52 protein-coding genes (2 of these 52 running past the window's edge) are annotated in these 56,979 nt (G+C 67.6%); 39 read left to right on the top strand and 13 right to left on the bottom strand.

The genetic code is table 11. The features are described 5' to 3' along the window. Positions 1-2,142 carry the 3' portion of a DNA helicase II gene (gene uvrD / locus AC5P8C_RS05245; RefSeq protein ID WP_495218406.1) on the top strand. It extends 51 nt beyond the left edge of the window, so the window shows 2,142 of its 2,193 coding nt (coding positions 52-2,193); the start codon falls outside the window, past its left edge; its stop codon occupies positions 2,140-2,142. Positions 2,143-2,248: 106 nt separating this feature from the next. On the opposite strand, the gene AC5P8C_RS05250 is transcribed toward uvrD, so the two are convergent. Continuing rightward, positions 2,249-2,959, bottom strand: a complete 711-nt coding sequence (locus AC5P8C_RS05250) for a hypothetical protein (protein WP_026347225.1) — start codon at positions 2,957-2,959, stop codon at positions 2,249-2,251. A 138-nt stretch (positions 2,960-3,097) separates the two neighbouring features. Here AC5P8C_RS05250 and AC5P8C_RS05255 point away from each other — a divergent pair, with 138 nt between their 5' ends. The 3 genes from AC5P8C_RS05255 (at position 3,098) to AC5P8C_RS05265 (ending at position 4,815) form a co-directional block, all read left to right on the top strand. Then, entirely contained in the window at positions 3,098-3,424 is a 327-nt protein-coding gene (locus AC5P8C_RS05255; RefSeq protein WP_019661736.1) for a low molecular weight protein tyrosine phosphatase family protein, read from the top strand. A 106-nt stretch (positions 3,425-3,530) separates the two neighbouring features. Next, on the top strand, positions 3,531-4,085 hold the full coding sequence (locus AC5P8C_RS05260; RefSeq protein ID WP_019661735.1) for a hypothetical protein: 555 nt from the start codon (positions 3,531-3,533) through the stop codon (positions 4,083-4,085). Positions 4,086-4,368: 283 nt separating this feature from the next. Continuing rightward, a complete protein-coding gene (locus tag AC5P8C_RS05265; RefSeq protein WP_005420335.1) occupies positions 4,369-4,815 on the top strand; it encodes a universal stress protein in 447 nt (148 codons plus the stop codon). Positions 4,816-4,962: 147 nt separating this feature from the next. On the opposite strand, the gene AC5P8C_RS05270 is transcribed toward AC5P8C_RS05265, so the two are convergent. Further along, positions 4,963-5,247 (bottom strand): DUF2782 domain-containing protein, encoded by a 285-nt coding sequence (locus AC5P8C_RS05270; RefSeq protein WP_005411628.1) that lies wholly within the window; start codon positions 5,245-5,247, stop codon positions 4,963-4,965. Between the two features lie 98 nt (positions 5,248-5,345). Between AC5P8C_RS05270 and polA the strand changes: the two genes are divergently transcribed. Next, positions 5,346-8,120: a DNA polymerase I gene (polA, locus tag AC5P8C_RS05275; RefSeq protein WP_495218407.1), complete on the top strand. Its 2,775-nt coding sequence runs from the start codon at positions 5,346-5,348 to the stop codon at positions 8,118-8,120. Between the two features lie 328 nt (positions 8,121-8,448). Next, on the top strand, positions 8,449-8,928 hold the full coding sequence (locus AC5P8C_RS05280) for a DUF421 domain-containing protein (RefSeq protein ID WP_049480325.1): 480 nt from the start codon (positions 8,449-8,451) through the stop codon (positions 8,926-8,928). A 43-nt stretch (positions 8,929-8,971) separates the two neighbouring features. Here AC5P8C_RS05280 and AC5P8C_RS05285 read toward each other — a convergent pair whose 3' ends face one another. The 7 genes from AC5P8C_RS05285 to AC5P8C_RS05315 all read right to left on the bottom strand — a co-directional run bounded on the left by AC5P8C_RS05285 (position 8,972) and on the right by AC5P8C_RS05315 (position 17,723). Then, positions 8,972-10,492, bottom strand: coding sequence for a hypothetical protein (locus tag AC5P8C_RS05285; RefSeq protein ID WP_495218408.1), 1,521 nt, complete (start codon positions 10,490-10,492; stop codon positions 8,972-8,974). Positions 10,493-10,587: 95 nt separating this feature from the next. Then, positions 10,588-11,484: an oxygen-dependent coproporphyrinogen oxidase gene (hemF, locus tag AC5P8C_RS05290; RefSeq protein ID WP_010482345.1), complete on the bottom strand. Its 897-nt coding sequence runs from the start codon at positions 11,482-11,484 to the stop codon at positions 10,588-10,590. Between the two features lie 54 nt (positions 11,485-11,538). Continuing rightward, complete coding sequence (locus AC5P8C_RS05295; protein WP_495218409.1) at positions 11,539-13,155, bottom strand: hypothetical protein; 1,617 nt, start codon at positions 13,153-13,155, stop codon at positions 11,539-11,541. A 37-nt stretch (positions 13,156-13,192) separates the two neighbouring features. After that, positions 13,193-14,311, bottom strand: coding sequence for a hypothetical protein (locus tag AC5P8C_RS05300; RefSeq protein WP_233653546.1), 1,119 nt, complete (start codon positions 14,309-14,311; stop codon positions 13,193-13,195). 32 nt (positions 14,312-14,343) lie between these two features. Next, a complete protein-coding gene (locus AC5P8C_RS05305) occupies positions 14,344-14,904 on the bottom strand; it encodes a hypothetical protein (RefSeq protein WP_019661728.1) in 561 nt (186 codons plus the stop codon). Between the two features lie 30 nt (positions 14,905-14,934). Beyond that, positions 14,935-15,354 carry an NUDIX hydrolase gene (locus AC5P8C_RS05310; RefSeq protein WP_019337913.1) on the bottom strand — a complete coding sequence of 140 codons (420 nt, stop codon included), beginning with the start codon at positions 15,352-15,354 and terminating at the stop codon, positions 14,935-14,937. Further along, the gene (locus AC5P8C_RS05315) at positions 15,351-17,723 is read right to left on the bottom strand and encodes a S9 family peptidase (protein WP_026347224.1); all 2,373 of its coding nucleotides are present in this window, start codon (positions 17,721-17,723) and stop codon (positions 15,351-15,353) included. The genes AC5P8C_RS05310 and AC5P8C_RS05315 overlap by 4 nt, the downstream gene beginning before the upstream one ends. A gap of 167 nt (positions 17,724-17,890) precedes the next feature. On the opposite strand from AC5P8C_RS05315, the gene AC5P8C_RS05320 reads away from it, so the two are divergent. From AC5P8C_RS05320 to AC5P8C_RS05455, 28 genes are all read left to right on the top strand, one after another. Further along, positions 17,891-18,220, top strand: a complete 330-nt coding sequence (locus tag AC5P8C_RS05320; RefSeq protein WP_010482336.1) for a hypothetical protein — start codon at positions 17,891-17,893, stop codon at positions 18,218-18,220. A gap of 37 nt (positions 18,221-18,257) precedes the next feature. After that, a complete protein-coding gene (locus AC5P8C_RS05325; protein ID WP_019661726.1) occupies positions 18,258-18,902 on the top strand; it encodes an RNA polymerase sigma factor in 645 nt (214 codons plus the stop codon). After that, complete coding sequence (locus tag AC5P8C_RS05330; RefSeq protein ID WP_495218410.1) at positions 18,899-19,114, top strand: hypothetical protein; 216 nt, start codon at positions 18,899-18,901, stop codon at positions 19,112-19,114. Before AC5P8C_RS05325 ends, AC5P8C_RS05330 begins: the two co-directional genes overlap by 4 nt. Positions 19,115-19,435: 321 nt before the next feature. Beyond that, complete coding sequence (locus AC5P8C_RS05335) at positions 19,436-20,731, top strand: ABC transporter permease (RefSeq protein WP_227852343.1); 1,296 nt, start codon at positions 19,436-19,438, stop codon at positions 20,729-20,731. A gap of 1 nt (position 20,732) precedes the next feature. Continuing rightward, positions 20,733-21,932, top strand: coding sequence for an ABC transporter permease (locus AC5P8C_RS05340; protein WP_495218411.1), 1,200 nt, complete (start codon positions 20,733-20,735; stop codon positions 21,930-21,932). Positions 21,933-22,061: 129 nt separating this feature from the next. Further along, complete coding sequence (locus tag AC5P8C_RS05345) at positions 22,062-23,459, top strand: cytochrome ubiquinol oxidase subunit I (protein WP_021203503.1); 1,398 nt, start codon at positions 22,062-22,064, stop codon at positions 23,457-23,459. 1 nt (position 23,460) lies between these two features. Then, complete coding sequence (cydB, locus tag AC5P8C_RS05350) at positions 23,461-24,474, top strand: cytochrome d ubiquinol oxidase subunit II (RefSeq protein WP_495218412.1); 1,014 nt, start codon at positions 23,461-23,463, stop codon at positions 24,472-24,474. 217 nt (positions 24,475-24,691) lie between these two features. Continuing rightward, positions 24,692-25,435 (top strand): beta-ketoacyl synthase chain length factor, encoded by a 744-nt coding sequence (locus AC5P8C_RS05355; protein ID WP_019661717.1) that lies wholly within the window; start codon positions 24,692-24,694, stop codon positions 25,433-25,435. Continuing rightward, on the top strand, positions 25,428-26,225 hold the full coding sequence (locus AC5P8C_RS05360) for a lysophospholipid acyltransferase family protein (RefSeq protein WP_021203501.1): 798 nt from the start codon (positions 25,428-25,430) through the stop codon (positions 26,223-26,225). The genes AC5P8C_RS05355 and AC5P8C_RS05360 overlap by 8 nt, the downstream gene beginning before the upstream one ends. Beyond that, on the top strand, positions 26,212-26,469 hold the full coding sequence (locus AC5P8C_RS05365) for a phosphopantetheine-binding protein (protein ID WP_005411610.1): 258 nt from the start codon (positions 26,212-26,214) through the stop codon (positions 26,467-26,469). Before AC5P8C_RS05360 ends, AC5P8C_RS05365 begins: the two co-directional genes overlap by 14 nt. A gap of 17 nt (positions 26,470-26,486) precedes the next feature. Beyond that, positions 26,487-26,744 (top strand): acyl carrier protein, encoded by a 258-nt coding sequence (locus AC5P8C_RS05370; protein ID WP_006402206.1) that lies wholly within the window; start codon positions 26,487-26,489, stop codon positions 26,742-26,744. A 22-nt stretch (positions 26,745-26,766) separates the two neighbouring features. Next, complete coding sequence (locus AC5P8C_RS05375) at positions 26,767-27,318, top strand: COG4648 family protein (RefSeq protein WP_026347223.1); 552 nt, start codon at positions 26,767-26,769, stop codon at positions 27,316-27,318. After that, entirely contained in the window at positions 27,311-28,996 is a 1,686-nt protein-coding gene (locus tag AC5P8C_RS05380; RefSeq protein ID WP_495218413.1) for an ApeI family dehydratase, read from the top strand. Before AC5P8C_RS05375 ends, AC5P8C_RS05380 begins: the two co-directional genes overlap by 8 nt. Beyond that, entirely contained in the window at positions 28,986-29,756 is a 771-nt protein-coding gene (locus AC5P8C_RS05385; protein WP_495218414.1) for a glycosyltransferase family 2 protein, read from the top strand. The genes AC5P8C_RS05380 and AC5P8C_RS05385 overlap by 11 nt, the downstream gene beginning before the upstream one ends. Before the next feature lies 1 nt (position 29,757). Further along, complete coding sequence (locus tag AC5P8C_RS05390; RefSeq protein ID WP_019661712.1) at positions 29,758-30,699, top strand: lysophospholipid acyltransferase family protein; 942 nt, start codon at positions 29,758-29,760, stop codon at positions 30,697-30,699. Beyond that, on the top strand, positions 30,689-32,239 hold the full coding sequence (locus AC5P8C_RS05395; RefSeq protein WP_233653557.1) for an HAL/PAL/TAL family ammonia-lyase: 1,551 nt from the start codon (positions 30,689-30,691) through the stop codon (positions 32,237-32,239). The genes AC5P8C_RS05390 and AC5P8C_RS05395 overlap by 11 nt, the downstream gene beginning before the upstream one ends. Next, the gene (locus AC5P8C_RS05400; protein WP_043034444.1) at positions 32,226-32,657 is read left to right on the top strand and encodes an acyl-CoA thioesterase; all 432 of its coding nucleotides are present in this window, start codon (positions 32,226-32,228) and stop codon (positions 32,655-32,657) included. The genes AC5P8C_RS05395 and AC5P8C_RS05400 overlap by 14 nt, the downstream gene beginning before the upstream one ends. After that, complete coding sequence (locus tag AC5P8C_RS05405) at positions 32,654-33,283, top strand: LolA family protein (RefSeq protein WP_111098818.1); 630 nt, start codon at positions 32,654-32,656, stop codon at positions 33,281-33,283. Before AC5P8C_RS05400 ends, AC5P8C_RS05405 begins: the two co-directional genes overlap by 4 nt. Continuing rightward, entirely contained in the window at positions 33,276-35,630 is a 2,355-nt protein-coding gene (locus AC5P8C_RS05410) for an MMPL family transporter (protein ID WP_495218415.1), read from the top strand. Before AC5P8C_RS05405 ends, AC5P8C_RS05410 begins: the two co-directional genes overlap by 8 nt. A 53-nt stretch (positions 35,631-35,683) precedes the next feature. Then, complete coding sequence (locus AC5P8C_RS05415; RefSeq protein WP_019661707.1) at positions 35,684-36,934, top strand: NAD(P)/FAD-dependent oxidoreductase; 1,251 nt, start codon at positions 35,684-35,686, stop codon at positions 36,932-36,934. Further along, complete coding sequence (locus AC5P8C_RS05420; protein ID WP_019661706.1) at positions 36,922-37,479, top strand: DUF3261 domain-containing protein; 558 nt, start codon at positions 36,922-36,924, stop codon at positions 37,477-37,479. Before AC5P8C_RS05415 ends, AC5P8C_RS05420 begins: the two co-directional genes overlap by 13 nt. Then, a complete protein-coding gene (locus AC5P8C_RS05425) occupies positions 37,476-38,660 on the top strand; it encodes a beta-ketoacyl-[acyl-carrier-protein] synthase family protein (RefSeq protein WP_019661705.1) in 1,185 nt (394 codons plus the stop codon). The genes AC5P8C_RS05420 and AC5P8C_RS05425 overlap by 4 nt, the downstream gene beginning before the upstream one ends. Next, the gene (locus AC5P8C_RS05430) at positions 38,657-39,112 is read left to right on the top strand and encodes a hotdog family protein (RefSeq protein WP_019661704.1); all 456 of its coding nucleotides are present in this window, start codon (positions 38,657-38,659) and stop codon (positions 39,110-39,112) included. Before AC5P8C_RS05425 ends, AC5P8C_RS05430 begins: the two co-directional genes overlap by 4 nt. Then, on the top strand, positions 39,109-39,840 hold the full coding sequence (locus AC5P8C_RS05435) for a 3-ketoacyl-ACP reductase FabG2 (RefSeq protein ID WP_049454155.1): 732 nt from the start codon (positions 39,109-39,111) through the stop codon (positions 39,838-39,840). The genes AC5P8C_RS05430 and AC5P8C_RS05435 overlap by 4 nt, the downstream gene beginning before the upstream one ends. Next, positions 39,840-41,078: a beta-ketoacyl-ACP synthase gene (locus AC5P8C_RS05440; protein ID WP_019661702.1), complete on the top strand. Its 1,239-nt coding sequence runs from the start codon at positions 39,840-39,842 to the stop codon at positions 41,076-41,078. The genes AC5P8C_RS05435 and AC5P8C_RS05440 overlap by 1 nt, the downstream gene beginning before the upstream one ends. Positions 41,079-41,139: 61 nt before the next feature. Beyond that, positions 41,140-41,580 (top strand): hypothetical protein, encoded by a 441-nt coding sequence (locus AC5P8C_RS05445; protein WP_005420284.1) that lies wholly within the window; start codon positions 41,140-41,142, stop codon positions 41,578-41,580. 160 nt (positions 41,581-41,740) lie between these two features. Then, positions 41,741-42,001 carry a YcgL domain-containing protein gene (locus AC5P8C_RS05450; RefSeq protein WP_014648833.1) on the top strand — a complete coding sequence of 87 codons (261 nt, stop codon included), beginning with the start codon at positions 41,741-41,743 and terminating at the stop codon, positions 41,999-42,001. Then, the gene (locus AC5P8C_RS05455) at positions 41,994-45,332 is read left to right on the top strand and encodes an ankyrin repeat domain-containing protein (protein WP_019661701.1); all 3,339 of its coding nucleotides are present in this window, start codon (positions 41,994-41,996) and stop codon (positions 45,330-45,332) included. Before AC5P8C_RS05450 ends, AC5P8C_RS05455 begins: the two co-directional genes overlap by 8 nt. Positions 45,333-45,466: 134 nt before the next feature. Here the strand turns inward: AC5P8C_RS05455 and AC5P8C_RS05460 are convergent, their stop codons facing one another. Next, positions 45,467-47,245, bottom strand: coding sequence for a monovalent cation:proton antiporter-2 (CPA2) family protein (locus AC5P8C_RS05460; RefSeq protein ID WP_180876357.1), 1,779 nt, complete (start codon positions 47,243-47,245; stop codon positions 45,467-45,469). Between the two features lie 344 nt (positions 47,246-47,589). Here AC5P8C_RS05460 and mgtE point away from each other — a divergent pair, with 344 nt between their 5' ends. Then, entirely contained in the window at positions 47,590-48,960 is a 1,371-nt protein-coding gene (mgtE, locus tag AC5P8C_RS05465; protein ID WP_019661699.1) for a magnesium transporter, read from the top strand. 129 nt (positions 48,961-49,089) lie between these two features. Then, on the top strand, positions 49,090-51,816 hold the full coding sequence (locus tag AC5P8C_RS05470; protein WP_019661697.1) for a bifunctional acetate--CoA ligase family protein/GNAT family N-acetyltransferase: 2,727 nt from the start codon (positions 49,090-49,092) through the stop codon (positions 51,814-51,816). Between the two features lie 42 nt (positions 51,817-51,858). Here the strand turns inward: AC5P8C_RS05470 and AC5P8C_RS05475 are convergent, their stop codons facing one another. Further along, positions 51,859-51,945: a hypothetical protein gene (locus tag AC5P8C_RS05475; RefSeq protein ID WP_260832893.1), complete on the bottom strand. Its 87-nt coding sequence runs from the start codon at positions 51,943-51,945 to the stop codon at positions 51,859-51,861. A 246-nt stretch (positions 51,946-52,191) separates the two neighbouring features. Here AC5P8C_RS05475 and AC5P8C_RS05480 point away from each other — a divergent pair, with 246 nt between their 5' ends. Then, entirely contained in the window at positions 52,192-52,893 is a 702-nt protein-coding gene (locus AC5P8C_RS05480; RefSeq protein ID WP_019661696.1) for an alpha/beta fold hydrolase, read from the top strand. Positions 52,894-52,966: 73 nt separating this feature from the next. Here AC5P8C_RS05480 and dkgB read toward each other — a convergent pair whose 3' ends face one another. Beyond that, complete coding sequence (gene dkgB / locus AC5P8C_RS05485; protein ID WP_019661695.1) at positions 52,967-53,776, bottom strand: 2,5-didehydrogluconate reductase DkgB; 810 nt, start codon at positions 53,774-53,776, stop codon at positions 52,967-52,969. Between the two features lie 245 nt (positions 53,777-54,021). Further along, a complete protein-coding gene (locus tag AC5P8C_RS05490; RefSeq protein ID WP_495218416.1) occupies positions 54,022-56,142 on the bottom strand; it encodes a methyl-accepting chemotaxis protein in 2,121 nt (706 codons plus the stop codon). A 182-nt stretch (positions 56,143-56,324) separates the two neighbouring features. On the opposite strand from AC5P8C_RS05490, the gene AC5P8C_RS05495 reads away from it, so the two are divergent. Both AC5P8C_RS05495 and AC5P8C_RS05500 read left to right on the top strand, forming a co-directional pair. Continuing rightward, on the top strand, positions 56,325-56,780 hold the full coding sequence (locus AC5P8C_RS05495; RefSeq protein WP_019661693.1) for an Rrf2 family transcriptional regulator: 456 nt from the start codon (positions 56,325-56,327) through the stop codon (positions 56,778-56,780). After that, positions 56,770-56,979, top strand: partial view of an NAD(P)/FAD-dependent oxidoreductase gene (locus AC5P8C_RS05500; protein WP_019661692.1) — the beginning only. The gene runs 696 nt beyond the window's last position; 210 of the gene's 906 nt are visible here — the first part of the coding sequence; its start codon is at positions 56,770-56,772; the stop codon falls past the right edge of the window. The genes AC5P8C_RS05495 and AC5P8C_RS05500 overlap by 11 nt, the downstream gene beginning before the upstream one ends.

Genomic DNA, 56,979 nt, shown 5'->3' on the forward strand with positions numbered 1-56,979 from the left:
GTCTCCGCTCCCCCCGGCCACCACCTGGTGCTGGCCGGTGCCGGTTCCGGCAAGACCCGCGTACTCACCCACCGCATCGCCTGGCTGCATGAAGTCGACGGCGTGCCGACCCACGGCATTTTCGCGGTGACCTTCACCAACAAGGCGGCCGGCGAAATGCGCCACCGCATCGACGCCCAGCTGCCCCATGGCAGCCGTGGCATGTGGATCGGTACCTTCCACGGCCTGGCCAACCGTCTGCTGCGCCTGCACTGGCAGGACGCCAAGCTGCCCGAAGGCTTCCAGGTGATGGACTCGGACGACCAGCTGCGGCTGGTCAAGCGCGTGGTGCAGGCGCTGGAACTGGACGACGGCAAGTACCCGGCCAAGCAGATCGCGTGGTGGATCAACGCGCAGAAGGATGAGGGCCGCCGCCCGCAGCACATCCAGCCCGAGCCGCACGACGCGTGGCTGGAAACCATGCGCCAGGCCTACATCGAGTACCAGGCGCGCTGCGACCGCGCCGGCCTGGTCGACTTCGCCGAGCTGCTGCTGCGCGCGCATGAACTGCTGCGCGACAACCCGGCGCTGCTGTCGCATTACCGCGCCCGTTTCCGCGAGATCCTGGTGGACGAGTTCCAGGACACCAACGCCATCCAGTACGCCTTCGTGCGCGTGCTGGCCGGCGATTCCGGCCATGTGTTCGTGGTTGGCGACGATGACCAGGCCATCTACGGCTGGCGCGGTGCCAAGGTCGAGAACGTGCAGGGCTTCCTGCGCGACTTCCCGGGTGCGCAGACCATCCGCCTGGAGCAGAACTACCGCTCCACCGCCAACATCCTCGGTGCCGCCAACGCGGTGATCGCGCACAACCCGGATCGCATCGGCAAGCAGCTGTGGACCGACAGCGGTGACGGCGAGCCGATCGATCTGTACGCGGCGTACAACGAGATGGACGAGGCGCGCTACATCGTTGAGCGTGCCCGCCAATGGGTGCGCGACGGTGGCAGTTACACCGAAGTGGCCGTGCTCTACCGCAGCAACGCGCAGTCGCGCGCGCTGGAAGAAGCGCTGCTGAGCGAACAGGTGCCGTACCGGGTGTATGGCGGCATGCGCTTCTTCGAGCGTGCCGAAATCAAGGATGCGCTGGCTTACCTGCGCCTGCTGTCCAACCGCAACGATGACGCCGCCTTCGAGCGCGCGGTCAACACGCCCACCCGGGGCATCGGCGACCGCACGCTCGACGAAGTGCGCCGCGAGGCGCGCTCACAGGGCATCTCGCTGTGGGAAGCGACCATGCTGGTCACCCAGGGCAACGCGCTGGCCGCACGCGCGCGCAATGCGCTGGCCGGCTTCCTGGGGCTGGTCAACGAGCTGCAGGCGCAGACCGTGCACATGACCCTGGCCGAGCGCGTGGACCACGTGCTGGCCCGCTCGCAGCTGCGCGAGCACTGGAGCAAGGAAAGCCGCAATTCGCTGGATTCGGAATCGCGTACCGACAACCTCGACGAACTGGTCTCGGTGGCCTCGCGCTTCGTGCGCCGCGCCGACGACGTCGAGGAAGTGGGCGAGGACATGGACGAGCTGGTCGCGTTCCTGGCCTATGCCGCGCTGGAGGCCGGTGAAGGCCAGGCGCAGGCCGGCGAGGACGGTGTGCAGTTGATGACCCTGCATTCGGCCAAGGGCCTGGAATTCCCGCTGGTGTTCCTGGCGGGCATGGAAGACGGCCTGTTCCCCAGCGCACGTTCGCTGGAAGAAAGCGGGCGGCTGGAGGAAGAGCGCCGCCTGGCCTACGTCGGCATCACCCGCGCGCGCCAGAAGCTGGTGCTGAGCTATGCCGAATCGCGTCGCATCCACGGCCAGGACAACTACAGCCTGCCCTCGCGCTTCCTGCGCGAGATTCCGCGCGAGCTGCTGCACGAGGTGCGCCCGAAGGTGCAGGTCTCGCGGCCGGCCTCGATGGGCGCCAGCCGGGTGATGGGCCATGCCTCGATCGAGGCACCGCCGGTCAAGCTCGGCGCGCTGGTCACCCATCCCAAGTTCGGCGAAGGCATGGTGACCGACTACGAAGGCAGCGGCGCCCACGCCCGCGTGCAGGTCGAGTTCGCCGACGCCGGCAGCAAGTGGCTGGTGATGGCCTACGCCAACCTGACGGTGATCTGATCACCGTCGGGAGGCGGGATACCTGTAGAGCCGAGCCTATGCTCGGCTGCTTGTACCGGGAAAACCCAGCCGAGCATGGGCTCGGCTCTACAAATGCGGTCGGTCGTCAGCCGGTGGTGAACGTCTCTACGGCTGCCACCAACCGCGCTCGGTCCATCGCTTCTTCGTCCTGACGGTTGCGGATCAATACGTAGTGGCCATCCTCCGGTGACAACACCTCGATCACCTCATCGCGATAGTTGGTGATCTCGATGAAGCCGCTGTTCACTCCGTTGAGGTTGTCGATCTCGGCCATTAACGTCTCCAGGCTCACGATGGCGCCGTCCTTGTCCGTTCCGCCGCCAGTGCGGGGATTGTCGAAGTACACGCTTATCTTCGGCTGCTTGGTCCTATGCCAGTTGTTGACGTCAACGATGTGATGTGTGGACCATCTGAAATCCTCTGCTGATTCGTTGCCGTTGAACTCACACCGGAAGATCGGCAGGCATAGGAACAGCCCCGTGCGCTTCTCGATCCGATTCAGAAGCCCGTGATAGGTGCTGGGAACCGCCATCGCATGAGTGAACCCATAGGCGTTGGAAGGAATCTCGAAGATCGTTGGCCCATCATGTGAAAGATGGTGCGGTGCGTTCAGCACGACGCTGGTGGCGAATTCCGGATCATCGACATTCCTGGAAGCGATCGCGAGGTCATGTCCCTTGGCGTTCCTCACGCAGCAATAGAGTACGTACGTCGCGACTACGTACTTGCAGAAGTAGCAGCCGTGGATTTCGGCCACCTCTCCGAACGTCGTTAACAGGTCATCCTTGGTGATCATGGGCATCTGGACGGTGGCAGAAGCACATGGTGGCCCCTTGAACGGTCATCCGACCATGCAACTTGTCTGAAAGCACCCTGTTGGTGTCAGAGCCCTTTTCCGTTGGAAAAGGGATCCGACCCCGATTAGGCTGCCGGCATGACCCGCAACGTGCTCTTCCTCTGCAGTCAGAACCGCCTGCGCAGCCCGACGGCCGAGCAGGTATTCGCCGATTGGCCGGGCATCGAGACTGCCTCGGCCGGGCTGCTGGCCGACGCCGAGGAAGTGCTCAGCCCCGAGCTGCTGCAGTGGGCCGACCTGGTGTTCGTGATGGAGAAGGCCCACCGCAACCGGCTGTCCAGCCGCTACAAGCCGTGGCTGAAGGAGAAGCGCGTGATCTGCCTGGATATCCCGGATGACTACGAGTACATGGACCCGGTGCTGGTGGAGCTGCTCAAGCGCAAGGTGACCCCGTTCCTGCGCTGACGGGCTGTTGTAGAGCCGAGCCCATGCTCGGCTGCTTCTGGCGCGAAAAGCAGCCGAGCATGGGCTCGGCTCTACAATAGGCGGCACTTCTTTCAGGAACGCTCCCATGACCGAACCCGCGCTGCACGTCACCGTGACGTTGAATGCCCGGCTGCAGCCCGAACATCGCCACGAACTGTTCGAGGACCCACTCGATGCGCTGCTGCAGGCGGCCAATGTCGGCGAGATCACCGGCGGCGGCACGGCGATGTCCGACCTGGGTGAGGTCGAATACGGCGATATCGAAGTGGCGCTGGTCGATGCCGATGGCGTGCCCAAGCTGATCGACCTGCTGGAGCAGCTGGGTGCACCGAAGGGCTCGAAGATCCAGGGCGCGGGTGAAGCCGATCGCAGCTTCGGCGTGACCGAGGGCCTGGGCATCTACCTGGATGGCCTGAACCTGCCGGACGAAGTCTACGAACAGTGCGATTCCAACCACGTGTTCGAGCAGCTGTCCGAGCGCATTGATGGCCTTGGCGAGATCTGCAGCTGGTGGCAGGGCCCGACCGAGACCGCGCTGTACATGTACGGCCAATCGTTCGAGGCGATGCGCGATGCAATCGCTGAATTCGTGGGCAGCTACCCGCTGTGCCAGAACGCACGCGTGGTGCAGATCGCCTGAGCGACATTGTTGTAGAGCCGAAGGTAGCGGCAGTAGCCGCTGCCAACGTCGCTTGCGACGGCCCGAAGGGTGCCGGTCAGGACGACCGGCATAGCCAGGCTCGGCTGCTTTTCCCGCCAGAAGCAGCCGAGCATGGGCTTGGCTCTACAGAAGGGGGGGCGGGCAAGCGGGTGGCGCGCACGGGCGCTGCTCTACGCCGGATTGATCCTGCTCAAGGCGCAGCCTGCACATCCGGTGTGTAATGGTGTCGTTCCCATCTGGCAGATCGCCACGGAGCCCTACCATGTACAAGCGCATCCTGATTGCCACTGACGGGTCCGAGCTGGCCGACAAGGGCCTGGCCAAGGGCCTGGAGCTGGCCAAGGACCTCAATGCCGAGGTCGATATCGTCACTGTTTCCGAGCCGTGGGCCGTCGGCATGTATGACGCCATGGGCTGGAGCGTGGGCTACATGAACAGCCCGGAATACAAGGCCGACCGCGAGGAAGGCGCGCAGAAGGTGCTGCAGCCGGCGCTGGCCAAGGCCGCCGAGCAGGGCATCACCGCCAACCCGGTGCACGTGCTGGACCGCTACGCGGCCGACGGCATCATCGAGACGGCGGCCGAGCGCAACAGCGACCTGATCGTGATGACCTCGCATGGCCGCCGGGGCGTGACCCGCGTGCTGCTGGGCAGCCAGACCGCCGAGGTGCTGGCGCGCAGCACGCTGCCGGTGCTGGTCATCCGCTGATTCAAGTGTTCCCGGGGAGGGGACCCGACGCCGGCCGCAGGATGCGCGCCGGCGTTGTTTTTTGTGGGGGCCGGGGTGGATCCACGCATGGCGTGGATCTACTGAGTTGCAGATCTACTGAGTTGCAGGGATCCGACCCCGGTCACATCACCAGCTGTACAGCTTCCAGTACACCGGCGACACGCCATCCTTGTCGTTGTCGAATCGGCCATCGCCGTTCTTGTCGTACATGTAGAACGGGGCGCCGCGCGACGGCGTCACCTTGACCATGCGCAGCTGGCCGGACACACGGTATTCCTCGATGACATCGCCGTTGTCCATAGTGCGCTTGGAGACATCGGCGCCCTTGACGTCCACCGGGGGAGCACCTGCGCCACCCATGCTGGCGCAGCCAGCGAGCAGGAGCAGGGAAGCCAGCATCAGGGTCTTCATCGGCGGGGGCCTTTGCCTGGAGAGAGCCCTGATTATGCCCCATCGCCAAGTGCGTGCCGTGTCGTCGCGGTGCAGGCACGGGCGCGTAGAATCGGCGCATGAGCAGATTAGTCCTGATCGACGGGTCCAGTTACCTGTACCGCGCGTTCCACGCGCTGCCGCCCCTGTCCAATGCACAGGGTGAGCCCACCGGCGCGCTGTTCGGCGTGGTCAACATGCTGCGTTCGACGCTGAAGGAGCGCCCGGCCTACGTCGCGTTCGTGGTCGATGCGCCCGGCAAGACCTTCCGTGATGACCTGTACGACCAGTACAAGGCCAACCGCCCGCCGATGCCCGATGAGCTGCGCAGCCAGGTCGAGCCGATGTGCCGCATCGTCGAAGCGCTGGGCATCAGCATCCTGCGCATCCCCGGCGTGGAAGCCGACGATGTGATCGGCACGCTGGCGCTGCAGGGCCTGGCGCAGGACCTGAAGGTGACCATCTCCACCGGCGACAAGGACTTCGCCCAGCTGGTGCGCCCGGGCATCGAGCTGGTCAACACCATGACCGGCAGCCGCATGGATTCGGACGCGGCGGTGATGGACAAGTTCGGCGTGCGCGCCGATCAGATCGTCGACCTGCTGGCGCTGATGGGCGACGCGGTCGACAACGTGCCGGGCGTGGAGAAGTGCGGGCCGAAGACCGCTGCCAAGTGGCTGGCCGAGTACCAGCACCTGGACGGGGTGATGGCGGCCGCGCCGACCATGAAGGGCAAGATCGGCGAGAACCTGCGCGCCGCGCTGGAGCGCCTGCCGCTGAACCGCGAGCTGGTGACCATCCGCACCGACCTGGCGCTCGAGGCCAGCCCGACCAGCCTGGCGCTGCGCGAGCAGGACGTGCCGGAGCTGACCGAACTGTATACGCGCTACGGCTTCACCCAGGCCCTGAAGGAACTGGGTGCGCCTGTGCCGGCGCCGGCAGCGGCCAGCGAGGCCACCCCGAGCCTGCGCGGTACCGCGGCCGGCTTCGCACGTGGCAGCGTCGAGGCGCCCGCCGCCGGCACGCTGGATCCGGCACTGTCCGCGCCGGGTGAATACGAGACCGTTCTGACCGCCGAGCAGCTGCAGGCCTGGGTCGAGCGCCTGCAGCAGGCCGACCTGATCAGCTTCGACACCGAAACCGATGCGCTGGACGCGATGCGCGCGCGCCTGGTCGGCATCAGCCTGGCGGTCGAGCCGGGCAGGGCGGCCTACATTCCGGTGGGCCATGATTACCCGGGGGCTCCGGTCCAGCTGCCAGCGCAGCAGGTGCTGGACGCACTGCGCCCGGCGCTGCAGGACCCGGCGAAGAAGAAGCTGGGCCAGCATGGCAAGTACGACCTGCATGTGCTGCGCCGCCACGGCGTGGACGTGCAGGGCTACCACGACGACACCATGCTCGAGAGCTTCGTGCTCAACTCCACCGCCACCCGTCACGACATGGATTCGCTGGCCCTGCGTTACCTGGGCTACAGCACCATCAAGTTCGAGGACGTGGCCGGCAAGGGCGCCAAGCAGATTCCGTTCTCGCAGGTGGGCATCGACGAAGCCAGCCGCTATGCGGCCGAGGACGCCGACATCACCCTGCGCCTGCACCGCGCGCTGCAGCCGCAGCTGCTGGCCGAACCGGCACTGGACAGCGTGTACCGCGACATCGAGATGCCGCTGGTGCCGGTGCTGGCCAGCATCGAAGCCAACGGCGTGCGGGTCGACACCGACGAACTGCGCCGGCAGAGCCAGGACCTGTCCTCGCGCATGCTGGCGGCGCAGCAGAAGGCCACCGAACTGGCTGGGCGCAGCTTCAACCTGGATTCGCCCAAGCAGCTGCAGGCGGTGCTGTTCGACGAGCTGAAGCTGCCGGCGGTGGTGAAGACCCCGAAGGGCCAGCCCAGCACCAATGAAGAGGCACTGGAGGCGATTGCCGACCAGCACGAGCTGCCGCGCGTGATCCTGGAGTACCGCGGGCTGGCCAAGCTGCGCAGCACCTACACCGACAAGCTGCCGGAGATGGTCAACCCGGACACCGGCCGCGTGCATACCAGCTACCACCAGTCCGGCGCCGCCACCGGCCGCCTGTCCTCGTCGGACCCCAATCTGCAGAACATCCCGATCCGCACCGAAGATGGCCGCCGCATCCGCCGCGCGTTCATCGCCCCGGAGGGCTTCCAGCTGCTGGCCGCCGACTACTCGCAGATCGAGCTGCGGATCATGGCCCACCTGTCCGAGGACCCGGGTCTGGTGCGTGCCTTCGAGCAGGGCGCCGACGTGCACCGTGCCACCGCCGCCGAGGTGTTCGGGCGTACGCTGGAAGAGGTGACCCCGAACGAGCGCCGTGCCGCCAAGGCGATCAACTTCGGCCTGATGTACGGCATGAGCGCCTTCGGCCTGGCCCGCAACCTGGGCATCGACCGCGGGCAGGCGCAGGACTACGTGGCGCTGTACTTCAGCCGCTACCCGGGCGTGCGTGACTTCATGGAGCGGATGCGCCAGCAGGCCCGCGACCAGGGCTATGTGGAGACCCTGTTCGGTCGCCGCCTGTACCTGAACGACATCCACGCCCGCAACCAGGGCCTGCGTGCCGGTGCCGAGCGCGCGGCGATCAATGCGCCGATGCAGGGCACCGCCGCCGACATCATCAAGCGCGCGATGGTGGACGTGGACCAATGGCTGCGCGACAGCGGGGCACCGGCACGGATGATCCTGCAGGTGCACGATGAACTGGTCTTCGAAACCGAAAGTAGTTTCGTTGAAGACTTGCGTTTGCAGGTGGTGGAGCGCATGTCGCAAGCGGCCAAACTGCGGGTGCCGCTGGTGGTCGATACCGGCATCGGCAACAACTGGGACGAAGCACACTGAGGGTGTTTCAGGCCGAAAACGACGTGAATTCGTTCATTCGTCAGAGGTTTCTGACTCGATCATGAATGTTGCCCTGATCGAGGTTCATTAAATTGGGCCCCTTCACGAACCGTTAGTGTTCGGAGTGCTTCTATAACTCTCGACAGGCGCAACGCCTGTTGTGGATCTCTCCCATCCCCTGGAGCAGATCTCGGAACGGGGACTCCTCCCCAAGTGCCCGTTCCCCGGCCCCGTTGACCTCCCCCTGGTCAGCGGGGCTTTTTATTTGCGCCGTTGCCAGACGCCATGGCCTGCGCCACGCTGGGCCACCGCTCCGCAGGGGAAGACCATGCCCGACCTGTTCGCACTGGCAATGCCGTGGTGGGAGTTCATCCTGCGTGCGGTGGTGGTCTACGTCGTGGTGCTGGGCATGGTGCGGCTCAGTGGCAAGCGCCCGCTGGGGCAGATCACCCCGTTCGACGTGCTGCTGGTGGTGCTGCTGGGCAATGCGGTGCAGAACGCGCTGCTGGGCACCGATACCTCGCTGGGCGGTGGCCTGCTGCTGGCGGCAACCCTGATCCTGCTCAACTATGGGGTAGGCTGGGTGAGTACCCGCAGCCGACGGATCGAGCGCCTGGTTGAAGGAGAACCCGTGGTGATCGCGCGTGATGGGCGCCTGTTCGACGCCGTTCTGCGTCGCGAGCAGGTCACGTGTGCCGATTTCGAGGCCGCCATGCGCCAGCAGGGCTGCCTGGGCGTGGAGGATGTGGAGCTGGCCCTGCTGGAGATCAACGGGCACATCACCATCATTCCGAGGAAGAGCACCTGACCTTGTAGAGCCGGCCCATGCCCGGCTCCACTGGTGTCGGGCATCAGGGCGCAGCTTCGGCCTTCAGTGCCGGCCAGTTGCGGGTGGCGTCCACATCACAGGCCACGTGCGTGCCTTTGCCATCCTTCGCGCAGATCGCAGCCATGGCTTGCGGGATCTTCGGGTCTGCGGTGTGCGAATACACCGCTGCCAATGCCAGGCACCCTTCGCGCACACCCGCGCCGCACAGCGTCTCGAAGTAGGGCAGCGACGCGGCCCATTTTTCGGACTCGAACAGCGCTTCGCCGGCCACCTTGCAGCCGAGCAGCTTGCCATCGGTGCAGCAGGCCTTTGCGCCGTCCTTGCGGGCCAGGGTCGGGCAATCCAGCGGCAGCGGGATCTCCACGAAGGCCACCGGCGGCGTGCAGGTGGCATTGCCTGTGGCGGGCTTGCGCTCGTAATAGGCGAAGCGGTTGCCGCCGTCGACGCTGGCCAGGTTTCCGTTCTTCAGCGGCTGCAGTACGAAGTCGCTGCCGACATCGCGACGGATGAAGATACGGCCGTCCTGCAGGCGCGCGCGCATGCGCTGGTCGCGACCCTCGGCCTCAACCAGGCCGCCATCAAGGAAGCGCAGCTGCGAGAGCACGCCGTATTCGGCTTCAAAGCTGCCACAGGGCAGTGCGGTGGCCGGCACCGGGGCCAGTGCAGCGGCCGGTGCGGTGGCCAGGCTGGCAAGTGCCTTGGCGCGGCCGCAGGCCACGCCGTCCGCGCGCTGCGCGCACGACAGCTGCAGTGCTTCGTGGGCCTGTGAAAGGCGTCCACCACTCCACAGCACCTCGGCAACGTCGACGCAGAAGGTCTCGCCGTGCTGCTGCCGGCACAATGCGGCCAGCTCATCGAGCTGCGCCGACGGCAACGCAGGGTCGACCGCATGCTGCAGCCCGAGCAGGGACTTGCCGATCATCTCCAGCCCGATCACCTCGGCGATCGCCCGGCAGCCCTCGGCGTTGAAGGATGCGGAATCCTCCTTGCAGATCTCCGGTTTCGGCGGCTCGGCTCGTGCAGGCGCGGGGACTGCGTCCTTGGCCCGCTGCTGGTAGGTCTCCAGCAACCGCATGCAGGCTGCGCCCACGCCCTCGGCACACCAGGCGTGCAGTTTCACGGGTGCGGCCTCCGGCAGCGCCTCCAGGCACTCGGAGGTGTTCATCACGCAACCGTCTTCGATGGGCTCCGGCATCGTCTTGCAGGCGGCGGCGTGCTCACGGGTGAACTCGCGATAGGGCGTGCTGATCGTGCGGTCGTTGTCCGAGAAGTACCAATTTTCCAGCTGGCCCGTGGACAGGTTGCCGGTACCCAGCACGTCCTCCTGGCGGGCGATGCGCAGCTCCTCTGTCGCCTGGTAGGGGCCGGACAGGAAGCCGTGGCCTTCGCTCTCGAGGGTCAGCGTGGTGTTGCCGCTGCTGTCCTTGTAGGTGCCGCAGGCCATCGACTGCGCAGCGGCCGGCAGGCTGGCCGAGGCCAATGCAAGCAACAGCAGGGAGCGCCAGCCCGCAGCGCGGGGGCGAAGGGAAACAGCAGCAGGCATGGGGTCATCCTTGAAAGAAGTGGGGCAGGGCCTGTCCGGTGCGGGGCGCACCGCAGGCGGGGAAGGCACCACGCGTCAGGCGTGGCGCCGGAAGATCAGAGCCAGTCGCGCGGCACCAGGTAGTCGGCCAGGCGCGCCTCGGCGCTGCCGGCCTCCGGGCTGAAGCCGTATTCCCAGCGCACCCGCGGCGGCAGGCTCATCAGGATGCTCTCGCTGCGGCCACCGCTCTGCAGACCGAACAGCGTGCCGCGGTCATAGACCAGGTTGAATTCCACATAGCGGCCGCGACGGTACAGCTGGAACTCGCGCTCGCGTTCGCCATGCGCGGTGTCCTTGCGCTGCTGCACGATCGGCAGGTAGGCCTGAAGGAAGCCATCGCCGACCGCACGCAGGTAATCGAAATCGCGCTCGAAGTCGCCGTGCAGGTCGTCGAAGAACAGGCCGCCAACGCCACGCGTTTCATTGCGGTGGCGCAGGAAGAAATACTCGTCGCACCAGCGCTTGTGCGCGGCATAGCGTTCCTCGCCGAACGGCGCACACAAGTCGCGTGCGACCCGGTGCCAGTGCTGCACGTCTTCGTCGAACGGATAGAACGGCGTCAGGTCGAAGCCGCCGCCGAACCAGCTGGCCACCACTTCACCGTCGCGCTGCGCCTGGAAGAAGCGCACATTCGCGTGGGTGGTCGGCACGTAGGGGTTGAGCGGGTGGAATACTAGCGACACGCCGGTGGCGCGCCAGGAGGCGCCGGCCAGTTCCGGGCGGTTGGCCGAGGCCGACGGCGGCAGGCGGCTGCCGGCCACGTCGGAGAAGCCGATGCCGGCCTGCTCGAACACCGCACCGTCACGCAGCACGCGGGTGCGCCCGCCACCGCCCTCGGCCCGCTGCCACAGGTCTTCCTGGAAGCGGGCCTGGCCATCGACGGCCTCGATCGCCGCACAGATGCGGTCCTGCAGGTCGGTGAGGTAGGCGCGCACGCGCTCGAATTCGTTCATGGCGCGTACTTTACCGCAGGGCCCGCCCGAAGCTGCGGACAGGCCCTGACCGGCTCAGCGCTTGCGGTTGGGGTTGCGCGGTACCGGAGTGTCGTCCACCGCCGCCTCGTCAACCGCCTTCTGCAGGGCACCGCCCAGCGTGATCAGCTCCCAGTTCTGCGTTTCGAGGACGTCGCAGGCCACATGCAGGCCGCTGCGGTCGGCCTTGCACAGCTGTTCCAGGATTCGACGCGCGTCCACCTCCGCACCGTTGCCTTGTGCGGTGACCAGATTCTCGCAACCCTCGCGGACACCGGCACGGCAGACCGTGGTGTAGTGCTCGACGGCCTGCAGCCAGTGCCCGGACAGCGCAAGACGGTTGCCGAGAATGTTGCAGCCCTGCAGCTTGCCCTGCGCACAGCAGGCGTCGGCACCGTCCTCGTTGGCCAGCGCCAGCGGGCAATCCTGTGGCAGTGGCAGCACCCTGAACTGCTTCGGCGCACTGCACCGGGTCGGGCCCTCCCCGGTGGGGACGAACACCTGGAAGCGGGTCCAGTTATCCAGGCCCAGCAGCTGCCCGCCGGGCAGCGGGCGCAGCACGAAGTCGCCGTCCCGGTCGTGGTGGATGCGGATGTCGCCCGCTTCGACGCGCGCGCGAAGATGGCTGCTCCAGCCGACACCGACCAGGCCGGCATCGCCGAAATCCAGCGTGTCCATCAGGCCGCCGTCGGACCGGTAACTGCCGCAGGGCAGGACCGTTGCCGGCTGCGGTTGCAACGACGCACCCACCGCCTGCAACGCAGGCAGGCGCTCGCAGGTGGCGGTATCGTTGCCGGGTGTGCAGGCCGCAGCCAGGGCCTGCACCGCCTGCAAGTGGTCTCCTGCCTCCCAGGAAAGTTCAGCCACGCGGGTGCAGAAGCCGCCATGGGATACCTCGCGGCACAGCCGCAACAACTGTTGCCGCCGCTCGGCCGGAATGATCACCGGCACGGTCGGCGCCGTCATCGTCACCATGGCTTCGGTCATGGCTGCCGTCATCGCCGCCTTGACCAGCTGCTCCTGCACTGCGGGGTCGGCCTCGAGTGCGGCGGCACACGCCGCGGTTCCCTGTTCGAAGCCACCGTCGTCACAGGCGGCGGGGAGCTTGATGCCGGACAGGGCGGCGTCGAGCGCTGCCTTTGCCAGGGCAGGATCGGCCGCGACCGTGGGTTTGGCCTCCTCGTGCCAACGATCAGCCAGTTGCAGGCACATGCCGGGCACGCCTTCCCGGCACCCTGATTCCAGCGCGGTCGGGGTGGCTTCGCGACGGTTGTCCAGGCACGCCGCCGCATCGGCCAGGCAGCTGCCTTCAGCTGGCGCGGCGGCTGCGGCGCACTGTGCAGGGGCCTGCAGGATGTAGACCGTGCCATCCACCTCGACCGTCCGGCCACGATCGCGCACCTGCAGCGCGCTGGGCAGGCCGTACTCCAGGTTCACCAGTTGCAGCTTTCCGTCGATCTGCTGGAACGCGACCGGAGAGGGCGCACTGCCGAAGTGTTTCTGCTCGCCGCGGTTTGGCGAGCTGATGCGCAGCGTACCGCTGCCTTCGTCGGCTTTGAACATGCCGCATTGCGGTGACTGTGCGGCGGCCATCGGCGCGGCCAGCAGCAGCGCCCAGGCCAGCCAGCGGCGGCGCGGTGCGGGTGAATGCATGTCGTCTCCTTGACGATCGAACGGAAAACTCCAGGCGCTACGGCGAACCACGGCCCTCGCGCGGGGGCGTGCATTGTGCCGTGCCGGGCACCGGCTGGTAACGCTGATATCCCGTCTGCGCATCCATACCAAGCAGGTCGCCATTGCCGAGCTGACGCAGCACAAGGGTTTCGCCGTTCTGCTGCAGGTGGATCGCGCCGTCATGCAGACGGCCACGCGCGCCATCGCCGAAGTCGAGCCTGTCGATCACGCCACTGTCGGCCTGATAGCGGCCGCACGGCACCTGCTGGGCCGGGACGAGGCGCAGGTCCGCGCCGAGATCGCGCAGCGGTGCGATGCGTTCGCAGGCACTGATGCGGCCTGCATCGCAGACCACCTGCAGGGCCTGCACCGCCCACGCGGGTTCCAGCGCGATCAACTGCTGTTCGGCCACTTCGACGCAGAAGCGACCACTGCGGTGCTGCAGACACAGCTGCTGCAGACGATCGCGTGCAGCGGCCGGAAGCGGTGAATCCAGTGCGTCTTCGTCTTCCTGTTGCAGGCGTTCACCCACCCGCTGCATCGCGGTGGCCAGCGCATCACCGGTCAGCGCCTCGCAGGCCTGCGGGTCATGCTCGGGCGTGTGTTCGCGGCAGGCGGACGGGCGCTCGAAGAGGGCGGCGCCGGTGTCACCAGCGGCTGCGGCGTTGCCATCGCGCAGTTGTCGCAACAGCGCCGAGCAGCCCGCGCCAACGCCTTCGCCGCACGCGCGCTGGGCCTGGCCGGGAGAGGCCGTGGGCAGCTGCGCAATGCAGTGGCTGCCGGCGGCGCGACAGCTGCCGTCCATCGTGCTGGGCTCGACGGTGCAGGCACGGGACTGGCGCAGCGTGTAGGTCACCACCCCGTCGTCCTCGATGCGCTGGCCATCGGCACTGATCCGGATCGGCTCCGCCACGCCATCGTCGAGCATGACCAGGCGCGTCTGCGCCGCACTGCGATCAACCCACAGCGGCTGCGGCTCGCTGCCGTCAGCGTGGTGGTAGCCGCTGCTGGGGGTGGTGAACACCAGCGCCATGCCGCCATCGGCGCTGCGGTATTCGCCACACTGCAACGCGTCGGCGCCGGCTGGCAGCGCGGCGAACAGCAGCAGTGCGGGGAGAAGAGCCTGCAAGCGCATGCGACGGTCCTTGTCGTGCGGAAAAGGGGGGCTCAGTGGAAACGTGAGCGGATGTCCGGCCGCAGCAGGCGCCAGGCCAGCCAGCCCTGCAGGCCGAGGAACACAAATGACATGGCCACCACGGTCAGCGTGATCAACCAGCGTTTCAGATGGAGTTCCTGCTGCAGGAGGGCGTCGTCGGAGAGAAACGGGATGACGTCACGCATGAACACATCCAACCAGCCGGCGATCGCAAAGTTGGTCACTGCGCTCAGCAGCAGGATCACCACAAAGCTCCACAGGCCCCAGCTGCGCTCGCGCAGCAGGCCCCAGCTGGCCAGGGTCGAGGCCAGGCACAGCAGCGCGACGATCAACGACGCGGCCACCGGATGCGCCAAAAGCCAGATCAGGCTGTGCAGGTGCTGGTCTTGCACTTCCCTCTCAACCAGATGCCAGATCGGAAGGTTGTGCAGCGGCCACAGCAGTAGTCCCTGCATCACGAAGTAGACCGTGAGCAGCAGTGACAGCCAGAACGAGGCCTGTGCGATCGGGCGCACCCAGGCGTGATAGGCCGGCTGGACCAGCGAAGGAATCGGCGGGATCGACATTGACATCCGGTGTCCTTGCAATCGGTGCCCGCGCGGTCAGCGGGCCGTCACCCGGGTGGCGACCGCCGGCAGGATATGGTGTTCGCTCAAGGGTGCCAAGGGCAGGCCATGCGGCGGTTGCAGCGGGACCCAGGCCAGTTCGGCGATCTCGGCGCGCGCCTGCGGCGTGCCGTGCACCTGCACCCACCAGGCCTGTGCCTGTACGCGCTGGCCAGGCTCATTCACCGCCCAGTCCTCGAACGTGCCCAGCGCAGCCGCTGAAGCCGTACGCAACTGCACGCCCAGCTCCTCGTCCAGCTCGCGGGCCAGCGCCTGCAGAGGCGCCTCGCCGGGTTCGGGCTTGCCGCCCGGCTGGATGAAGCGGCTGGCGCCCTGCTTGCGCACCACCAGCGCCTGGCCGCGGTCATCCAGGATGACCGCGGCCACGATGTGGATCGTGGCCGCGGCGTTGCTCACTTCAGGTTCTGCTCGAACAGCTTGAGGATGCGCTTGTACTGGTCCAGCCAGGAATCGGCACGGGTGTAGCCGTGGCGTTCCAGCGGGTACGGTGCGATCGACCAGTTGTCCTTGTGCAGTTCGATCAGGCGCTGGGTCAGGTTCACCGAGTCCTGGAAGAACACGTTGTCATCCATCATGCCGTGGGCGATCAGCAGGTTGTCCTGCAGGTTCTGCGCGTACTCGATCGGTGAGGACACGCGGTACGCCTCCGGATCGATGTCCGGGGTGTTGAGGATGTTGCTGGTGTAGCCGTGGTTGTACTGGTGCCAGTCCACCACCGGGCGCAGCGCGGCGCCGGCCTTGAAGGTGCCCGGCGAGCGGAACAGCGCCATGAAGGTCATGAAGCCGCCATAGGAACCACCGTAGATGCCGGCGTGGTCGCGGTCACCCTGCTGGGTGTCGACCAGCCAGTCCAGGCCGTCCTTGTAGTCTTCCAGTTCCGGGTGGCCCATGTTGCGGTAGATCGCCGTGCGCCAGTCGCGGCCGTAGCCCTCGCTGCCGCGGTAATCCATGTCCAGCACGATGTAGCCCTTCTGCACCAGCAGGTTGTGGAACATCTGCTCGCGGAAGTAGGCCGGGTAGCGCTGGTGCACGTTCTGCAGGTAGCCGGCGCCGTGCACGAACATCACGATCGGGTACTTCTTCCCCGGCTCCTTGTTTTCGGGCTCGTAGTACTTGGCCCAGACCACGCCGGCACCGTGCTTGGACGGCACTGCAACCAGCTTCGGCTGGATCCACTGGCGTGCCTTGTAGTCGGCGGTGCGGGTGTCGGTCAGCACGCGGGCCTGGCCTGCGCCAGTGCTCGGTACCACGGCCAGCTGTGCGGGCAGGTAGGCGCCGGAGTAGCGCACCAGCAGCTTCTGGCCGTCCGGCGACAGCGAGAAATCCTCCACGCCGTTGAGGCTGGTCAGCTCGCGCACCTGGCGGCTGCCGGTGTCGACCGCGCAGACTTCGTAGTCATGCGGCGCCTGCTGGTTGCACAGGAAGTAGAAACCCTTGCCATCGGCCGACGGCACCGGCGCCGACGTTTCCCACTTGCCGCTGGTCAGCGCCTGCGGCTTGGCGGTGCCGGCCTGGGTATACAGGTGCGAGAAGCCCGATTCCTCGGACAGCAGCCACAGCGTGCGGCCATCGGCCATCCAGCCGAAATCGTTGAAGCCCCAGTTGATCCAGGCGTTGTCGGTCAGGCGGTGGCGGTTCTGCACACGGCCGTCGGCAGCGTTGACGCTGATGATCCAGCGGTCCTTGTTGTCGTTGGCACGCAGCATCACCGCGGCCTGCTGGCCATCGGCGCTCCAGCGGATGCCGCCGCCCATGAAGTCGCTCATCACCTGCACGCTGCGCTCACCCTTCAGCGCGTCCTTGCCGGCCTTGCGGCGCAGTTCGGCCAGCGGGTCGGTGCTGATGCCCGGCAGGCTGGCCAGCGAGACCTTTTCGGCCTTGCCGGTGCGCACGTCCACGTACCACAGCGTGTGCGGCTCGAAGCCATTGCGGCCGACGCGGGTGCGGGTGTCCTCGGTTTCCTCGTAACCCGATTCGGTCACATACAGCGGCATCTTGCTGGTGCGGCCGTCGTCGAAGTCCTTCGGCTTGGTCACCACGATCAGGTGGGTGAGGTCCGGCGACAGCACGCTGTCGGCGATCTCCACGTCGGCGCCCAGGTACACCGGGCCCGGCGCACGCGTCGGGTCGGCCTGGCGCCAGCGCTGGTCCTGGTCCTTCAATGCCTCGCGCTGCTCGCGGTCGCGGCGCAGGGTTTCCAGCGTGCGCAGCTGCTGGTCGCGCAGCACATCGGCCTTCGGCGGCGTACGCGGATCCTTTTCGGCCTTCAGGCTGGCCACCTGCTGCACGCCGCTGGCGGCGGTCCAGTGGAACCAGTTCTGGCCGACGCGCCAGATCACGCCATTGTCGGCGGCGAAGTTCACGTTGCCCGCGCGTTCGTTGCTGCGGGTGAGCTGGGTCAGCGCGCCACTGCGCAGGTCGCGCACGAACACATCGCCATTGCGCACGAAGGCGCTGCGGCTGCGGTTGCGATCGTAGACGGGATCGGCCACGTCCAGGGTGCCGCGCTGGTCATCGGCCACCTGCGCGGCCACGCCGCCGGTCAGCGGCTGGCGGAAGGTGTCGCGTACCGGGCTGCCGCTGCGCTTGAGCTGGTACTCCACCTGCTGGCTGTTCCACGACCACCAGGCCTTCTCGACCGGCGGACCGATCCAGTCCGGGTCGGCCATCGCCTGTTCAATGGTGATCGGCGTCGGCGCGGCATGCGCAGCCGGTGCGGCCAGCACGGCCGACAGCAGGAGGGACAGGGGCAGCACTCGGGACATGGGCGGACGGCACCAGAAGAGGAAACCGGCCAAGGGTAGCAGCCGTCCGGGCCGGGGGCAGGGGCCACAGGTCATGGCAGCGGCATTGGCAAAGTGGCGCAACCGGTTGCCGTGGTCGCGCATCCATTCTCCTGAACCCGCATCATCCACCGAACAGGAGCCCGACCATGCAGGAATTGATCCCGATCACCCTCTTCATCTGCATCGCCTACGCGATCCACGCCATTGCCGATGCCCGCGCGCGTAGCAAGCTGGTGGCCCCGCACGTGCCCGAGGAAGTGATCCGCTCGCTGGCCGTGCTGGAAGAAGAGCGCCGCCGCCAGGGCGCGCTGCGCTGGGGCATCAGCTTGGTCAGCTTGGCCGTGGCGATGGGCCTGCTGGAGGCGATCGGTGCACGCGAGCTGACCTTCGGCGCCGCCGCTGCGATGGTCGGCAGCGCCGGCCTTGGCCAGCTGCTGGCCTGGCACTTCACCCGCCCTGCCGCGCGCAAGGGCTGAGCCGGCGCATGCCACGGGCACAGGGGGCGCCCCGTAGATGAGCCTGCTCGGCGAAGCACTGGCTGCATTGCGGGGACGCCGCCGCGACGTCCCCGTCGAGCCCACGCCGGACGCGGACGACGACCGCGCCCTGGTCAGCGCCATCATCGATGGCTCGCAACCGGCCTTCGCACAGCTGGTGCAGGCCCATCAACGTACCTGCGCGCACGTGATCGGGCGCATGGTGGGCGACCGTGATCAGGTGGCCGACCTGCTGCAGGAAACCTTCCTGGCCGTGTTCCGCCAGCTGCACCGGTTCCGCTTTGAATCCTCTTTGCGTACCTGGGTTTCACGGGTGGCTTACACCACGGCGTTGCAGCACCTGCGCAGGCGACGGCTGGAGGCGCAATGGATGGTGGCGGTGGAAGTACCCGAGGAACTGGGTATTGGCGATGAAGGGCCGGGGCCGGCTGAACTGAGCGAGGCGCTGCAGGCTGGTCGCCATCTTGGCGCGGCGCTGGAACGGCTGAGTGCACCGCAGCGGCTGATCGTCGGCCTGCATTACCTGGAGGATTTCGATCTGGCCGAGATCGAGCAGGTGACCGGGCTGGCGCGCGGTACCATCAAGAGCCACCTTCACCGTGCGCGCCAGGTCCTGAAGCAGGAACTGACGCGGCATGCCGCCGCCGGAGAACTGCTGTGAATCCACCGACCGACCCTCGCGATGCGGAAAAGCGCGCGCTGGCGCAGGCGTTGCGTGAGCAGGCTCGGCAGGAAGAAGCGCCGGACGTGAGTGAGGCGCTGCAGAAGCGCATTGCCGCTGAGTCGCGCGACAGCGGCGTGGGCTATGTGGTGGTGCAGGTGCTGTTGTTTGGCGCGCTGTTGGCTGCAGCGGCCTGGTACTTCTGGGTCTAGAAGAACATTGACGCCCGCAACTGCTTTGGGACGTTTCTTCCTCCAACTTCCGATCAGATATCCAAGCGTCGGGCGTTGTCTCCACGTCGGCAGTTGGCCTTTCCCGTCAGACTCCGTCACGTCGGCCTCGTCATCAGTGGCAGTCGCTCTATCCAGGGTCCGCGAGCTACGTGTGTTTCCTGAGGAAAGTTGCAAACTCCATCCCTCCGCTTGAGTCGGAGTTTCACAATCAGAGACTCTCAACCATCAGCTTCCACGGGTATGGAGTGAGAATCACATGGACAGGTGCGCCAGTAATCCAACGCCGGATGCAGTTGGATGATGCTCTACTACATCCAGCTTTCGCTTGCCCGATTCAAGCAACGGATCGGCACTCATCTGGCAATCGCTCTCATGCTGGGTGCGGGGGTGGGGATCACCACCGTCATGCTCTCCATTGTTCTCCAGGCATCGTCGGATCCCGCACCAGGCCGGAGCTCCGCATTGTTCCGCCCGTACCTTGACGCGCGTCCAGATGCCCTGCGCAGTGGTTCCCCGGATCCGGGACAGGCACTGACCTGGCCAGATGCGAAGGCGCTTCTGGGCCAAGGTGGGACGTGGAAACAGGCAGCAATGGCAGGGGGGGCGGTGACGCTCTCCCGGCCGGGAGCCTCCAGCGCAAGGCTGCGTGCGAGGTTCGCTACGTCGGAAGTCTTCAGTGTGCTTGGCATTGCCGTTGTTCAAGGACGGGCATGGACCGCCGAGGAGGGGCATGCTGCGAGTCGAATCGTGGTGCTTTCGCGTGCGCTCGCCGCGCGTGAGTGTGCACAGGACTGTGTTGGTCATCGGTTGGAACTGGGCAGGCGCACCTATACCGTTGTGGGTGTCGCGGAGGACTGGCATCCGGTGCCGATGTTTCAGGGAGATCTCACACGCCGGCCGTTTGTGGAACCTGACGAGATCTACCTGCCGGTTGAGACCGCAATCGCAGACAGGCTGACTGTTGTGGACGGGACGGCGATCTGGGGGGGGGACCAGGACACGGATCCTGCAGGGGCCAACGTGTCATGGCTTCAATTGTGGGCGTGGCTGCCCACTGCGGATGATGTCGCCGCTTACCGTGCGAATCTGAATGCCTATGCACAGGCAAAGGGTCTTCGGATCGAACCAGGCACCCAGCAGGTGGCACTCTGGCCTTTGAAGGATTGGCTGGACAGGCTGGGATTGGTTCCAGAGCGGGCCAGGATGCAGCTTCGGCTGTCACTGATCCTTCTCGGTGTGTGCATCGTCAACGCGGCGGCGCTGCTCAGCTTCAGTCTGGGGCGCCGTCGGCGGGAGCTCGCGATACGACGTGCACTGGGCGCGCGACGCCGGGACGTGTTCATCCAGCTCATGTGGGAATCCATCGCGGCGGGAGCCGCAAGCAGTGCGCTCGCTGTCGTCACCTATATGCTGGGAATCCGGGTGGTTGCTGCGGGAGACGTTCTGCCCAGCGCGATAACCGCGATGCATGCTGGGGCATTGCTGATGGCCGCTGGCCTGGGAGTCGTCACGACGTTGCTCTGTTCATTGGTCCCGTCGTTTGAAATCTGCAGGGTCAGCTCCCTGTCGAATGCCTTTGCGAAGGGGGCTGCCTGAAATGTTCGAATCGATGAGGGAGATCCGACGGCATTTGGGAAGCGCCGCACTGCTTGCAGTGCAGGCAGCGCTTGCAAGCCTGGCATGTGCGTTCGCACTGCAATCCGCGCTGGACAGCTTCGCCAGATTGAACACCGGGAGCATCCGGGAGGCAGCATCGATTGGTGTGGTCAGGGTATCCGATGTCGAAGAAGGCGCGGATGCAGCAGTGCAGCGGGCAGACCTGTCCGCGATCCGGCTGCCCGGTGTTCAGGACACGGTTGTGAGCGACTCTGTTCCGTTCGGAGGAAGAGCCCATCGATACGGCGTATGCACCAGTGAGTCGGCCATGGTGTATTCGATGAATGCGGGTACGACAGACGTTGCCGGATGTGATCGCATTCCCGTGGTAACTGCAAGCTCTGGTCTGCTGGCGATGCTGGGCGCGGGAATCGTCCTGGGGCGGGACGCCACGGAGGACGACATGGTTGAAGGCACTCCGGTGGTGCTGATCAGTGAATCGCTGGCTGCCCGACTGTTCGGAACGGAGAGTGCTGTTGGCCGCCACCTGTATTTCGGCCCCGGCAGCAGCCGGGTCATCATGGGCGTATTTGCCTCTGTTGCTGGACCGGCACCAGGAGGTAATGAGCGGGACTCGCAGTGGGCGCTGCTTCCGGGCCTCCCCATGGGCGCCAGTCGCTACTATCTGGCGAAGTGGAGGTCGGAGGTTGATCGTTCATCGCTTGATCGTACTGTCGATGCGCTGCAGCGGCCTTATCGGATCGTGACTCCGGCCGATGTCGAGGCCCTGGCGGGATATCGCGATGCCTACGTCAAAGCTGATCGCTTTGCTACGACCGTGCTCGCGGTCATGACGGCCGTTGTTCTCGGTGTGCTGATGGCCGGCGTTTCCGGAGTTGTAGGCGCGTGGCTTGACCGGCGCCGGTACTCCATCGGGGTTCGACGGACATTGGGTGCTCGCAGGTCCGTGATCTTCGCCGAAATCATGTTCGAGGTTTCACTGTTCACCACGCTGGGCGCCCTGCTCGGCGCGTTGTCGTTGCAGTGGGTAGGGGCGCCGCAGGACGGCATCACAGGTTCACCGTGGTTCTCGATATCGAGCGCTGTCGTGCTAGTGATGGCGGCCTGCTTGACTGCACTTGTACCCCGCGCCCTGCGAATCGCCAAGGAGCCGCCCTTGGCCTTGCTGAAGCCCCTGTAGCCCATTCATCCTGTCACCCAGCTCCCCCTGCGACAAAGTGAAGCAGCGCGTCACCCGGTCGCATCCCACCTTAACGAAATCCTCCTAAAGTGGTCCGGTATCCCACCGGTCACAGGCAGGAGGCGTCCCTTGGACGCGTTGTTGTTGTCCCGGATCCAGTTCGGATTCGTCATCAGTTTCCACGTGCTGTTCCCCGCCTTCACCATCGGTACGGCCAGCTGGCTGGCCTTCATCGAATGGCGCTGGCTGCGCACGAAGTTGCCCGTGTGGCGCGAGCTGTATTTCTTCTGGCAGAAGATCTTCGCGGTGTCGTTCGGCATGGGCGTGGTCAGCGGCATCGTCATGGCCTTCCAGTTCGGCACCAACTGGCCACGGCTGAGCGAGGTGGCCGGCACGGTCATCGGCCCGCTGCTGACCTACGAAGTGCTGACCGCGTTCTTCCTGGAAGCCAGCTTCCTCGGCGTGATGATGTTCGGCTGGGGCCGGGTTTCGCCGCGCCTGCATTTCCTGTCCACCTGCATGGTGGCGCTGGGCACGCTGTTCTCCACGTTCTGGATCCTGTCGTCCAACAGCTGGCTGCATACGCCGGCCGGCTACGAGATGGTCAACGGCATCGTGCATCCGGTGGACTGGTGGCAGGTGGTGTTCAACCCCTCGTTCCCCTATCGCCTGGCGCACATGGCGCTGGGGTCGTTCATCACCACCTGTTTCGTGATCGGTGGTGTCGGTGCGTGGTACCTGCGCAAGGGCACGCATGTGGAAGCGGGCCGGCGCATGCTGGTGGCAGCGGTGGCGTTCGCGGCACTGACCGTGCCGGTGCAGATTTTCGTCGGCGACATGCATGGCCTGAACACGCTCAAGCACCAGCCGATGAAGATAGCGGCGATGGAAGCGCACTGGCATGAAACCAAGGAGGGCGAGGGCGTACCGCTGGTGGTGTTCGCGCTGCCGAACGAGAAGGAAGAGCGCAATGATTTCGAAGTTGCCATCCCGAAGCTGGGCAGCGTGATCCTCACCCACAGCCTGGACGGCACCTTCGACCCGCTCACTTCGGTACCGTCCAGCGAGCGGCCGCCGGTGACGCCGGTGTTCTTCGCCTTCCGGATCATGGTCGGGCTGGGCACGCTGATGCTGCTGCTGGCCTGGGTGTCGGCGTTCCAGTTGTGGCGCAGGAAGCTGCTGGATTCGCCGTGGCTGCTGCGCGGCTGGAACTGGATGCTGCCCAGCGGCTTCATCGCGCTGCTGTCCGGGTGGTTCGTCACCGAGATGGGCCGCCAGCCGTGGGTGGTGTATGGCGTGCTGCGCACCGCTGATGCGGTCGGCCCGCAGAGCGCGTGGATGACCGCGCTGTCGCTGGCGGTCTACGTCGTTGGCTACGCCTTCGTGTTCGGCTGGGGCATCTGGTACCTGGTGAAGATCCTGCGCCACGGACCGCGTCCGCACGATGATGGGCCATCGCTGGACCACGGCAGCCACACCCCGGCACGCCCGCTGTCGGCGGCCGACGAACCGCTGGAGGAGCGCTGACATGGATCTGATGACCTGGCTGCCGGTGGCGTGGTTTGCGGTGATCGGCTTCGGCGTGCTGATGTACGTGGTGCTGGATGGCTTCGTGCTCGGCATCGGCATCCTGGCCCCGTTCGCCGAGGACGAGGAGCAGCTGGACCTGATGATGAACACCGCCGCGCCGATCTGGGACGGCAACGAGACCTGGCTGGTACTGGGCGGCGCCGGGCTGCTGGCGGCGTTCCCGAAGGCCTATGCGGTGCTGTTGTCGGCGCTGTACCTGCCGGTGCTGTTGCTGGTGGTGGCGCTGGTGTTCCGCGGCGTGGCCTTCGAGTTCCGCTTCAAGGCGCATCGATCGCGCCGGCTGTGGAGCGTGGCGTTCGGCCTCGGTTCGCTGCTGGCGACCTTTGCCCAGGGCGTGATCCTCGGCACCCTGGTGCAGGGCATCCCGCTGGTGGACGGCGTCTACCAGGGCGGCGCATTCACCTGGTTCAGCCCGTTCGCGATGCTGACCGGTGCTGCGTTGGTGGCTGGCTATGCGTTGTTGGGCAGCACCTGGCTGATCCTGAAGACCGAAGGGCGCGTGCAGGCGCTGGCGCGGCAGCTGACCCGGCCGCTGGTGGTGGCGGTGATCGCGGCGATGGGCCTGGTCAGCAGCTGGCTGCCGTTCCTCGATTCGCGGTTGATGGATCGCTGGTTCAGCGACGGCAACTTCTGGTGGCTGTCGCCGGTGCCTTTGCTGACCCTGGCGGTGGCTGCCGCGCTGTGGCGCAGCGCGACCCATCCGCGCCGCGACCTGCCGCCTTTCCTGCTCAGCCTGGCCCTGTTCGTGCTCGGCTTCCTCGGCCTGGTGCTGGGCATGTGGCCCTACCTGCTGCCGCCGTCGATGACCCTGTGGCAGGCCGCCGCGCCGGCCTCCTCGCTGGGCTTCAGCCTGGTCGGCCTGGTCATTCTGCTGCCGGTCATCCTCGGCTATACGGCGTGGTCGTACCGGGTGTTCCGCGGCAAAGTGCGCGCCGATAGCGGTTACCACTGATCGATTGAAGCGGGGCCCGCCGGTGCCGGGCCCCCTGTTGTGGAATGTGAAATCTGCACACCCCGGGCGGGACGTGCTAGCGTGCGCTCCTTTCCGGCAGCCAGGGGGGCAGCCGGCGACGTCCTGGACGGACGCACGGCTGCGGGAACGGGGGGCCGCCGCGCGTCGCGCCGTAATGGCTCGTGCCTATCGTTCTCCCGTTGAAGCACCTTCGCTAATGATCGAATTCTCCATCGTCGACTGGGCTGCCTGGGCGCCCGGCCTGAGCGAGCGTAGCCAGTGGCTGGGCTGGGCCGATGCGCCGTATCCGCCGGTTGGCGAAGACACGCCGCCGCTCGCCGAAATCCCGGCAATGCAGCGCCGTCGAATCGAGCGGCTGGGCCGGATGGCGATCCAGGCTGCCTGCTGGTGCGAGGACGGGCAGGGCGCTGACAGCCAGGTGCCGCTGGTGTTCGCCAGCCGCCACGGCGACGTGGCCCGTTCGATGGAGCTGCTGGGGGCGCTCGCCAGCGATCAGCCCCTGTCACCGACGGGGTTCGGCCTGTCGGTGCACAACGCGATCGCTGCGTTGTACTCGATCGCGCGCGGTCACCGCGGCAACTACCTGGCGCTGGCCGCCGGCCAGGCCACGGTCGAGACCGCCTGCCTGGAAGCGGCCGGTCTGCTCGCCGATGGCGCCCGCGAAGTGCGGGTGGTGGTCTATGAGTCGCCGCTTCCTGAAATTTACGCGACGTTTGCCGACGAACCTGACCCGTTCTTTGCCTGGTGCTGGCGTTTGACGGCGCCGATGCCGGGCCAGCCGATCCTCTCCCTGCAGTGGGAGGCGGCGCCGGAGGCCACTGCCACCGCCCCGGGCACGCTGCCGCACGCGCTGGACCTGCACCGCTTTCTGCTGTCCGGCGCGCCGGCGCTGGAGCACGTGGCTCAGGGCCAGCGTTGGCGCTGGGGGCGCCGTGGCTGAGGCGCTGCGCCGTCTCGATCATGCTTGGCGGGTGCTCGGCACCGGCCTGAGCTTTGCCGCATTCGGCTTGGGCGGGCTGCTGCTCGGCGTTCTGGTGATGCCGGTGCTGCTGCTGATGCGTGATCCGGTGGCGCGGCGCCGCCGTGCCCGGCGCGTGGTCCAGGTCGCGTTCGCCAGCCATCTGCGGCTGATGCGCGGGCTGGGGGTGATGACCTACGAGATCGAGGGCGGCGAACGCCTGCAGCGCGACGGCCTGCTGGTGCTGGCCAACCACCCGACCCTGATCGACGTGGTCTGCCTGATCTCGCTGCTTCCCAACGCCGACTGCGTGGTCAAGCGGGCGGTGGCCTGCAACCCGTTCATGCGCGGCCCGGTGCGGGCTGCCGGCTACATCTCCAATGACGATGGCGCCGGCCTGGTCGATGACTGTGTGGCCGCAGTGCGCGCTGGAGGCACCCTGGTCATCTTCCCGGAAGGCACCCGCAGCGTGCCGGGGCAGCCACCGCGGCTGCAGCGCGGGGCCGCCAACATCGCCGTACGGGGCCGCATCGACGTCACCCCGGTGCGGATCACCTGCAGCCCGCCAACGCTGACCAAGGGGCAGAAGTGGTATCGTGTCCCCTCACGTCGCTTTCACGTTCGGCTGCAGATCGGCGAAGATATCCCGATCGCGCCATTTCTGGCCGAAGACGACTCGCCAAGGGGGGATGCCTTGGCGGCCCGTCGCGTCACCGAGCACCTTTCTCGTTATTTCGACCTGTCTGGAGATCCGAACCGTGCAAGCACTTGAGCACGAGATCAAGGAATTGATCATTTCCTCCCTTTCGCTGGAGGACATCACGCCGGAGGACATCGATCCGACCGCGCCGCTGTTCGTCGAGGGCCTCGGCCTGGATTCGATCGACGCGCTGGAGCTGGGACTGGCGCTGCAGAAGAAGTACGGTGTCAGCCTCTCGGCCGATTCGGAAGAAACCCGTCGCCATTTCTCCAGCGTGCGCGCGCTCGGCGAGTTCGTCGCCGCCCGCCAGTCGTAACGGCGCCAGGAATTGCCATGACCAAGAATGAACTGTTCGAACGCATCGTCAGCATCCTGACCGACAGCTTCGAGATCGAAACGGCCCGGATCACCCCGGAAGCCCGCCTGTACGACGACCTGGACATCGACAGCATCGATGCGGTGGACCTGATCGTGCAGCTCAAGCCGCTGCTCGGCCGCAACCTGCAGCCGGAAGCGTTCAAGGCCGTGCGTACCGTGCAGGACATCGTCGATGTGGTGCACAGGCTGCTGCCGGACCAGGCAGCCGCCTGACCGCAGCGCCGACGGCTCCACCATGGCACGCGCACGCACGGTCGTGGTGGCTGCGATCTCGCTGGCCTACCCGGTACTGGTGTACCTGGCGATGGGTCGTTTCGAGCCACGCTGGCTGTCGCTGCTGCTGTTCACCCTGGCCCTGCTGCGCGCGCTGAGTTCGCGCCAGCCGCTGTGGTGGGCCGCAGCGGCGGGCACCGGCCTGCTGGCGGTACTGGCTACCGTGCTCAACCAGGCCCTGCCACTGAAGCTGTACCCGGCGCTGGTCAATGCGGTGATGCTGGCAGTGTTCGGCACCAGCCTGCGCTTCGGGCCACCGCTGGTGGAGCGCCTGGCGCGGCTGCAGGAGCCGGACCTGCCCCCGTTCGCGGTGGCCTATACCCGACGCGTCACCCAGGTGTGGTGCGGGTTTTTCGTTCTCAACGGCAGCCTGGCCCTGCTGACCGCGCTGTACGCGTCGGACCGGGCCTGGATGCTCTACAACGGATTGTTGGCGTACGTCATGATGGGCGTGTTGTTCGCAGGGGAGTGGCTGGTGCGGCGGCGGGTGAAGGCGGCGCACGCGCATGGCTGAGTGGATTCCCCTTGACAGGCTGCTGCTGGAGGCGCGGCCGCAGCGCAATGTTGGCGTCTGCGATGGCGAGGTGATCGACCACGCCCGCTTCCGCCAGCGCGTGCTGGGCTGGCGCGCCGCATTTGCGACGGCCGAAGGGCGTGACTGGGCCCTGTATTTCGATGATGCGGTGGCCTTTGCCGCGGCGTTGTTCGGTGCCTGGCATGCCGGCAAGCGGGTGTTCCTGGCCGCCGACAACCTGCCGGCCACGTTGCAGGCGCTGCAACCGCAGGTGAGCGGTTTCGCAGGCGACGTGTCGGCCGACTATCGCCCGCTGGCGGCGCTGGACGCCACGCTGGACGACGGGCTGCAGGCGCTGGACGAGCGCGCCTGCGAGCTGTGCGTGTTCACCTCCGGCAGCACCGGCCAGCCGAGTGCGATCGGCAAGCGGCTGGACCAGCTGGCGCGCGAGGTGGATGCGCTGCAGGCTGCGTTCGGCGCACAGATGGAGGGCGTGCAGGTGCATGGCACGGTATCCCACCAGCACATCTACGGCCTGCTGTTCCGCGTGCTGTGGCCGTTGGCCGCCGGCCGCCTGATCCATCCACGCCGGTTCTTCCATGAAGACCTGGTGGGTGCGCTGGCCGGTACCGACACGGTGCTGGTGGCGACGCCAGCCCACCTCAAGCGCCTGCCCGAGCAGCTGGACTGGGCCAGCCTGCATGGCCGCCTGCGCGCGGTGTTCTCCTCCGGCGGCCCGCTGCCGGAAGAAGCCGCACGCCAGGTGCGGCAGTGGCTGGGTGTGGCGCCGACCGAGGTTTACGGCAGCAGCGAAACCGGTGGCATCGCCTGGCGCCGCTGGGACACCGACCTGCCACCGTGGCAACCGTTGCCGGGCGTGCAGTGGCGCATCGAGGATGGCTGCCTGGCCGTCGCCTCGGCGCATCTGGAAACCCTCGACTGGTGGCGTACCCAGGACCGCGTGGAAGCGTTGGCCGATGGCCGGTTCCGCCTGCTGGGCCGGGCCGATCGCATCGTCAAGATCGAAGAACGCCGCGTCTCGCTGGATGCACTGGAGCGCGCGCTGCGCGAAGACGCCGAAGTGGACGACGCGCGCGTGCTGGTCCTGCCCGGCCAGCGCGAGCAGCTGGCGGCCGTGGTGGTACCGGCTGACCGGGCGCTGCTGGCGGGTGGTGACACCGCGCGCCGCGCCCTGGGCCAGCGCCTTGGCGCGCGCCTGGCGCACGCGCATGACGCAGTGACCCGGCCGCGCCGTTGGCGCCTGGTGCAGGCGCTGCCGATCAATGCGCAGGGCAAGGTAACCCAGGCGGCGCTGGCAGCGCTGTTCCAGCCACTGATGCCGGTGCCGGTCTGGGACCGCCGCGACGCCGCCAGCGCCACCCTGCGCATGACCCTGGACCCGACGCTGCGGCCGTTCCAGGGCCACTTCCCCCAGGCAGCGATCCTGCCCGGCGTGGCGCAGCTGGATTGGGCGGTGCGTTTCGGCCGCCAGGTGTTCGCAATGCCGGCAGCGTTTCTGCGCATGGATGCGGTGAAATTCCAGCACGTGGCCCGCCCCGGCGATGAGCTGACCCTGCAGCTGGACTGGGATGCCGCACGCAGCGCGCTGGCCTTCCGTTACACCTCCAGCCATGGTGTGCATGCCAGCGGCAAAGTGGTCTTCGCCGATGCGGACTGATCCGGCCGTTGCCGGTGCCGCATTCGCGCCACTGGTGGTGATTCCCGTCTACGACCACGAGCACGCCATCGCGGCGGTGCTCGACGGCGTGCAGGCCGCGGGACTGCCCTGCCTGCTGGTCGACGATGGTTCGCACGATGGGTGCGCGGCGGTGCTGCGCGCGCTGGCACAACGCCAGGGTGTCGACCTGCTGCGCCTGGACGTGAACCAGGGCAAGGGCGGGGCAATGCTGGCCGGTTTCGCCGAGGCCGGCGCGCGAGGCTACAGCCACGTGCTGCAGATCGATGCCGACGGCCAGCATGATACGGCTGACCTGCCACGCTTCATCGAAGCCGCGCGCCTGCACCCGGGTGCAGTGATCTGTGGCATTCCGGCCTACGACGCCAGTGTTCCCAAGGCGCGCCTGTACGGTCGCTACGCCACCCACATCTGGGTCTGGATCAACACGCTGTCGCTGCACCTGCGCGACACCATGTGCGGCTTACGCGTGTATCCACTGCCGCCGGTGCTGCGCGTGATCGGTGAAGAGACCATCGGCCGGCGCATGGATTTCGATACCGAAATAATGGTGCGCCTGTACTGGCGCGGGCTGCCGGTCGAGCACCTGGCCACGCGCGTGACCTATCCTGCCGATGGCGTGTCGCACTTCGATGTGTGGCGCGACAACGTGCGCATCAGCCGCATGCATACCCGTCTGTTCTTCGGCATGCTCTGGCGCGCGCCGCGCCTGCTGTGGCGCCGCCTGCGGGGGCAGCGCTGAGATGACGGCCGCGCAGGGCGCTCCACACTGGGCCGACATCGGCGAATCCACCTCGGTGGCCGGCGTGCTGTTCCTGTGCTGGGTGCACCGCTGGTTCGGGCGCTGGCCGTTCCGCCTGTGCGTGTGGCCGGTGGTGGCCTGCCATTGGCTGGGCAACCGTGTGGGGCGACAGGCCTCGATGCAGTACCTGCAGCGGCTGCAGGCGCACAGCGGCGTGCTCGGCCGCGCGCCGAAACGGCGTGACAGCCTGCGCCACTTCTTTACCTTCGCCGACACGATGCTGGACAAGATCCTCGGCCTGGGCGGGCGCTACCCGGCCGAACGCATCCACCTGCACCGCGACCTGGTGCTGCAGAAGATCGCGCGCCGCGAGGGCGGGCTGATCCTCACCGCGCACATCGGCTGCCTGGAACTGTGCCAAGTGCTGGCCGAGCAGGTGCCGGGATTCCGCATCACCGTGCTGGTGCATACCGCACACGCGCAGCGCTTCAACCGTCTGCTGCAGCGGCTGGACCCGCTGGCGGCGGTGGAACTGGTGCAGGTGACCGAAATGGGGCCGGCCACGGCGGTGATGCTGGCCGAGCGCGTTGCGGCGGGGGGCTTCGTTGCCATCGTCGGCGACCGCACGCCGGTACAGGGTGGCCGCAGCGTCACCGCCGATTTCCTGGGCCACCGCGCGCCGTTCCCGATCGGCGCCTATGTGCTCGCCGCCGCGCTGGGCTGCCCGGTCTACACCATGGCCTGCCTGCACCAGGGCGACGGCTATCGGGTGGCATTCGAACAGTTCGCCGAACGCATCGTGCTGCCGCGTGGCTCGCGCGACGCCGCGCTGGCCGAACAGGCACAGCGCTTCGCGCGCTGGCTGGAACTGCAGGTCATCCAGTCCCCGTTGGACTGGTTCAATTTCTTCCCCTTCTGGGATCAGGCTCCGCATGACGACTGACGCCGTACCCGTGTGCCGCTTTGGCGATGCACCGTTGACCATCGAAGACGTGGTTGCCCTGGCCCAGCGCCAGTGTGAGGCCGCACTGAGCGACGCGCCGGCATTCCGCGCGCACATCCAGCGCGGCGCCGACTTCCTCGACCGCCTGCTACGCGAAGATGGCGTGATCTACGGTGTGACCACCGGCTATGGCGATTCGTGCACGGTGAACATCCCGCCGGCACTGGTGGCTGAACTGCCGCACCACCTGTACACCTACCATGGCTGCGGCCTGGGCCGTTACCTGGACCCGGTCGAGACCCGTGCGGTGCTGGCCGCGCGCCTGGCGTCGCTGGTGCGTGGCATGTCCGGTGTCAGCCTGCCGCTGCTGGAAGGCCTGGCCACGCTGCTGCAGCACGACGTGCTGCCGATGATCCCGGCCGAAGGCTCGGTGGGGGCCAGTGGTGACCTGACCCCGCTGTCCTACGTGGCGGCGGTGCTGTGCGGCGAGCGCGAGGTGCTGCACGATGGCCGCGTGCAGCCTGCTGCCGAGGTGCTGGCGAAGATCGGCATGACCCCGCTGAAGCTGCGGCCGAAGGAAGGCCTGGCGATCATGAACGGCACCGCGGTGATGACCGGCCTGGCCTGCCTGGCCTGGCAGCGCGCCGATTACCTGGCCCGCATGGCCACGCGCCTGACCGCGTTCAACGTGCTGGCCAGCGACGGCAACGCGCACCACTTCGACGAAACCCTGTTCGCGGCCAAGCCGCACCCGGGCCAGGGCCGCATCGCCGCGCGCCTGCGCAGCGACCTGCACAGCGAGCGTCCGCCACGCAATGAACAGCGCCTGCAGGACCGCTATTCGCTGCGCTGCGCGCCGCACGTGATCGGCGTGCTGGAGGACAGCCTGCCGTTCCTGCGCCAGCTGATCGAAACCGAACTGAACAGCGCCAACGACAACCCGCTGATCGATGCCGACGGCGAGCGCATCCTGCATGGCGGCCACTTCTACGGCGGCCACATCGCGCTGGCGATGGACACCCTGAAGAACACCGTGGCCAACGTTGCCGACCTGCTCGACCGGCAGCTGGCGCTGGTGGTGGATGCCCGTTACAACCATGGCCTGCCGGCCAACCTGTCGGCGGCCACCGGCCCGCGCGCGGCCATCAACCATGGCCTGAAGGCGCTGCAGATCAGCGTGTCGGCCTGGACTGCCGAAGCGCTGAAGCAGACCCTGCCGGCCAGCGTGTTCTCGCGTTCCACCGAGTGCCACAACCAGGACAAGGTCAGCATGGGCACCATCGCCGCGCGCGACTGCCTGCGCGTGATCGAGCTGACTGAACAGGTGGTGGCCGCGATGCTGATCGCCGCCCGCCAGGGCCTTGCGCTGCGCGAACGGGTTGGCCTGAACGCGCAGCTGCATGGCAGTCTGGCCGGCATGTACGCCGACCTGGGGCAGCGCATCGCCCTGGTTGAAGAAGACCGCGCGCTGGATCGCGAACTGCGGGAACTGCTGGTGGAGATCCGCGCGCAACGTTGGGAGCTGTATGCCGGTGAATGAGGCTATTGAACGGGTTGGCGAGATTGCATTGACCCCCGCCTTCCATGACTGCGATCCGATGAACGTGGTCTGGCATGGCAACTACTTCAAGTACTTCGAGATCGCGCGCTGCGCGCTGCTTGGGCGCTACGACTACGACTACCCGCAGATGCTCGAATCGGGCTACCTCTGGCCGGTGGTCGATGCGCGGGTGAAGTACGTGCGCCCGCTGCTGTTCAACCAGGCGCTGCGCGTGATTGCGCGCATCGTGGAATGGGAGAACCGGCTGAAGATCGAGTACGAAATCCTCGATGCGGAAAGCGGCCAGGTGCTGACCCGCGCGATGACCATCCAGGTCGCGGTGGACGCGGCCAGCAAGGAAATGTTGTACCAGTGCCCGCCGGTACTGTGGGAACGCCTGGGAGTGCCTGCACCGTGAACACCCTTGTCCGTCTTTCCAGCGCGCTGCTGTGCGCGCTGATCTTCGTTGCCGCACCGCAGGTGCAGGCGGCCGACCCCGCCATTGATGCGATTACCCAGGCGGTGGCGCGGCCGGACGTGCTGCGTGGCCAGTTCAGCCAGGAAAAGCAGGTCAGCGGCTTCAGGAACCCGCTGCGCTCGCAGGGCCAGTTCGTGGTCGCGCGCCAGCATGGCGTGATCTGGACCACGCTCAAGCCGTTCCCCTCCGAAGTGGTGGTCACCGCCGACCGCATCCTCAGCCGCCAGCGCGATGGCAGCACCCGTGTCGAGCTCGATGCACGGCAGCAGCCGGCGATGCGTTCGGTGAACGCGATCATGTTCGCGCTGATGAGTGGCGACGTGCAGGCGCTGTCCGGCCAGTTCAACGTGGCGGCCAGCCGTGAAGGACAGGGCTGGCGGCTGCGCCTGACGCCGAAGTCGGCGATGCTGGCCAAGGCGTTCCAGTCGCTGACCCTGCAGGGCGACCGCTACGTGCGCCAGGTCGAGATCGTCGAGGCCAACAAGGACCGCACGCAGATCCAGTTCAGCGCGTTGAGCGAGGCCCCGGCTACGCTCAACGCCGACGAGGCCCGCCGTTTTGAGTGAGGCCGTGGCATCGAACGCACCGGACCGCCTGCGGCGCTGGTGGCACTGGCTGGGCATCGCCTGGCTGGTGTTGCTGCTGGCGCTGGGCGCACAGCAGTGGCAGCTGTGGAGCCAGCAATCGCGGATCGACACCGACATCCTCGCGCTGCTGCCGCAGGATGCGCATGACCGCCTGTTGAGCGATGTCACCCGGCGCATCGCCGACGGCAGCTCGCGCCAGGTGGTGGTGCTGCTGGGCAGCAAGGATGGCGCCGCCGCCAAGCGCGCACAGGCGGCGTTCGCTGCGGCGATGGCGGCGGATGCCGACAGTGCGTTGCTGGTGCCCAGCGGTTCGATCGAAGGCTGGTTCGATGAGGCGCGCGAGTTCTACGCGCCGTACCGCGACCGCCTGCTGACCCCGGCCCAGCGCGAGCAGCTGCAGGGCAGCGAGCCGGGCGCGTTGGCGGAGCAGGCGTTGGCTGCGCTGTACGGTCCGATGGGCGCCCCACGCCTGACCGATTGGCGCCAGGACCCGCTGTCGCTGTGGCCGCAATGGTGGCAGCAGCAGGCGCAGGGCTCGGGGTTACGGATGGGCGATGACGGCCTGCTCGAAGCCGAGGGCAGGCATTGGGCCGTGCTGCAGTTCGATACACCTGGTTCGGCATTCCAGCTTGACGGCGAACGCCATCTCGATGGCCTGCTGGAACGCGCCGGAAAGGCGGCCAAGGCCGTAGCACCGGAGCTGGAGATCCTGCACGCCGGCGTGCCGCTGCATGCGGAGGCAGCCGCAGTGCAGGCCAACCGTGAGATCAACACGATCGGCTGGGGCTCGCTGGCCGCGGTGCTGCTGCTGGTGTGGCTGGCGTTCCGTTCGCTGCGCCCGATCCTGCTGGTCGCCGCGTCATTGCTGATCGGCTGCGGCGTGGCACTGGCGGTGACCGTGCTGGTGTTTGGCAAGGTGCACGTGCTGACCCTGGTGTTCGGTGCATCGCTGGTGGGCGTGGCCGAGGATTACGGCATCCACTGGTTCGCCTCGCGCCAGGCCGAGCCGGCCGATCGTCGCTGGAAGCTGCTGCGGCACCTGCTGCCCGGCCTGTGGCTGGCCCTGCTGACCAGCGCGCTGGCCTACCTGGCACTGGGCCTGGCCCCGTTCCCGGGCCTGCGCCAGATGGCGCTGTTCTCGGTGGTCGGCCTGGCGGCTGCTTTCCTCACGGTGATCTTCTGGTTCCCGTGGCTCGATGGCGGCGAGATCCGCCAGACCCGGTTCTCGCAGTGGCTGGGCAATACGCTGGAACGTTTCCCGCGCCTGCATGGCCGTCGCGCGGTGACGATGTTCGTGGTGATCACGCTGGCACTGTCTGCAATCGGCATCGCACGCCTTCACAGCAACGACGACCTGCGCAGCCTGCAGTCATCACCGCCAGCGTTGATGGCGCAGCAGATCCGCCTGAGCCAGCTGCTGGGCATGCCCAGCCCGGCGCAGTTCTATCTGGTGCAGGGCAGTGACGCTGCACAGCTGCTGCAGCGCGAAGAAGCACTGACCGAACGCCTGCGTGTGCTGGCCAACGACAAGCGCATCGGCGGTTACCGCGCGATCAGTGACTGGCTGCCGTCGCCGGCACGCCAGCAGGCCGACGCCGCGCTGACCGCGAAGGTGGAACCTGGCGTGCTGCAGGCCGTGTCCGATGCGGTCGGAGAACCCTTGCCGCGCCCCGACTTCGCCACCACGCCGCTGACCGCGGAGGCGTTCCTGGCCTCGCCGGCCTCGCAGCCGTTCCGTCACCTGTGGGTGGGTGAAGTCGGTGGGCAGATGATCAGCGTGGTGATGGTCGATGACCTGTCGCGCGCCGATGCGCTGGCGACCCTGCGCGGGGCGGCCGAAGGCCTGCCCGGCGTGCGCTGGGTGGACCGCACCGCCGACTTCTCGCAGCTGCTGGGCCACTACCGCAAGCTGATGGGCGGGCTGCTGCTGGTCGGCATTGCACTGGTGTTCGGTGCGCTGTGGTTGCGCTACCGCCGCCAGGCCTGGCGCGTGTTTGCCCCGACCCTGATTGCCGGCGCATTGACCCTGGGCCTGCTGGGCCTGTTCGGCCAGCCGCTGCAGCTGTTCAACGTGCTGGCACTGATGCTGCTGCTGGGCATGGGCATCGACTACGGCATTTTCCTGATCGAGCACCGCGGCGATGCCAGCGCCTGGCTGGCGGTGTGCGTGGGCGCGGCCAGCACCTGGCTGTCGTTCGGCCTGCTGGGCCTGTCGCAGACCCCGGCGTTGCGCGCGTTCGGCCTGACCCTGCTGTTCGGCATCGGCCTGGTCTGGCTGATCTCGCCGCTGTTCCGTCCGCCGCCGCACGATCTGCCGCCGGCCTGAGCCTGTTTTCCGACTTCCTTCTTTCCACTTGATCGAGCAACAAGGACGCACCGATGAACACTGCTGTGGATGCTGTCGAACGTACTGAAATCCTGATCATCGGCGCGGGCCCGGCCGGTTCGGTGGCTGCGGCGATGCTGCGCCAGCAGGGCCGCCAGGTGCTGATGCTGGAACGCCAGCAGTTTCCACGCTTCTCCATCGGCGAAAGCCTGCTGCCGCAGAGCATGGAGTACATCGAGGCGGCCGGCCTGCTGCAGGATGTGGTCGAGGCGGGCTTCCAGTACAAGAACGGTGCCGCCTTCGTGCACGGCGAAGCGCGCACGGCATTCGACTTCAGGAAGAAGTTCTCGCCGGGTTGGGGCACCACCTACCAGGTGCAGCGCGCCGACTTCGACAACGTGCTGGCACGCGGTGCCGAGCGCATGGGCACCACGCTGCGCTTCGGCGACGAAGTGCTTGCTGTCGAGCCGGGCGAGCAACCGGCGGTGACGGTGCGCCGCCCGGACGGCAGTGAATACCGCATCGAGGCCGATTTCATCCTCGATGCCTCCGGCTTCGCGCGCCTGCTGCCGCGGCTGCTGCAGCTGGAGTCGCCGTCCAACTTCCCGGTGCGCGGCGCGATCTTCTGCCACGTGCGCGACAACATTCCGGCCGAAGCGGACTTCGACCGCAACAAGATCCTGATCACCACCCATCCCGAGCACATCGACGTCTGGTACTGGACGATCCCGTTCTCCAACGGCTGCTGTTCGCTGGGCGTGGTCGCCGAGCCGTCGTTCTTCGAGCGCTACGAGGGCGACGACCTGCAGAAGCTGCAGGCCATCGTCGGCGAGGACCCCAACCTGACCCGCCTACTGGCCAACGCCGAATGGGCGGTGCTGCCGGTGCGCCGCATCACCGGCTACTCGGCCAACGTCAGCTCGCTGTGGGGGCCCGGCTATGCCCTGCTGGGCAACGCCGGCGAGTTCCTCGACCCGGTGTTCTCCTCGGGCGTGACCATTGCCTTCAAGTCCGCGCAGCTGGCCAGCGAATGCCTGGCGCGCCGCTATGCCGGTGAAACCGTCGACTGGGAAGCTGAATTCTCGATCCCGCTGCGCGCCGGCGTGAAGACCTTCCGCCGCTTCGTCGAAAGCTGGTACGAAGGCGGCTTCCAGAAGATCATCTACCACCCGCAACAGCAGCCCGAAGTGCGCGACATGATCAGCTCCATCCTGGCCGGCTACGCCTGGGACACCAACAACCCGTATGTGGCCGACGAAAGCGGCCGCCGCATGCGCGTGCTGGAGGAACTGTGCAGCGCCTGATCTTCCGTACTGCGGCCCTGCTGCTGTGCCTGCTGCTGGCCGCCTGTGCCGGGCGCATGCCCAAGCCACAGGTGGAACTGCCGCCGCTGCGCCTGTCGCCGGCCAGCCTGCCGGCGCCGCTGGCGCTGCAGCAGCAGCTGCACTTCCGTTTCGGCAGCCATGAGCGCGACCTCGATGCGCTGCTGGAAGCCGATGCACAGCGGGTGCAGCTGGCGGTGCAGGCGATGGGCCAGACCGGCGTGCGCCTGCAGTGGGACGGCCAGCAGCTGACCCAGCAGCGTGCGCCGTGGTTGCCGCCGCAGGTGCGTGCCGAGCGTGTGCTGGATGACCTGCAGTTCGCGCTGTGGCCGACCGCGGCCATCGCCGCAGCGCTGCCGGCCGGCTGGGAGGTCATCGACGACGGCCACCAGCGCAGCTTGTCGCGCGACGGCACGGTGTGGCTGCTGCTGCAGCGCCTGGACGATGGCAGCATGCAGCTGGACAACCGCGCCGAAGGCTATGCGCTGCGCATCGAATCAATCGACATGGCCGGGCAGGACCGATGAGTGCACCGATCTACCTGAACGACCTGGGCATGGTCTGCGCGCTTGGCGAGGACCGTGCCACAGTGGCGTCGGCGCTGTTCGCCGATGTACCGGGCGGGCTCAGCACCAACGACAGCCTGATGCCGGGGCGCACCCTGGCGCTGGGAGAAGTACGCACGCCGCTGCCGGCGCTGGAAGACCTGCCGGTGGCCCTGCGTGGGCGCAACAACGCCCTGCTGGACGTGGCACTGGCGCAGATCGCTCCGGCGGTGAGCGCAGCCATTGCCCGCCATGGCGCCGAGCGCGTAGCGGTGGTGTTGGGCACCAGCACCTCGGGCATCGGTGAATCCGAGCAGGCCTTGCGCACCCATGCCGAGCAGGGCCAGTGGCCGCCAGGGTTCGATTACGCCCAGCAGGAAATGGGTACCGCCGCGCAGTTCGTGCGCCAGCGCAGTGGCGCGCTGGGACCGGCGTGGACCCTGTCCACGGCGTGTTCGTCCAGCGCCAAGGCATTGATGTCGGCCGCGCGCATGCTGCGCGCCGGCATCGTCGACGCCGTGATCGCAGGCGGCGCGGACTCCCTGTGCCGCTTCACCGTGGCTGGCTTCAGCGCGCTGGAATCGGTCTCGGCCCAACGCTGCAATCCGTTCTCGCAGCATCGTACTGGTATCAACATCGGCGAGGGTGCCGCGCTGTTCCTGCTCACCCGCGAACCCGGCCCGGTATGCCTGGCGGGGTGGGGCGAGTCGGCCGATGCCCACCACATGTCCGCGCCTGACCCGCAGGGCCTGGGCGCCATCGACGCCCTGCAGCAGGCGCTGCAGCGTGCTGGCTGGGCCGCCGGCGAAGTGGATTACGTGAACCTGCATGGCACCGCCACCGGCCACAACGATGCGATGGAAAGCCTGGCGGTCTCGCAGGTGCTGGGCAACAGCGTGCCGGCCAGTTCGACCAAGCCGTTGACCGGCCACACGCTGGGTGCCTCGGGCGCCATCGAGGCGGCGCTGTGCTGGATCGTGCTGGCCGAGAACCGGCAGCAGCTGCTGCCGCCGCACTGGTGGGACGGCGTGGCCGACCCGGCACTGCCGGTGCTGCCGCTGGTCGCACCGGGCATGCGCCTGGCGCAGCCGCCGCGACGCGTGCTGAGCAATTCGTTCGCTTTCGGCGGCAGCAACGCCGTGCTGGCACTGGAGCGTCGATGAACACGCTGTATGCAATCGAAGAGGTGGTGCCGCACCGCCAGGACATGTGCCTGCTGCAGCGCATCACGCATTGGGACCAGGACACCCTCGAGGCCGAACTGGTGGTGCCCGAGGCCGGCCTGTTCGTGGAGAACGGCGAAGTGCCGGCGTGGGTCGGCATCGAATACATGGCGCAGGCCATTGCGGCCTGGGCCGGCTGCCGCGCGCGTGCGGCCGGCAAGCCGCCGCAGCTGGGCTTCCTGCTCGGCAGCCGCCGCTACAGCAGCGCGCGCAGCAGCTTCCCCAGCGGTTCGCGACTGCGCGTACAGGCGCGCTGCGAGCTGTTGGGTGACAATGGATTGGGGATGTTCGCCTGCCGCATCCTGGCAGGTGAGGACGAATGGGCGACAGCCAACGTGTCGGTGTACGAACCGGCCGACGCGATGGCCTATCTGGAGAGTGGACAGGCATGACAGGGAATCGAAGCGTGCTGGTGACCGGCGCCAGCCGGGGCATCGGCCGGGCCATTGCGCTGCGCATCGCGCGCGATGGCTTCGACGTGGTGGTGCATTGCCGCAGCCGCCTGGAAGAGGCACAGGCCGTGGAGGCTGAGATCCAGGCACTGGGCCAGCAGGCCCGCGTGCTGGTGTTCGACGTGGCCGACCGCGAGGCCGCGAGGGCCGCGCTGGAAGCCGATGTCGAGGCACATGGCGCGTATTACGGCGTGGTCTGCAATGCCGGCATCGCCCGTGACGGCGCCTTCCCGGCGCTGTCGGAGGACGATTGGGACCAGGTCATCCACACCAACCTGGATGGCTTCTACAACGTGCTGCATCCGCTGATCATGCCGATGGTACGGCGGCGCAGGCCGGGCCGCATCGTCACCCTGTCGTCGGTATCCGGGTTGGCCGGCAACCGCGGCCAGGTCAACTACAGTGCTGCCAAGGCCGGCATCATCGGTGCCACCAAGGCGCTGGCGCTGGAACTGGCCAGCCGCCAGATCACCGTCAACTGCGTGGCTCCGGGCCTGATCGAAACCGAAATGCTCAACGATGAAGTGGTTGAACACGCGCTCAAGCTGATTCCCGCCGGCCGCGTCGGCCGTCCCGACGAAGTGGCGGCCACGGTGGCGTTCCTGCTGTCCGAGCCGGCCGGCTACATCACCCGCCAGGTGATCTCGGTGAACGGAGGCATGCTCTGATGGCCGCCAATCGTCGCGTGGTGGTCACCGGTGCCGCCGCCATCAGTCCGCTCGGCCACGATTGGCCGACCATCGAGGCACACCTGCGCAGCTGCCGCAATGCGGTGCGTGCGATGCCCGAGTGGGATGTGTATGCCGGGCTGAACACCAAGCTGGCGGCGCCGGCGCAGGATTTCGCGCTGCCGCCCAACTACAACCGCAAGACCACCCGCTCGATGGGCAAGGTCGCGATCATGTCGGTGCGCGCCACCGAGGTGGCGCTGCGCGAGGCAGGCCTGCACGAGCATCCGGTGCTGCGCAGCGGCCGTACCGGCGTGGCCTATGGTTCCTCGTCGGGCAGCCATGAGGCCACCGGTGAATTCGGGCGCATGCTCAACGAGTTCACCACCGATGGCATCAGTGCCACCACCTACCTGAAGATGATGAGCCACACCGCGCCGGTCAACATCGGCGTGTTCTTCGGCCTGTCCGGGCGCGTGTACACCACGTCCAGTGCCTGTACCTCGGGCAGCCAGGGCGTGGGTGCGGCCTATGAAGCCATCCGCAGCGGCAAGCAGACGGTGATGGTGGCCGGCGGTGCCGAGCAGCTCGATGCCACCGCTGCGGCGGTGTTCGACACGCTGTTCGCCACCAGCGTGCGCAACGACGCGCCGCAGACCACGCCACGCCCATTCGATGCCGGCCGCGATGGCCTGGTGCTGGGCGAGGGCGCCTGCACGCTGATCCTGGAGGACCTGGAACACGCGCAGGCGCGCGGCGCCACCATCCTGGCCGAGGTGGTCGGCTACGGCACCAACAGCGATGGCCAGCACGTCACCCAGCCCAGTGCCGACACCATGGCCCAGGCCATGCGCCTGGCATTGGAGGACGCCGGCCTGGACCCGGCGCAGATCGACTACGTCAACGCCCATGGCACCGCCACCGACCACGGCGACATCGCCGAGACCCAGGCCACCGCACAGGTGTTCGGCAGCCGCGTGCCGATCAGCTCGCTGAAGAGCTACGTCGGCCACATGCTGGGTGCCTGTGGCGCGTTCGAGGCCTGGCTGAGCATCGAGATGATGCGCACCGGCTGGTTCGCGCCGACCCTGAACCTGGCCGAGGTCGATCCGCGCTGTGGCCAGCTCGACTTCATCACCGGGCAGGGCCGCGAACTGCAGGCCGAGTACGTGATGAGCAACAACTTCGCCTTCGGCGGCATCAACACCTCGCTGGTGTTCCGCCGCTGGCGCGAGTGAACCACCGTCCCACCGCACTGTTTCCGCTACCCACCCGCACCCCTGACAAGGAGAAGTTTCGATGCGCCGCACTCTCATGATCGCCACTGCCACCGCGCTGCTGGCCCTGACCTCCACCGCCTCTGCCCGCGACACGCGTGTCGAACAGTCCCTGCAGGAACTGGTCAATTCGCAGGCCGCCAAGGACGCTGGCATCGACGGCAGCGTGCGCTTCTATCTGGCCGGCCAGCCGGTCAGCGTGCAGCAGCGCCTGGGCGAAGACGTGACCAACAAGAAGACCAACGCCGCCAACAAGAGCGATGCCGAGGCCTGCCGCTGGGTTGCGTTGTCGGCACTGCGCGCGCTGCAGGACGGTGCCAAGTCGCGCGGCGCCAACGCCGTGGTCGACATCGTCAGCTATTACAAGAAGAACGAGTTCAAGAGCAGCACCAACTACGAGTGCTACGCCGGTGCCATCCTCGCGGGTGTCGCGCTGAAGGGCACCTACGCCAAGGTCAAGTAAGCGCCCGTGTGGTGGCAGCCGTGGCTGAACGACGCCGCCACATTGCTGAACCTCGCCGGGGAAACGCCGTCGATCACGCCGCCAACGTTGGCTGACGGCTTTCCCCGGTGTCGGCTTTCCGACACAATCATGGCTCTTCCCGGGTTATCGTCCCGCGGACATGCACGCCTACGTCTATAAAAGCCAACTCAAGCCGGACACCTACGTCTACGTTCCCCGTCGCGATGATTTCAGCGCGCTGCCCGCGCCGCTGCTCACCTCGCTGGGGACGCTCGCCTTCGTCCTGGAGGTGGCCCTGGATGCCCAGCGCCGCCTGGCGCAGGCTGACCCGGAAAAGGTCCGCAGCGAAATGAGCGAGCGCGGGTTCTACCTGCAGGTGCCGCCGTCGGTGGCCAGCCTGATGCCGCGCCACTATGACTGACGCCTCCCGTCCGCGCCTTGTGTCAATTGCCTTCGCCGCGGGCGCGGTGCTGGCGCTGGGCGCCGCCGTGGGCGGCTTCCCGGGTGCCGTCCTGGCCGCACTGGCGCAGCCAGCGTTCGCGCTGGCGATCTCATGGTGGCGTCGCAGCCGCGCGCTGCTGCCGCTGAAGGTGGTCGCTCGCCAGGACCTGCCGGCGCTGCTGGCGTTGTGGACGGCCGCGCCGCTGCTGCTGGCGCTGTTGCTGGCCTGGCCGCTGGCGGCGCTGCGCGACAGCGGCAGCCTTGCGGCGGTGCTGGGCCTGAGCGTGCTGGTCAGTGCCGGCCTGCTCGCCGCCTGGCGCACCTGGCCGTTGTGGAACGATGTCGAACGCCTCGACGGCAGCCTGGCCCAGCACTGGCAGGCGCTGGCGGGGCGTGACCTGGGCGCCTGGCGCGGCCTCGGTGTGGCCGCGCTGGTGATCGCGCTGGCCGCGCTGGTGGTGCTGCCGGCCTGGCCGGGGCTGCTGCCGGAAAGCGCACACTGGCCCGCCGCGCTGGCGGTGGTGCTGCTGTCGCCCGTGCTGCACCTGCTGCTGCAGCGGGTGGCGCCGGCACCGCTGGTGTCGCTGCGCGCAGGCCCACTGGCCACGGCCAGCGACGAGCGCGAACCGATGTTCTCCGCTGCGGTCGAAACCACGCCGCTGGAGGCGATGGCGCCGCAGGAGCTGACCCCGGCGCTGTATGAAGCCGCCCGCCATGGCCGCATCGACCGGGGCCTGCAACTGCTGCAGGCCGGTGCCGATCCGTATGCGCTGCCGGACCCGAACTGGCGCGACCAGCGCAGCCTGGCGGTGCTGGCAGCGGTGCTGCCGGACCTGCGCCTGCTGCGCGAGCTGATCGCCCGCGGCGTCGATGTGAACGCACCGCACCGGGGCATGACCCCGCTGCTGGCCGCCACCCGTGACAGCTGGCATGGCCGCCCCGAGGCGGTGATGACCCTGCTCGCCAACGGTGCCGACTCGCGTGCCACCGACAGCGATGGCAACACGCCGCTGCACCATGCCGCGCGCAGTTCCGACCCGGGTGTGGCGGCGCTGCTGCGCGATGCCGCCGCCGAAGTCGATGCGTTGAACAACGAGGGCTGGTCGCCGCTGGCCGTGGCCTGCCAGGTCGGCAACTGGCGCCTGGCCCGTTTCCTGCTCGAACGCGGTGCACGCTGCGAACCGGCCGATGGCACCCCGGTGCTGCTGGCCGCCGCCGCCACCGAGGACGACGATCCGGCGGGCGTGCAGCTGCTGCTCAAGCACAAGGCGCGGGCCGACGCGCGTGATCGCCAGCGTCGCAGCGCGCTGCATGAAGCGGCGCTGGCCGGTCACGTCGAGATCATCGGCGTGCTGCTGGCTGCCGGCGCCAATCTGGAAGCGCGCGATGCGCTGGGCCGTACGCCGTGGCTGGAAGCGGCCCGTGCCGGTCGCGCCGCCGTGATCGAGCATCTGCTGCCGCACAAGCCGGACCTGGTCGCGGTGGATGGCGAAGGCCGTAATGCGGTGCAGCTGGCGGCGATGGCCGAGGATGTCTCGCCGCTGCTGATCAAGCGCCTGGTCGAACTGGGCATCGCCGCCGATGCCACCGATCCGGTCGGCCGCCGTGCGGTGGACTATGCCGCCGAAGCCGGCCGCTGGGCGATCGTGGCTCTGCTGGACCCGTCCTATCCATTGCCGGCTGCGGTCAGCGATGGACTGGCCGAGCGTGGCGAAGCCGCCGGCGCAAGTGGCCTGCTGCCCGACCGCCCGCCGCTGACCCTGCTGCGCGAAGCGCTGGGCTTCGGCAACACCGAAGGCATGGCCGCGCTGGCCAAGCTGTGCCAGCCGGAAGAGCTGGGTGGCCTGCTGCTCGATCCGGAGCTGGCGCTGGAGCCGCGTGCGGTCGACTGGCTGCTGGCCCACGGTGCCGATCCCTACGTGCGTGACGCCTGTTCCGACACACCGATGTTCGCGCTGTTGTCGCGCGGCATCGACGCGGTGCCGGCGCTGCAGGTCATGCTGCAGCGTGGCCTGTCGCCGGCCGGACGCGGTGGCCTGGCACGCTTCCTCGCAGCGTGTGCGCAGCACGACCAGGCCGCCCGTGGCCTGGAACAGCTGGCACTGGAACTGCTGGAACGTGGCGCCGATCCGTTCGCCGCCTCGCCGGCCGGCGATCCGCCGCTGTCGCTCGCGGTGCGCCTGGGCTGGCTGCGCCTGCAGCAGGCCCTGCTCAAGGCCGGTGTTGATCGTGAAGCGCGCGACAGCCACGGCATGACCGCATTGCACCTGGCCACCGCGTTGGCCCGCGAAGGCGCACTGAAGCTGCTGGTGCAGCACGGTGCCTCGCCGGAAGCCCGCGCCGCCGACGGCCAGACGCCGTTGGGCGTGGCGCTGTCGATCGGTCGCCGTGACCTGGCCGACTGGCTGGACTGGCGGGTGTGGCCGTTGCCGCGCCGTACCCTGCGCGAGGCCGATCTGCCGGCCGCTGCGATGGCCGGTGATGTAGACGCCGTGCGCCGCCTGATCGATCTGGGCTTCGCCGTCGACGCGGTCGATGCGCAGGGCTGCACCGCGCTGCTGCGCGCCGCCGGTGGTGGCCATCTGGCGGTGACCGACCTGCTGCTGGCGCGTGGCGCCGATCCGCAGCACGCCGCGGCCAGTGGTGCCACGCCGCTGTCGGCGGCGGTCAGCATGCGCCAGGTGGATATCGTCTCGGCCCTGCTCGACGCCGGCGCCAAGCTGGAACATCGCCTGCCGGGTGGGGTGACCGTGCTGATGCTGGCCTCGGCGCTGGGCCTGCCGGACATCGTCGCGCGCCTGCTCACCGCAGGTGCCGACGTGCACGCCGGTGACGCGCAGCAGCTGGGCCCGCTGCACTGTGCCGCGCTGTACGGTTTCAGTGCCCGCGACCGCTCGCGCCTGCTGGCCCTGCTCGACACCCTGCTGTTGGCGGGCGCCGAGCCGGACCAGGCCGCCGCCGGTTCGGTCACGCCCCTGCTGCTGCTGCTGGGCGCACGCGCCGAGCCGGGTACCGCCTGCGACGAGCAGGTGGTGATGGCGGCGGTAGAGCGCCTGCTGGATGAGGACGTGAGCCTGGACGTGCGTGATCCGCGCGGCTTCGGCCCGTTGCATTTGGCCGCGCTGCATGGCCTGCCGCTGCTGGTGCAGCGCCTGCTGCGCGCGGGGGCGGATCCGGAAGCACGCGACAGCCTCAACCGCAGTCCGCGCGAGATCGCGGTGATGCGCGGCTTCATCGACGTGGCCGGTGAGTTCGAACCGCGCGTGCCGGGCGTTTCGTCGATGGCGCGGTTCCTGCGCGACAACGGCTGATCGCTGGAAAAGGGTAGTGCCGGCCGCTGGCCGGCTACCTCATGACATCTCCGGGAACACGGGATTGCCGGCCAGCGGCCGGCACTACCGGGTCCGCCATTGATCGGGTGGGTGCCGACCGTTGGTCGGCACACCTACTCGCCGTCCCTTTCCGCGTCGGCCTCGAAAAGATGCATCAGGTCGTTGCGTGCATCGCGCGAGGTCTGGATCACGGCCGCTTCGTCGTCGTACACCAGGTACTGGTCACGCAGCAGCTGCTCATCATGCTCGCGGAAGCGCTGCACATGGCGTTCGGCCACGTCCGGCGCCACGCCCAATGCGGTCAGCACGCGGCCGCTCATCTCCAGGCTGGTGCCAAACACTTCGCGGAACGGCTCGGCCGACATGTCCATCAGGCGCCAGGCATGCTGGCGGTTGCGCGCACGCGCCAGCACCTTCGCGTCCGGGTACAGCCGGCGCACCATGCGCACCGCGCGCAGGTTGGTCTCCGGGTCGTCCACGGTGATCACGAACACATCGATGTGCTCGCCGCCCGCCGCACGCAGCATCTCCGGCCGGGTCGGGTCGCCGTAATACAGCTGGTTGCCGAAACGGCGCAGGTCGGCCACGGTGTCCGGGTTCGCCTCCAGCGCCACGAAGGGCACCTTCTGTGCCGTCAGCAGGCGTGCGATGACCTGGCCGAAGCGGCCCATTCCGGCGATCAGCACCTTGGGGCGGTTGTCCGGCGCCACCTTGTCGGCCTCGGCTGCCTCGCGCGGTGCGGCCTTCTCCTGGCCGAGCAGCTTGAGCAGCGCGATCATCAGCAGCGGCGTGATCGCCATCGACAGGCCCACGATCGCCACCAGCCGGTCGTGGTTGGCATTGCCGAGCAGGTGCGCGCGCTGCGCTTCGTTGAACACCACGAAAGCGAACTCGCCGCCCAGCCACAACACGCTGCCCAGCAGCAGCGACTGCCGCGGACTGAGCCGGGCGATGCGGCCGATCGCGTACAGCAGGCTGAACTTGACCACCAGCAGGATGCCGACGCCAGCCGCGATCATCCACGGTTCGGCGGCAATGCGGTCCAGGTCGATGCCCATGCCCACCGCGATGAAGAACAGGCCCAGCAGCAGGCCCTTGAACGGCTCGATCTGCGCTTCCAGCTCATGCCGGAACTCCGAATCGGACAGCAGCACGCCGGCCAGGAACGCGCCGAGGCTGGGGCTGAGGCCGGCTTCCTGCATGAACCAGGCGGTGCCCAGCACCACCAGCAGTGCGGTGGCGGTGAACACTTCCGGGCTGCGGGTGCGGGCAATGATGCTGAACACCTTGCGCAGCACCGGTCGCCCGCACAGGATCACCACGGCCAGCGCACCGAGGGCCACGGCGGCGTCTTCCCAGCGCAGGGTCTCGTTCTTCACCCCGCCCAGCAGCGGGATGGCCGCCAGCAGCGGAATCGCGATCAGGTCCTGGAACAGCAGGATGGCGAACCCGAGCCGGCCATGGTCGCTGTTGATCGCCTTGTGCTCGGACAGCAGCTGCAGGCCCACCGCCGTGGATGACAGCGCCAGCGCCACACCTACCACCAGCGCGCTCTTCCACTGGAAGTGGTCGAGCAGCAGCAGGCCGCCCAGCACCAGCCCGGACAGCGCCACCTGTGCCGCACCGGCGCCGAACACCGAGCGCCGCATCACCTTCAGGCGTGCCGGCGACAGCTCCAGGCCGATCACGAACAGCAGCATCACCACCCCGATCTCGGCGGCGCCGAGGATGCGGTCGGCGTCCTGCACGAAGCCCAGCCCGTCCGGGCCCAGCACCACACCGGCGGCCAGGTAGCCCAGCACCGCGCCGAAGCCGAACTTCTTGAACACCGGCACGGCGATGACCGCCGCCAGCAGCAGCACCAGCGCCAGTTCCAGACCACCGCTATGCATGGGAATACCTGGTCATCGGGGGAGCCGCTGTGCGTCCGTTCGGGTTGGGAAAAGCGTGGCGAACACCACCGCGCCATTATGCGCGCCGGCCTGTGCATGCACGAGAACAACCTGCGGGCAGGGTGCTGCCGCGGCGGGACCGGGTTGACCTGCATGGTCCACGGGTCCAGACTGCCCGCCGCTGGCGGCGCGTCCGCCGGCACACGCATCCCGGAGTCCCCAACCCATGTCCAGCGACAGTAGAAGTCGACCTCGTTCGACGCCAGCGATGGCCACCGCCTGACATCGGGACGGTTTGCCTGCGTTGGCGTTGCGCGAGGTCGCACCCCCACAAGGCAAACCCGATGAACCAAAAGCAATTGCTGCGCCCGGTGGCCGATGCCGCCGCACTGGCCGCGCCGCTGGCGAACTTCAACACTGCCGATGCGGTGGAATTCCTCAACACGCTGGAGCTGACCCGCGCCGCGGAAACGCTGGCTGCCCTTCCGTTGCCGCGTGCAGTGAAAATGCTGGAAGCGCCGGAACTGCACCGCAGTGGCGAGCTGGTGGCAGCGCTGCCCCCGGCGCGCGCTGCCGCCCTGCTCGGGTTGATGGCCGACGACCGCGCCACCGACATCGTTCATGAGCTGGATGAGGAAGAACGCGCGCGGTTGATCCCGCTGCTGGGCACCGACGCCCGCCAGGCCATCCAGAAGCTGCTCAGCTACCCGCCGAACACCGCCGGTGCGCTGATGACCACCGAGTACGTGGCGGTACCCGCCAGCTGGACCGTGGCGCAGACCCTTCAGCACATCCGCCAGGTCGAGCGCACCCGTGAAACGGTGTACGCGATCTACGTGCTGGAGCCGTCCAGCCAGCAGCTGCAGCAGGTGGTGACCATGCGCCGCCTGATCACCGGCCTGCCGGAGGAGTCGATCCTGGACGTGGCTCAGGTCAATCCACCGGTGACGGTGGACGCACTGATGGACCAGGAAGAAGTGGCACGGCTGATCCGTCGCCACGACTTGCTGGCGATCCCGGTGGTCGATGCGCAGCAGCAGATGCTCGGCATCGTCACCGTGGACGACGTGCTCGACGCGCTGATCGAGGAATCGACCGAGGACGCGCACAAGTTCGGCGGCATGGAGGCACTGGACAAGCCCTACATGCAGATCGGCTTCCTGGAGATGCTGCGCAAGCGCGCCGGCTGGCTGAGCGTGCTGTTCCTGGGCGAGATGCTGACCGCCAGCGCGATGCAGCACTATGAGGACGAACTGGCGCGCGCGGTGGTGCTGACCCTGTTCATTCCGCTCATCATGAGTTCGGGCGGCAACTCCGGTTCGCAGGCCACCTCGCTGCTGATCCGCAGCCTGGCGCTGCGCGAGCTGCGCCTGCGCGACTGGTGGAAGGTGGCCCTGCGCGAAGTGCCCACCGGCATGGTGCTGGGCGCGATCCTCGGCTGCCTGGCCATCGTGCGCATCGTGATCTGGCAGCTGGGCGGCCTGCACGACTACGGCGAGCACTGGATACTGCTGGCGATCACCATCGGTGCCGCGCTGGTCGGCATCGTCACGTTCGGCTCGCTGTCCGGCTCGATGCTGCCCTTCATCCTCAAGCGGCTCGGTTTCGACCCGGCCAGCGCCTCGGCCCCGTTCGTGGCCACCCTGGTGGACGTGACCGGCCTGGTGATCTATTTCAGCATCGCCGCGATGATCCTGCACGGCACGCTGTTGTAACGGGAGCGTCATCCACACATGACGTGGATCTACTGGTCCCGGCGGTAGATCCACGCCATGCGTGGGTGCGGTATCAGGACCTTGCGCACGATCATGCCGTTGCCGCGCCAGTCCGTGTACCGTAGGCGCATGAGTACCTACCACCTGCAGTCCGTGTTCCGTCCGCAGTCGGTCGCGGTGATCGGCGGCAGTCCGCGTGAGCGTTCGGCCGGCCGCGCGGTGATGCGCAACCTGCGCGGCACCGGCTTCCCCGGCAAGGTGGCGTGGATCAATCCGCGGCATGCCGAGATCGATGGCATCCGCACGGTCAAGCGGCTGAAGGACCTGGACTGGGTCCCCGACCTGGCGGTGATCACCGCACCAGCGGCCATCGTGCCGCAGGTGGTGCGCACTGCCGCCGAACGTGGCGTGCAGGCGGCGATCATCCTCACCGCGCACCTGGGCGAAGGCCCCGGTTCGTTGTCTGCACAGGTGGAGGCGGTGGCGCGCAAGCATGGCCTGCGCATCCTCGGGCCGCATTGCCTGGGCGTGATCGCGCCGCACGCACGGCTCAATGCCAGCATCGCCGCGCACTTCCCGCAGGCCGGTGATCTTGCGTTGATCTCCGAATCCTCGGCCATCGCCGCCGCACTGGTGGAGTGGGGCGTGGCGCGCTCGGTCGGGTTCTCTGCCGTGGTCTCGCTGGGCGACACGCTGGACGTCGACTTCGGTGACCTGCTCGACTACTTCGCCACCGATTACCGTACGCGCGCCATCCTGCTCTACGTTGAGCAGATCAAGGACGCGCGCAAGTTCATGTCGGCTGCGCGTGCCGCCGCCCGCGCCAAGCCGGTGGTGGTGGTGAAGTCGGGGCGCGCCGAGCGCGTGCAGCCGGGCAGCCGCGATACCCATGTGCAGGCCCTGGCCCGTGCCGATGATGTGTACGGTGCCGCCTTCAACCGCGCCGGCCTGCTGCGCGTGGGCGCGCTGGACGAACTGTTCACGGCCGCCGAATCGCTGGGCCGGTTGGGGACCTTCCCCGGTCGTCGCCTGGCCATTCTCAGCAATGGTGGCGGCGTCGGTCGCCTTGCCGTGGACCAGCTGATCGCGCTGCGTGGCACGCTGGCCACCCTGTCCGACAGCACGGTGCAGAAGCTCGATGCGGTATTGCCACAGGGCTGGTCGCGCAGCAACCCGGTCGACATCGTGGTCGACGCCGATGGTGATCGCTATGCCGCCGCCATCGAGGCGCTGCTGGCCGACAACGAGAATGATGCGGTGATGGTGGTCAACGTGCCGACCGCATTCACTTCATCCGCAGACGCCGCACAGGCGCTTACCCGCACGCTCGGACTGCGCCCGCGCCATCACCGCGACAAGCCGGTGTTCGCGGTGTGGCTGGGCAACGATGACCAGGCCACCGCCACGCTCAACGCGGCGCGGGTGCCGACCTATCCGACCGAGGCCGAAGCCGTACGTGGCTTCCAGCATCTGGTGCGCTACCGCGAAGCGCAGAACGCGTTGATGGAAACGCCGCCCAGCCTGCCGCAGGACTTCAGCGTCGACACGGCCGCCGCGCGCGCACTGGTCGATGCCGCGCTGGCCAACGGCCAGCAGTGGCTGGACCCGCTGGCTACGCATGAACTGCTCAAGGCCTACGGCATTCCCTCCGCGCCGGTGATGCATGCGCGTGACGCGCACGAGGCGATGGATCTGGCACAGCCGCTGCTGGAACGCGGTGCCACGGTCGCGCTGAAGATTCTCTCGCCGGATATTCCGCACAAGTCGGAAGTGGACGGCGTGCGCCTGAACCTGTCCACCCTGCCGGCGGTGCAGAGCGCGGCCAACGCGATCCTGTCGCGTGCACGCCAGCTGCGGCCGGATGCGCGCATCGATGGTCTGCTGGTGCAGCCGACCATCGTTCGCCCGAAGGCGCGCGAGTTGATCGTCGGTATTGCCGATGACGCGACGTTCGGCCCGGTGATCGTGGTCGGCCGTGGCGGTACCGCGGTTGAAGTCATCAATGACAAGGCGTTGGCGCTGCCGCCGCTGGACCTGCGCCTGGCCCACGAGCTGATCGGCCAGACCCGCGCCTCGCGCATCCTCAAGGCCTATGGCGATGTGCCTGCCGCCGACGAGCGCGCACTGGCATTGGCGCTGGTCAAGCTGGCACAGCTGGCCGCCGACATCCCCGAAGTGCGTACGCTGGACATCAATCCGTTGCTGGTCGACGGCAAGGGCATCCTCGCCCTCGACGCACGCGTGGCGGTGGCGCCGTCGCGCATCCTGCACAAGGGCCGTGGCCATCCGCGCTTCTCGGTGTTCCCGTACCCGAAGGAGTGGGAGCGCACCATCGAACTGTCCGATGGCGGCCGTGCCTTCGTGCGTCCGGTGCGGCCGGAGGACGACGCGCTGTTCCGTGCGTTCTTCGCCCGCGTCAGCGACGAGGACCTGCGCCTGCGCTTTTTCCAGTCGGTGAAGCACTTCAGCCACGAGTTCATCGCGCGCCTGACCCAGCTCGACTACGCACGCTCGATCGCACTGGTGGCGATCGAACCGCGCAGTGGCGAAATGCTTGGCGCGGTGCGCCTGCACGCCGATGCGGATTACCACCGCGGTGAATACGGCATCCTGATCCGCTCGGACCTGAAGGGCCATGGCATCGGCTGGCGGCTGATGGCGATCATGATCGAGTACGCCAAGTGGCTGGGCCTGGACGTGGTCGAAGGCCAGGTGCTGCGCGAGAACAGCACCATGCTGGCGATGTGCCAGAGCCTGGGCTTCAAGACGAAGCTGGACCCGGATGACCCGACGGTGATGATGGTGACCTTGCCGGTGCAGCAGGTCGAAGTGCCTGACGTCCCGCCGGTGGCGTGATCGCCGCCCATCGGTAGCGCCGGGCCATGCCCGCCGATCACCTCACCGCTGCGGTTCCACCGCCACCGCCGTGCCATAGCACAGCCGCACGGTCAGCCCGGTCATCACATAGATGGCGTCGTAGCGCATGCCGATGATCGGGTTGGCAGCCAGCTGCCGTGCTTGCTTGTCTCTGCTGCGCCAGGTTTACTCGCGGCCTGTCCGCACAGCGCGGTGTAGATGGTGATGGTGTCGCCAAAGAGCGGCTCCGCCGCTGTCTTCTGTAGCGTCGAGCCATGCGCCACTGGCTATGCAGCCGTCGAACGTGGCTCGACGCTAGAATCCGCCCCCTGTTGCGGCATGGTTCCGTCACCGTGCTGGCGCGACAATACCCCCATGACCGACCGTATCCCCCTGCTGCTGCTGCCTGGCCTGCTCAACGACGCTGAGCTGTGGCGCTCACAGTTGGCTGATCTTGCCGACATCGCCGATTGCACGGTAGGCGACCAGACCCGTGGCGAAACCCTGCAGGCGGTGGCCGAGGACGTGCTGGCACAGGCGCCGGAGCGCTTTGCGTTGGCCGGGTTCTCGCTGGGCGGTTTCGTCGCCCAGCAGATCCTGCGCATCGCGCCGGAACGCGTGCTGCAGCTGGCGTTGATCGATACCTCGATCCACGCCGATTCACCGGAACGTGCCGAGCAGCGCCGCAGCCAGCGCGCCAGCGTGCGCCTGCCCGGAAAGTTCCATGGCTTCGGCGATGTGCTGATGCGCAGCTACATCGATGCCTCGCGGCTGGATGATTACGTGCTGGTGCAACGTGTGCGTGACATGACCGCCCGCCTGGGCGCGGACGTGTTCCTGCGCCAGAGTGCGCTGGAACGCCGTGACGGCCATGACGTGCTGGCTGGCTACCGCGATCCGCTGCTGATCGTATGTGGCGCCAACGACCGCATTACGCCACTCGCGGTCAGCGAGGAAATGCACGCCCTGGTGCCGCACTCGCAGCTGGTGGTGGTGCCGGACTGCGGGCACCTGGCACCGATGGAAAAGCCGGATGAGGTCAGTGCGGCAATGCGAGGCTGGTTGTTGCAGGCCTGATGGATCCGCCGGGCATGGCCCGGCGCTACCCACGCGTATCCGGTAGCGCCGGGCCATGCCCGGCGGCCGCTCTTCAATCCCAGGCCGGCGCAATGCCTTCCGGATTCGCCAGGCGATGGCCACGATCCAGCTTGGCGATCTGCGCCATGTCTTCGTCGGTCAGCCGGATCGCTGCCGCTTCGAGGTTGCTCGACAGGTTCTCGCGCTTGGTCGACGACGGAATGACCGAGTAACCCTGCTGCAGCGCCCAGGCCAGCGCGATCTGCGCCGGAGCGGCCTGGTGGCGGCCGGCAATGGCCTGGATCACCGGGTCCTTGATCACCTCGCCATAGGCCAGGCTCATGTAGGCGGTGACGTGGATGCCGTTGTCCTGCAGGAACTTCACCAGCAGGCGGTTCTGCAGGTAGGGATGGATCTCGATCTGGTTGGTGGCGATGGCATCGGCGCCAAGGATCTCGATCGCCTTGCGGGTCTGGGCGATGGTGAAGTTGGAGATGCCGATCGCCTTCGTCAGGCCCTGTGCCTTGGCCTCGGCCAGCGCCGGCAGGTACTCCTCCATCGGCACGTCGACCTTGTCGTTCGGCGACGGCCAGTGGATCAGCGTCAGGTCCACATGATCGGTACGCAGCTTTTCCAGACTGGTATGCAGGCTGGCCAGCAGCGCTTCCCGCTTGAACGCGGTGATCCAGACCTTGGTGGTCAGGTAGATCTCTTCGCGCGGCACGCCGGAATCGGCGATGGCCTGGCCGACCTCGGCTTCATTGCCGTAGATCTGCGCGGTATCGATGGCGCGGTAGCCGACATCCAGCGCGTTGCGCACCGAGTCGATCACGGTCTGGTCTTTCAGGCGGAAGGTACCGAGACCGAAGGCGGGGGCAGTCATGGGGGCTCCAGCAGAGGGGGAGGGAGGCGGGAATATCCACGAAAGGGTAGGCCAGCGGCCGTGTGCATGCCGGCAACGGTGCATTGCATCGACGTGTACGACGGCAGGTGGTGGTGGGTGCGGACCGTTGGTCCGCACTGTTCATGCCGCCACCCATGCAGCGTTGGGAGCTGCCGGCCAGCGGCCGGCACTCCCCCTGTCTGCGCTCCACGGTAGTGCCGGCCGCCGGCCGGCAACCGGATCAATCAGGCCGCGCGCATCAGCGCGTCCTTCGCTGCGGCGGTGGTCGACAGGTCGAACACATCCACCGCGTCGATCAACCGGTTCGCCTGCTGTTCCAGGCTGCGTGCGGCGGCGCTGGCTTCCTCCACCAACGCGGCATTCTGCTGGGTGGTGCCGTCCATCTGGATCACGGTCTGGCTGACCTGTTCGATGCCCGCGCTCTGCTCCTGCGAGGCGGCGGAGATCTCGGCCATGATGTCAGTGACGCGCTGCACCGACGCCACGATCTCGGCCATGGTGTCACCGGCCTCGCGCACGCGCCGTGCACCGTGGCCGACCTGTTCCACCGACGCTTCGATCAACGCCTTGATCTCCTTCGCGGCTGCCGCCGAACGCTGTGCCAGGGTGCGCACTTCGCTGGCAACCACCGCGAAGCCGCGGCCCTGCTCGCCGGCGCGTGCCGCTTCCACCGCGGCGTTCAGCGCCAGGATGTTGGTCTGGAAGGCGATGCCGTCGATCACGCTGATGATCTCGGCGATCTGCCGCGACGAGGTTTCGATGGCACCCATCGTTGCCACCACCTGGCCGACCACGCTGCCGCCGTGAGAGGCAACGGTGTGCGCGCCGATCGCCAGCTGGTTGGCCTGGCGCGCATGCTCGGCGTTCTGGCGCACGGTGGAGGTCAGTTCCTCCATCGATGCCGCCGTCTCTTCCAGGTTGGCGGCCTGCTGTTCGGTACGGCGCGACAGATCGTTGTTGCCGGCGGCGATCTCCGCCGCCGCCGTGTGGATGTTGCCGGAGGCGTGCTTGATGTCGGTGACGATGGTTGCCAGCTGCGTAGCGGTGGTGTTGGCGTCGCCGGCGATACGCGCGAACACGCCCTGGAAATCACCGTGCATGCGCGCGCCGAGACGGCCATCGGCAATCGCGCGCAGCATGCTGGAAACCTCGCCGAGGTTCAGTTCAGTGGTCTGCATCAGGCGGTTCAGGCCGTCGACCATCGCGCGGAAATCATGCTCGAAGCGTGCGCTGTCGCCGCGCTGGCTGAAGTCACCGGCGGCAGCGGCTTCGGCCAGGCGGCGGATCTCGCCGTTGATCATGCCGAGATTGGCCTTGGCCGTATCCAATGCGTTGGTGATCACGGCCTTTTCGCCGGGCAGGCGTTCCATGTCCTGGCTGAGGTCACCGACGGCATAGCGGCCCATGATCGAGATCGCGCGCATCTTCACCTGGATGTGCGCGTCAACCAGCGTGTTGCAGTCGGCCACCATGGTGCCGAACGCGCCCGGGAACGCACTGGCCTCCATGCGATGGCTGATGGTGCCGGCATCATGCGCCTGCGCCATCGTCGCCTGTGCGTCCAGTACGCCGCGCAGCGTGGACTGCACCGCCTGCATCGCCTGCGCGAGGCGACCGATCTCGTCGCGGCTGCGCACCTGCACCACGTGCTGCAGATCACCGGCGGCCACGGCACGCGCAGCGGCTTCCACCGCCAGCACCGGCTGCACCACCGCGCGCCGCAGCCACCAGGCCAGGCCCATCAGCAGCAACACGGCGGCCAGCACGGTCAGCGCCGCGCACAGCAGCAGGGTCTGCCGGGCCTGCTGCGACCGCACCGCTACGGTTGCTTCGGCCACCTGCGTGGCATGCGTGCTCAGCGCATCCAGTGCGGTCGCCACCGGGCGGTCCTTGCCACGCACCAGATTGTCGCCGGCGGCGGGATCGTAGCCGGCTTCCGCAAACGCCTGCAGGGCGGCGTGGTAGTCCTTCTGCAGCTGCGTGTGCAGGCCGATGAAGGACTGTGCCAGTTCGCGCGTGCGTATGTCCGGGCTGGCTACGAGGCCCCTGGCCAGCTGCTCGACCAGGCGGCCCTCGCTGTCAAAGGCGTCCAGATGGCGCTGGCGCAGCGCGTCGTCGTGGCCGCGCAGCAGCACGTTCTTCCATTCCTGCACCTGGCCGCGGAACTCGCGCTGCAGGCGTTCGGCGTCGCGGCTGTGCGCGACTTCGGGTGGAACCTCGGTGGACAGCTTCAACCAGGCGGAGGCCAGACCCGCCAATGCGCACAGCAGGACCACGGCCAGACCAACGGAAACCGCGCCGAGCAGCTTGGACTGCAGGCGCGGAGCACGGACAGACGCTTTCATGGAAGGGACTCTCGGGAAGGGGCACTGCGGTATCGACCTGTCCCCACGCGTCTGAAGTGCGACGCTCATCACATTACCGTTTCGTTTAGTGATGTGAAGGAGATGTTTCATAGGACAAATGTGTCCATATGGAACGAAAGAAGACCCTCGACAGAGAATTTAAATGTAACTATCGTTGTTACATGAAATCCGCAAATCCACTGTCCGACGCCCTGCATGTGATGGCGCACCTGGTCGGCCATGCCGCCCCGCGTACGTCCGAGCAGCTGGCGTCCTGCCTGCCGACGCATCCGGTGGTGATCCGTCGCCTGCTGGCACAGCTGCACAAGGCCGGCCTGGTGCGCAGCACCCGCGGCCACGGCGGCGGCAGCCTGCTGGCACGCGACGCCGCGGCGATCACCCTGCATGACATCTACCTGGCGGTGGGCGCACCACCGCTGGTCCAGGTCGGCGCACGCGACTCCGGCGGTGGCTGCCCGATCCAGCGGCTGGTCAACAGCGCCTTGCTCGATGGGGCGCGCGAAGCGCAGCGCCTGCTCGAAGCGCGGCTGCAGGCGACCACGCTGGACCAGCTTGGCGCCGACTTCGCCCGCCATCTCGCCCATCACCGTTCCCTGGAAGGTCACCATGAATCCTGATGTGCTCATCGTCGGCGGCAGCTATGCCGGCATTGCCGCCGGCCTGATCCTGGCCCGTGCCCGTCGCCCGGTCACCGTCATCGACGCAGGTTCGCCGCGCAACCGTTTCGCCAGTCATTCGCACGGGGTGCTCGGGCTGGATGGCATCAGTGGCGCCGAGCTGCTGAAGACGGCGCGCCAGCAGCTGCTGGACTACCCC

This window comes from Stenotrophomonas sp. YJH_SMC_46 (genome assembly GCF_059370315.1).

Bases quoted from the DNA above. Each gene is read 5' to 3' on its own strand.
- AC5P8C_RS05250 (WP_026347225.1), bottom strand. From the start codon at position 2,959: ATGATCACCAAGGATGACCTGTTAACGACGTTCGGAGAGGTGGCCGAA.
- AC5P8C_RS05255 (WP_019661736.1), top strand. From the start codon at position 3,098: ATGACCCGCAACGTGCTCTTCCTCTGCAGTCAGAACCGCCTGCGCAGC.
- AC5P8C_RS05260 (WP_019661735.1), top strand. From the start codon at position 3,531: ATGACCGAACCCGCGCTGCACGTCACCGTGACGTTGAATGCCCGGCTG.
- AC5P8C_RS05265 (WP_005420335.1), top strand. From the start codon at position 4,369: ATGTACAAGCGCATCCTGATTGCCACTGACGGGTCCGAGCTGGCCGAC.
- AC5P8C_RS05270 (WP_005411628.1), bottom strand. From the start codon at position 5,247: ATGAAGACCCTGATGCTGGCTTCCCTGCTCCTGCTCGCTGGCTGCGCC.
- polA (WP_495218407.1), top strand. From the start codon at position 5,346: ATGAGCAGATTAGTCCTGATCGACGGGTCCAGTTACCTGTACCGCGCG.
- AC5P8C_RS05280 (WP_049480325.1), top strand. From the start codon at position 8,449: ATGCCCGACCTGTTCGCACTGGCAATGCCGTGGTGGGAGTTCATCCTG.
- AC5P8C_RS05285 (WP_495218408.1), bottom strand. From the start codon at position 10,492: ATGCCTGCTGCTGTTTCCCTTCGCCCCCGCGCTGCGGGCTGGCGCTCC.
- hemF (WP_010482345.1), bottom strand. From the start codon at position 11,484: ATGAACGAATTCGAGCGCGTGCGCGCCTACCTCACCGACCTGCAGGAC.
- AC5P8C_RS05295 (WP_495218409.1), bottom strand. From the start codon at position 13,155: ATGCATTCACCCGCACCGCGCCGCCGCTGGCTGGCCTGGGCGCTGCTG.
- AC5P8C_RS05300 (WP_233653546.1), bottom strand. From the start codon at position 14,311: ATGCGCTTGCAGGCTCTTCTCCCCGCACTGCTGCTGTTCGCCGCGCTG.
- AC5P8C_RS05305 (WP_019661728.1), bottom strand. From the start codon at position 14,904: ATGTCAATGTCGATCCCGCCGATTCCTTCGCTGGTCCAGCCGGCCTAT.
- AC5P8C_RS05315 (WP_026347224.1), bottom strand. From the start codon at position 17,723: ATGTCCCGAGTGCTGCCCCTGTCCCTCCTGCTGTCGGCCGTGCTGGCC.
- AC5P8C_RS05320 (WP_010482336.1), top strand. From the start codon at position 17,891: ATGCAGGAATTGATCCCGATCACCCTCTTCATCTGCATCGCCTACGCG.
- AC5P8C_RS05325 (WP_019661726.1), top strand. From the start codon at position 18,258: ATGAGCCTGCTCGGCGAAGCACTGGCTGCATTGCGGGGACGCCGCCGC.
- AC5P8C_RS05335 (WP_227852343.1), top strand. From the start codon at position 19,436: ATGCTCTACTACATCCAGCTTTCGCTTGCCCGATTCAAGCAACGGATC.
- AC5P8C_RS05340 (WP_495218411.1), top strand. From the start codon at position 20,733: ATGTTCGAATCGATGAGGGAGATCCGACGGCATTTGGGAAGCGCCGCA.
- cydB (WP_495218412.1), top strand. From the start codon at position 23,461: ATGGATCTGATGACCTGGCTGCCGGTGGCGTGGTTTGCGGTGATCGGC.
- AC5P8C_RS05355 (WP_019661717.1), top strand. From the start codon at position 24,692: ATGATCGAATTCTCCATCGTCGACTGGGCTGCCTGGGCGCCCGGCCTG.
- AC5P8C_RS05370 (WP_006402206.1), top strand. From the start codon at position 26,487: ATGACCAAGAATGAACTGTTCGAACGCATCGTCAGCATCCTGACCGAC.
- AC5P8C_RS05375 (WP_026347223.1), top strand. From the start codon at position 26,767: ATGGCACGCGCACGCACGGTCGTGGTGGCTGCGATCTCGCTGGCCTAC.
- AC5P8C_RS05380 (WP_495218413.1), top strand. From the start codon at position 27,311: ATGGCTGAGTGGATTCCCCTTGACAGGCTGCTGCTGGAGGCGCGGCCG.
- AC5P8C_RS05385 (WP_495218414.1), top strand. From the start codon at position 28,986: ATGCGGACTGATCCGGCCGTTGCCGGTGCCGCATTCGCGCCACTGGTG.
- AC5P8C_RS05390 (WP_019661712.1), top strand. From the start codon at position 29,758: ATGACGGCCGCGCAGGGCGCTCCACACTGGGCCGACATCGGCGAATCC.
- AC5P8C_RS05395 (WP_233653557.1), top strand. From the start codon at position 30,689: ATGACGACTGACGCCGTACCCGTGTGCCGCTTTGGCGATGCACCGTTG.
- AC5P8C_RS05400 (WP_043034444.1), top strand. From the start codon at position 32,226: ATGCCGGTGAATGAGGCTATTGAACGGGTTGGCGAGATTGCATTGACC.
- AC5P8C_RS05415 (WP_019661707.1), top strand. From the start codon at position 35,684: ATGAACACTGCTGTGGATGCTGTCGAACGTACTGAAATCCTGATCATC.
- AC5P8C_RS05425 (WP_019661705.1), top strand. From the start codon at position 37,476: ATGAGTGCACCGATCTACCTGAACGACCTGGGCATGGTCTGCGCGCTT.
- AC5P8C_RS05430 (WP_019661704.1), top strand. From the start codon at position 38,657: ATGAACACGCTGTATGCAATCGAAGAGGTGGTGCCGCACCGCCAGGAC.
- AC5P8C_RS05435 (WP_049454155.1), top strand. From the start codon at position 39,109: ATGACAGGGAATCGAAGCGTGCTGGTGACCGGCGCCAGCCGGGGCATC.
- AC5P8C_RS05440 (WP_019661702.1), top strand. From the start codon at position 39,840: ATGGCCGCCAATCGTCGCGTGGTGGTCACCGGTGCCGCCGCCATCAGT.
- AC5P8C_RS05445 (WP_005420284.1), top strand. From the start codon at position 41,140: ATGCGCCGCACTCTCATGATCGCCACTGCCACCGCGCTGCTGGCCCTG.
- AC5P8C_RS05450 (WP_014648833.1), top strand. From the start codon at position 41,741: ATGCACGCCTACGTCTATAAAAGCCAACTCAAGCCGGACACCTACGTC.
- AC5P8C_RS05455 (WP_019661701.1), top strand. From the start codon at position 41,994: ATGACTGACGCCTCCCGTCCGCGCCTTGTGTCAATTGCCTTCGCCGCG.
- AC5P8C_RS05460 (WP_180876357.1), bottom strand. From the start codon at position 47,245: ATGCATAGCGGTGGTCTGGAACTGGCGCTGGTGCTGCTGCTGGCGGCG.
- mgtE (WP_019661699.1), top strand. From the start codon at position 47,590: ATGAACCAAAAGCAATTGCTGCGCCCGGTGGCCGATGCCGCCGCACTG.
- AC5P8C_RS05470 (WP_019661697.1), top strand. From the start codon at position 49,090: ATGAGTACCTACCACCTGCAGTCCGTGTTCCGTCCGCAGTCGGTCGCG.
- AC5P8C_RS05475 (WP_260832893.1), bottom strand. From the start codon at position 51,945: ATGCGCTACGACGCCATCTATGTGATGACCGGGCTGACCGTGCGGCTG.
- AC5P8C_RS05480 (WP_019661696.1), top strand. From the start codon at position 52,192: ATGACCGACCGTATCCCCCTGCTGCTGCTGCCTGGCCTGCTCAACGAC.
- dkgB (WP_019661695.1), bottom strand. From the start codon at position 53,776: ATGACTGCCCCCGCCTTCGGTCTCGGTACCTTCCGCCTGAAAGACCAG.
- AC5P8C_RS05490 (WP_495218416.1), bottom strand. From the start codon at position 56,142: ATGAAAGCGTCTGTCCGTGCTCCGCGCCTGCAGTCCAAGCTGCTCGGC.
- AC5P8C_RS05495 (WP_019661693.1), top strand. From the start codon at position 56,325: ATGAAATCCGCAAATCCACTGTCCGACGCCCTGCATGTGATGGCGCAC.